This is a genomic window from Sneathiella sp. P13V-1 (assembly GCF_015143595.1).
Taxonomy (GTDB): domain Bacteria; phylum Pseudomonadota; class Alphaproteobacteria; order Sneathiellales; family Sneathiellaceae; genus Sneathiella.
The window spans coordinates 57672-115342 of the sequence record NZ_WYEU01000006.1 but is presented as its reverse complement, the minus strand read 5'-3'; the positions used below and the strand labels follow the sequence as shown (position 1 = coordinate 115342).

General features: G+C 47.2%; 55 protein-coding genes (2 of these 55 cut by a window edge). 31 read left to right on the top strand and 24 right to left on the bottom strand.

The window, feature by feature from the left end; translation table 11 throughout:
- On the top strand, positions 1-523 hold the 3' portion of the coding sequence (locus GUA87_RS17730) for a hypothetical protein (protein WP_193717960.1). It extends 263 nt beyond the left edge of the window; 523 of the gene's 786 nt are visible here — the last part of the coding sequence; its start codon lies off the left edge, out of view; it ends in the stop codon at positions 521-523.
- 305 nt (positions 524-828) lie between these two features.
- Here GUA87_RS17730 and GUA87_RS17725 read toward each other — a convergent pair whose 3' ends face one another.
- The 4 genes from GUA87_RS17725 to GUA87_RS17710 form a co-directional block, all read right to left on the bottom strand.
- Entirely contained in the window at positions 829-1164 is a 336-nt protein-coding gene (locus tag GUA87_RS17725; RefSeq protein ID WP_193717959.1) for an SHOCT domain-containing protein, read from the bottom strand.
- Between the two features lie 23 nt (positions 1165-1187).
- A complete protein-coding gene (locus tag GUA87_RS17720) occupies positions 1188-1763 on the bottom strand; it encodes a c-type cytochrome (protein ID WP_193717958.1) in 576 nt (191 codons plus the stop codon).
- A 153-nt stretch (positions 1764-1916) separates the two neighbouring features.
- A complete protein-coding gene (gene lspA, locus GUA87_RS17715) occupies positions 1917-2405 on the bottom strand; it encodes a signal peptidase II (protein WP_193717957.1) in 489 nt (162 codons plus the stop codon).
- Positions 2406-2408: 3 nt separating this feature from the next.
- Entirely contained in the window at positions 2409-3272 is an 864-nt protein-coding gene (locus tag GUA87_RS17710; protein WP_193717956.1) for a cation transporter, read from the bottom strand.
- A gap of 98 nt (positions 3273-3370) precedes the next feature.
- Between GUA87_RS17710 and cadR the strand changes: the two genes are divergently transcribed.
- Positions 3371-3775, top strand: a complete 405-nt coding sequence (gene cadR, locus GUA87_RS17705; protein ID WP_193717955.1) for a Cd(II)/Pb(II)-responsive transcriptional regulator — start codon at positions 3371-3373, stop codon at positions 3773-3775.
- 912 nt (positions 3776-4687) lie between these two features.
- Here cadR and GUA87_RS17700 read toward each other — a convergent pair.
- The 4 genes from GUA87_RS17700 to GUA87_RS17685 form a co-directional block, all read right to left on the bottom strand.
- Complete coding sequence (locus GUA87_RS17700) at positions 4688-5836, bottom strand: hypothetical protein (RefSeq protein WP_193717954.1); 1149 nt, start codon at positions 5834-5836, stop codon at positions 4688-4690.
- 319 nt (positions 5837-6155) lie between these two features.
- Positions 6156-6386 (bottom strand): helix-turn-helix transcriptional regulator, encoded by a 231-nt coding sequence (locus GUA87_RS17695; protein ID WP_193717953.1) that lies wholly within the window; start codon positions 6384-6386, stop codon positions 6156-6158.
- 116 nt (positions 6387-6502) lie between these two features.
- Positions 6503-7189 (bottom strand): hypothetical protein, encoded by a 687-nt coding sequence (locus GUA87_RS17690; RefSeq protein ID WP_193717952.1) that lies wholly within the window; start codon positions 7187-7189, stop codon positions 6503-6505.
- Positions 7190-7616: 427 nt separating this feature from the next.
- The gene (locus GUA87_RS17685; protein ID WP_193717951.1) at positions 7617-8777 is read right to left on the bottom strand and encodes a tyrosine-type recombinase/integrase; all 1161 of its coding nucleotides are present in this window, start codon (positions 8775-8777) and stop codon (positions 7617-7619) included.
- Positions 8778-9238: 461 nt separating this feature from the next.
- Here GUA87_RS17685 and GUA87_RS17680 point away from each other — a divergent pair, with 461 nt between their 5' ends.
- Together GUA87_RS17680 and GUA87_RS17675 are read left to right on the top strand one after the other, a co-directional pair.
- The gene (locus GUA87_RS17680) at positions 9239-9766 is read left to right on the top strand and encodes a DUF120 domain-containing protein (protein ID WP_193717950.1); all 528 of its coding nucleotides are present in this window, start codon (positions 9239-9241) and stop codon (positions 9764-9766) included.
- Between the two features lie 4 nt (positions 9767-9770).
- Positions 9771-10967, top strand: coding sequence for a hypothetical protein (locus tag GUA87_RS17675; protein ID WP_193717949.1), 1197 nt, complete (start codon positions 9771-9773; stop codon positions 10965-10967).
- A gap of 24 nt (positions 10968-10991) precedes the next feature.
- On the opposite strand, the gene GUA87_RS17670 is transcribed toward GUA87_RS17675, so the two are convergent.
- The 4 genes from GUA87_RS17670 to GUA87_RS17655 form a co-directional block, all read right to left on the bottom strand.
- A complete protein-coding gene (locus GUA87_RS17670; protein ID WP_193717948.1) occupies positions 10992-12431 on the bottom strand; it encodes a hypothetical protein in 1440 nt (479 codons plus the stop codon).
- A 59-nt stretch (positions 12432-12490) separates the two neighbouring features.
- Entirely contained in the window at positions 12491-14386 is a 1896-nt protein-coding gene (locus GUA87_RS17665; RefSeq protein WP_193717947.1) for an acyltransferase family protein, read from the bottom strand.
- A gap of 149 nt (positions 14387-14535) precedes the next feature.
- Positions 14536-15204 (bottom strand): DUF1826 domain-containing protein, encoded by a 669-nt coding sequence (locus GUA87_RS17660; protein ID WP_193717946.1) that lies wholly within the window; start codon positions 15202-15204, stop codon positions 14536-14538.
- A gap of 81 nt (positions 15205-15285) precedes the next feature.
- On the bottom strand, positions 15286-16485 hold the full coding sequence (locus GUA87_RS17655; RefSeq protein ID WP_193717945.1) for a hypothetical protein: 1200 nt from the start codon (positions 16483-16485) through the stop codon (positions 15286-15288).
- Positions 16486-16633: 148 nt separating this feature from the next.
- On the opposite strand from GUA87_RS17655, the gene GUA87_RS17650 reads away from it, so the two are divergent.
- Together GUA87_RS17650 and GUA87_RS17645 are read left to right on the top strand one after the other, a co-directional pair.
- Positions 16634-17500 (top strand): AraC family transcriptional regulator, encoded by an 867-nt coding sequence (locus GUA87_RS17650; RefSeq protein WP_193717944.1) that lies wholly within the window; start codon positions 16634-16636, stop codon positions 17498-17500.
- Between the two features lie 40 nt (positions 17501-17540).
- Positions 17541-18044 (top strand): hypothetical protein, encoded by a 504-nt coding sequence (locus GUA87_RS17645; RefSeq protein ID WP_193717943.1) that lies wholly within the window; start codon positions 17541-17543, stop codon positions 18042-18044.
- Here the strand turns inward: GUA87_RS17645 and GUA87_RS17640 are convergent.
- On the bottom strand, positions 18041-18508 hold the full coding sequence (locus tag GUA87_RS17640; RefSeq protein ID WP_193717942.1) for a hypothetical protein: 468 nt from the start codon (positions 18506-18508) through the stop codon (positions 18041-18043). The genes GUA87_RS17645 and GUA87_RS17640 overlap by 4 nt on opposite strands.
- 247 nt (positions 18509-18755) lie before the next feature.
- Between GUA87_RS17640 and GUA87_RS17635 the strand changes: the two genes are divergently transcribed.
- The 4 genes from GUA87_RS17635 to GUA87_RS17620 all read left to right on the top strand — a co-directional run bounded on the left by GUA87_RS17635 (position 18756) and on the right by GUA87_RS17620 (position 22337).
- A complete protein-coding gene (locus GUA87_RS17635; protein ID WP_193717941.1) occupies positions 18756-19502 on the top strand; it encodes an SDR family NAD(P)-dependent oxidoreductase in 747 nt (248 codons plus the stop codon).
- Positions 19503-19633: 131 nt separating this feature from the next.
- Positions 19634-20278 (top strand): TetR/AcrR family transcriptional regulator, encoded by a 645-nt coding sequence (locus tag GUA87_RS17630; protein ID WP_193717940.1) that lies wholly within the window; start codon positions 19634-19636, stop codon positions 20276-20278.
- Positions 20275-21579: a phenylacetate--CoA ligase family protein gene (locus GUA87_RS17625; protein ID WP_193717939.1), complete on the top strand. Its 1305-nt coding sequence runs from the start codon at positions 20275-20277 to the stop codon at positions 21577-21579. The genes GUA87_RS17630 and GUA87_RS17625 overlap by 4 nt, the downstream gene beginning before the upstream one ends.
- Positions 21576-22337 (top strand): enoyl-CoA hydratase/isomerase family protein, encoded by a 762-nt coding sequence (locus GUA87_RS17620; protein WP_193717938.1) that lies wholly within the window; start codon positions 21576-21578, stop codon positions 22335-22337. Before GUA87_RS17625 ends, GUA87_RS17620 begins: the two co-directional genes overlap by 4 nt.
- A 1-nt stretch (position 22338) precedes the next feature.
- Here the strand turns inward: GUA87_RS17620 and betA are convergent, their stop codons facing one another.
- The 3 genes from betA to betI are packed head-to-tail and all read right to left on the bottom strand — an operon-like array spanning position 22339 to position 26106.
- The gene (gene betA / locus GUA87_RS17615; protein ID WP_193717937.1) at positions 22339-24015 is read right to left on the bottom strand and encodes a choline dehydrogenase; all 1677 of its coding nucleotides are present in this window, start codon (positions 24013-24015) and stop codon (positions 22339-22341) included.
- A 5-nt stretch (positions 24016-24020) separates the two neighbouring features.
- Positions 24021-25478 (bottom strand): betaine-aldehyde dehydrogenase, encoded by a 1458-nt coding sequence (gene betB / locus GUA87_RS17610; protein WP_193717936.1) that lies wholly within the window; start codon positions 25476-25478, stop codon positions 24021-24023.
- A 7-nt stretch (positions 25479-25485) separates the two neighbouring features.
- Entirely contained in the window at positions 25486-26106 is a 621-nt protein-coding gene (gene betI, locus GUA87_RS17605; RefSeq protein ID WP_193717935.1) for a transcriptional regulator BetI, read from the bottom strand.
- Positions 26107-26487: 381 nt separating this feature from the next.
- Here betI and GUA87_RS17600 point away from each other — a divergent pair, with 381 nt between their 5' ends.
- From GUA87_RS17600 to GUA87_RS17565, 8 genes are read left to right on the top strand one after another with little or no spacing between them, the layout of a single operon-like run.
- Positions 26488-26901 carry a hypothetical protein gene (locus tag GUA87_RS17600; RefSeq protein ID WP_193717934.1) on the top strand — a complete coding sequence of 138 codons (414 nt, stop codon included), beginning with the start codon at positions 26488-26490 and terminating at the stop codon, positions 26899-26901.
- 26 nt (positions 26902-26927) lie between these two features.
- The gene (locus tag GUA87_RS17595; RefSeq protein ID WP_193717933.1) at positions 26928-28148 is read left to right on the top strand and encodes a hypothetical protein; all 1221 of its coding nucleotides are present in this window, start codon (positions 26928-26930) and stop codon (positions 28146-28148) included.
- A gap of 8 nt (positions 28149-28156) precedes the next feature.
- Complete coding sequence (locus GUA87_RS17590) at positions 28157-29644, top strand: hypothetical protein (RefSeq protein ID WP_193717932.1); 1488 nt, start codon at positions 28157-28159, stop codon at positions 29642-29644.
- A complete protein-coding gene (locus tag GUA87_RS17585) occupies positions 29631-31634 on the top strand; it encodes an SUMF1/EgtB/PvdO family nonheme iron enzyme (protein WP_193717931.1) in 2004 nt (667 codons plus the stop codon). The genes GUA87_RS17590 and GUA87_RS17585 overlap by 14 nt, the downstream gene beginning before the upstream one ends.
- Complete coding sequence (locus GUA87_RS17580) at positions 31631-31774, top strand: hypothetical protein (RefSeq protein WP_193717930.1); 144 nt, start codon at positions 31631-31633, stop codon at positions 31772-31774. The genes GUA87_RS17585 and GUA87_RS17580 overlap by 4 nt, the downstream gene beginning before the upstream one ends.
- A complete protein-coding gene (locus tag GUA87_RS17575) occupies positions 31775-32551 on the top strand; it encodes a MotA/TolQ/ExbB proton channel family protein (protein ID WP_193717929.1) in 777 nt (258 codons plus the stop codon).
- A gap of 6 nt (positions 32552-32557) precedes the next feature.
- Complete coding sequence (locus GUA87_RS17570; RefSeq protein ID WP_193717928.1) at positions 32558-33628, top strand: VWA domain-containing protein; 1071 nt, start codon at positions 32558-32560, stop codon at positions 33626-33628.
- Positions 33625-34572, top strand: a complete 948-nt coding sequence (locus GUA87_RS17565; RefSeq protein WP_193717927.1) for a hypothetical protein — start codon at positions 33625-33627, stop codon at positions 34570-34572. The genes GUA87_RS17570 and GUA87_RS17565 overlap by 4 nt, the downstream gene beginning before the upstream one ends.
- A gap of 1 nt (position 34573) precedes the next feature.
- Here GUA87_RS17565 and GUA87_RS17560 read toward each other — a convergent pair whose 3' ends face one another.
- From GUA87_RS17560 to GUA87_RS17545, 5 genes are all read right to left on the bottom strand, one after another.
- Positions 34574-35443, bottom strand: a complete 870-nt coding sequence (locus GUA87_RS17560) for an oxygenase MpaB family protein (protein WP_193717970.1) — start codon at positions 35441-35443, stop codon at positions 34574-34576.
- Positions 35444-35540: 97 nt separating this feature from the next.
- Entirely contained in the window at positions 35541-38774 is a 3234-nt protein-coding gene (locus GUA87_RS17555) for an error-prone DNA polymerase (RefSeq protein ID WP_193717926.1), read from the bottom strand.
- Positions 38771-40339: a DUF6504 family protein gene (locus GUA87_RS17550; protein WP_321575931.1), complete on the bottom strand. Its 1569-nt coding sequence runs from the start codon at positions 40337-40339 to the stop codon at positions 38771-38773. Before GUA87_RS17550 ends, GUA87_RS17555 begins: the two co-directional genes overlap by 4 nt.
- Positions 40257-41138 (bottom strand): ImuA family protein, encoded by an 882-nt coding sequence (locus GUA87_RS18275; RefSeq protein WP_227712133.1) that lies wholly within the window; start codon positions 41136-41138, stop codon positions 40257-40259. The genes GUA87_RS17550 and GUA87_RS18275 overlap by 83 nt, the downstream gene beginning before the upstream one ends.
- Positions 41139-41225: 87 nt before the next feature.
- Positions 41226-41861, bottom strand: coding sequence for a hypothetical protein (locus GUA87_RS17545; protein ID WP_193717924.1), 636 nt, complete (start codon positions 41859-41861; stop codon positions 41226-41228).
- Between the two features lie 84 nt (positions 41862-41945).
- On the opposite strand from GUA87_RS17545, the gene GUA87_RS17540 reads away from it, so the two are divergent.
- The 7 genes from GUA87_RS17540 to GUA87_RS17510 all read left to right on the top strand — a co-directional run bounded on the left by GUA87_RS17540 (position 41946) and on the right by GUA87_RS17510 (position 50049).
- Positions 41946-42611, top strand: coding sequence for a helix-turn-helix transcriptional regulator (locus tag GUA87_RS17540; protein ID WP_193717923.1), 666 nt, complete (start codon positions 41946-41948; stop codon positions 42609-42611).
- A gap of 132 nt (positions 42612-42743) precedes the next feature.
- Positions 42744-43301 carry a CARDB domain-containing protein gene (locus GUA87_RS17535; protein ID WP_193717922.1) on the top strand — a complete coding sequence of 186 codons (558 nt, stop codon included), beginning with the start codon at positions 42744-42746 and terminating at the stop codon, positions 43299-43301.
- Positions 43302-43640: 339 nt separating this feature from the next.
- Positions 43641-45701: an ABC transporter substrate-binding protein gene (locus GUA87_RS17530; protein ID WP_227712132.1), complete on the top strand. Its 2061-nt coding sequence runs from the start codon at positions 43641-43643 to the stop codon at positions 45699-45701.
- Positions 45702-45813: 112 nt separating this feature from the next.
- Positions 45814-46809 carry an ABC transporter permease gene (locus GUA87_RS17525; protein WP_227712131.1) on the top strand — a complete coding sequence of 332 codons (996 nt, stop codon included), beginning with the start codon at positions 45814-45816 and terminating at the stop codon, positions 46807-46809.
- Positions 46809-47972 (top strand): ABC transporter permease, encoded by a 1164-nt coding sequence (locus GUA87_RS17520; protein WP_193717921.1) that lies wholly within the window; start codon positions 46809-46811, stop codon positions 47970-47972. The genes GUA87_RS17525 and GUA87_RS17520 overlap by 1 nt, the downstream gene beginning before the upstream one ends.
- Positions 47973-47980: 8 nt before the next feature.
- Positions 47981-48982 (top strand): ABC transporter ATP-binding protein, encoded by a 1002-nt coding sequence (locus tag GUA87_RS17515; protein WP_193717967.1) that lies wholly within the window; start codon positions 47981-47983, stop codon positions 48980-48982.
- Positions 48979-50049, top strand: a complete 1071-nt coding sequence (locus GUA87_RS17510) for an ABC transporter ATP-binding protein (protein WP_193717920.1) — start codon at positions 48979-48981, stop codon at positions 50047-50049. The genes GUA87_RS17515 and GUA87_RS17510 overlap by 4 nt, the downstream gene beginning before the upstream one ends.
- Positions 50050-50102: 53 nt before the next feature.
- On the opposite strand, the gene GUA87_RS17505 is transcribed toward GUA87_RS17510, so the two are convergent.
- The gene (locus GUA87_RS17505) at positions 50103-51278 is read right to left on the bottom strand and encodes a glycerophosphodiester phosphodiesterase family protein (RefSeq protein WP_193717919.1); all 1176 of its coding nucleotides are present in this window, start codon (positions 51276-51278) and stop codon (positions 50103-50105) included.
- 188 nt (positions 51279-51466) lie between these two features.
- On the opposite strand from GUA87_RS17505, the gene GUA87_RS17500 reads away from it, so the two are divergent.
- On the top strand, positions 51467-52645 hold the full coding sequence (locus GUA87_RS17500) for a CaiB/BaiF CoA transferase family protein (RefSeq protein ID WP_193717918.1): 1179 nt from the start codon (positions 51467-51469) through the stop codon (positions 52643-52645).
- A gap of 66 nt (positions 52646-52711) precedes the next feature.
- On the opposite strand, the gene GUA87_RS17495 is transcribed toward GUA87_RS17500, so the two are convergent.
- Both GUA87_RS17495 and GUA87_RS17490 read right to left on the bottom strand, forming a co-directional pair.
- Positions 52712-52903 (bottom strand): DUF2892 domain-containing protein, encoded by a 192-nt coding sequence (locus tag GUA87_RS17495; RefSeq protein ID WP_193717917.1) that lies wholly within the window; start codon positions 52901-52903, stop codon positions 52712-52714.
- Between the two features lie 82 nt (positions 52904-52985).
- Positions 52986-53648, bottom strand: a complete 663-nt coding sequence (locus GUA87_RS17490) for a Crp/Fnr family transcriptional regulator (RefSeq protein ID WP_193717916.1) — start codon at positions 53646-53648, stop codon at positions 52986-52988.
- Between the two features lie 155 nt (positions 53649-53803).
- Between GUA87_RS17490 and GUA87_RS17485 the strand changes: the two genes are divergently transcribed.
- The 5 genes from GUA87_RS17485 to mtnA all read left to right on the top strand — a co-directional run.
- Positions 53804-56416, top strand: coding sequence for an intermembrane phospholipid transport protein YdbH family protein (locus GUA87_RS17485; RefSeq protein ID WP_193717915.1), 2613 nt, complete (start codon positions 53804-53806; stop codon positions 56414-56416).
- On the top strand, positions 56413-56634 hold the full coding sequence (locus tag GUA87_RS17480; RefSeq protein ID WP_193717914.1) for a YnbE family lipoprotein: 222 nt from the start codon (positions 56413-56415) through the stop codon (positions 56632-56634). Before GUA87_RS17485 ends, GUA87_RS17480 begins: the two co-directional genes overlap by 4 nt.
- An 85-nt stretch (positions 56635-56719) precedes the next feature.
- Entirely contained in the window at positions 56720-56998 is a 279-nt protein-coding gene (locus tag GUA87_RS17475) for a DUF1318 domain-containing protein (RefSeq protein ID WP_193717913.1), read from the top strand.
- Positions 56999-57006: 8 nt separating this feature from the next.
- Positions 57007-57396, top strand: coding sequence for a DUF427 domain-containing protein (locus tag GUA87_RS17470; RefSeq protein WP_227712129.1), 390 nt, complete (start codon positions 57007-57009; stop codon positions 57394-57396).
- 11 nt (positions 57397-57407) lie between these two features.
- Positions 57408-57671 carry the beginning of an S-methyl-5-thioribose-1-phosphate isomerase gene (gene mtnA, locus GUA87_RS17465; RefSeq protein WP_193717912.1) on the top strand. It continues 819 nt past the right edge of the window, so the window shows 264 of its 1083 coding nt (coding positions 1-264); the start codon lies at positions 57408-57410; the stop codon falls past the right edge of the window.

The window sequence follows — 57671 nt, the reverse complement described above, 5'->3', positions numbered from 1 at the left end:
ATGCTACGATACTCCATTAGCAGAACGAAAGAGTAAAATTCTGAGCTTAATTAGCACTTCAGAAGCCTTGCGTCATTTCTACATGAGCTTGCCAAAAAACTCCGTCATGCCGCCACCGGACTTTAGCGAATATTCATCGCTCGGTAAGAATATGCCTGCACTGACGTTGTTTGTACATCGCGCTATGGGAATGATGGTAGAGATAAACGATCAGATAGATTCCAGAAACACACTGATTGCTGAACACTCGCGCGAAAACGGGACGGGTGAAGGTATGACAGCAGAACACGTCGTCTATTACACAACCATGTTGGCAGACAAAGGCGAAGCCATCTATGAGCATACGGACTTCGCGCTTGATTTTTGGCGTCTCGTTATCGACCAAGTCAAAGCTTATATAACTGCAAAAGCGAAGGGAGAACACTACTTGGCGTTTGAGTTCGTTCCCATGGCGGAAAAGGCCATGCCGAAAGAAGAGTTGTTTCCACTGATGCGCGGGCAACTGGTATCCTTTGACGGTTAGAGTGCATCTCCATCGTTGCGACAGAGTAGCCAGCGGCCCTAAAAATCGACGATCTTTATGCCAACGGCGGCTTTGGGCCGTTCATGTCATTCTGCACAAAGGGCGGGAAGCAGACTTTGGTCTCTTCAAGCTCGCCATCAATAAAATTTGGCAAAGCAGACATTCATAGTGAACATTGAAAACGGAATTTCAGTTTTTCCAGAAATAACTTCCGCTTTGCGCGCAGTTACGGACCTTTTTTTACCGCTCTAATATAGTCGGTTTTGTGCCAGAAGCAGCCATTCTATAAACGTTACACTGGCCTATTATTGATCAATAATGCGACGACGCTCTTCGAATTCCTCTTTGTCGATCTCGCCCCGAGCAAGTCTCTCCTTGAGGATGTCGAGTGGCGTCTTTGTTGGCGGTTGATGGTGAGGACTGCCATGGCTCAGAACCCCAAGCCACCGCAACAAAAGCACGACCACTACCACCGCTACGGAAATGAACACAATCATCATGATTGGGCCAAGGAACCAGCCATGCCATCCGCCATTCATCATATGTGGCCCGTATCCTGTCCCTTGTTGTTGCGCGAGAACGGTGGAAGGCAATAGAGATACAATCCCCATACAAATCAGGTAATTAATAAATCGAGACATCAGATCAATCCTCGCTGTTATGTTTACTGAACCGGGAACCCGGCCCGCATATAGGTGACAATCTTCCAGATTTCGTCTCTGGTCAAAACATCTTTGAAAGCAGGCATTGCGGTTCCAAAGGCCGTGCCACCGTCGGAGATAGACCAAAGCAGGAACTCATCGACTGACATTGGCATCTCTATTAGGTTGGCAAGTAATGCCGGAGAAGGACTCAAGGACTTACCTCCTTCGCCATCCCCCATACCTTTGGCCCCATGACAGGATGCACAATTCTCCCGATAAAGGGCCCGCCCTTCACCGATGGTTTTAGCATCGGACGAAAAGGAATTCCGTGCACCGCGGTACGCAACAGGAATGCCTTCATGCATGAAGACCCTGTGTCGTTCCATCCTTTGTCGCATGCCTGGCCCCATTTTACCTGGCCCCCACATGTCGCGTTGCATCCAATTTGGGTCCCACATGTCCTGGCAACATAGCTGTGATTGAGTGCCAGGGGATTGGGCACTCGCGCTGTTGAGATTCAATACGAGTGTAACCACGATGGCTAGCGCCAGAACCCCGGAAATCCCTAGGACAGACTCGGCACTCACTTTCCTCATAACAGTTCTCCTTATTTCTTAACGCGCCCCGTGGTTATCTGAAGTAGTTCAAGCTCTTGCCACGCACGGCAAACGATCGGTCCGAGGACTTAATATGCTAACATATGTAAAGCTTCTGCATACTCATTTAGATATATACCACTACCAATCTTATCAGTTGATATCAGAATTTTTATTTTTACTTATCAGGCTTTTAGAAATGATCAGTAGAACGCCAAGAACAATGGCAATGTCAGCCACGTTGAAGGCAGGCCAATGCCAAGAGCGCCAATAGAAATCAAAAGAGTCGATAACGTAGCCTCTGAAAATCCTGTCAAACAGATTACCTGCAGCCCCACCAAGGATCAGGCTGTAAGCAAATGCTTCAGCTTTTTGATGGCTTTTACTAATCAGATAGATAAGCAAAATTGAGATGGCTGAAGCAGACCCAATAAACAAATAGCGCTGCCAGCCGCCAGCATTTGCCAGAAGTCCGAATGCGGCACCAGTGTTCCATACATGTACCCAGTTAAAGAAAGGTAATACAAAAACGGATTCGCCATAAACCAACGTCTGTTTAATCCACCATTTAGTCGCTTGGTCCAAGATTGCTATTAATGTGGAGATGGCTAACAAGGTATATGTTGAGACATTCATGAACATTATTTAGCCCTTAAGAGCTAAAATACGTCTAGCACCATTAAGCACGATGATCCCAGCGATGGTACCGATAATCAAATCCGGGTAATTAGTTCCAGTCCAGGCTACCAAGCCACCTGCAGTAATGACACCGATATTGACCAACACGTCATTTGCCGAGAAGATCCAACTTGCCTTCATATGCGCTCCACCTTCTCGATGTTTACTGATCATCAGCAGACAGGTGGTATTGGCAATTAATGCGATGAAAGCGATAATCATCATCATTTGCGATTCAGGTTCACTGCCGAATACAAAACGTCTCACCACCTCAGCAAGAACACCTATAGCCAATATTAGCTGGAGTAGGCCCGAAAGATGTGCCGCCCGTACCTGCATTTTTATACTATGTCCCACAGCATATAGGGCGAGGCCGTATACCGCTGCATCTGCAAAATTATCGAGTGACTCTCCAATCAGGCCGGTAGACTGCGCGATCAGGCCGGTGGTCATTTCGACAATAAACAACACTGCATTTATGCCAAGCAACCAACGGAGAGTGCGAGACTCTTGCGTAGTAGAGGCCGCTGAGCCCTCGACAGCATTGATTATTTCCGGATCGGCAGCAACGGTTTCCTGAATTGAAGCTCCTAGCCCCAAGGTTGTCAGTTTTTGGGTTATGGGCTCAATATCGCCATCGTGTACGATCTCCAATCGGCGATTTGATAGGTCGAAGGACAACATCTTAATGTTTTCAAGGCCACTTAGAGCCATTCGGATTATTCGCTCTTCAGATGGGCAGTCCATCTTCGGCACGGCAAAAACGCTGAACCATTTTCCGGATGCTTCTGAAAAGGATCTATCGGTTTCTGATGTTGAAGAATTGTTCATGACAATGATCTACTTGAGTACGATGATAAAATATTTAAAACTATAAAGTCGATATAAGGTCAAGAGTAAAAAATGGAAATCAGAAAAGGAGAAAGTTGATGCGCATTGGTCAGTTGGCAAAGCTCGTGGGGCTCGATACCCAGACGTTACGTTTTTATGAACAGAAAGGCTTGCTGCAACGGCCTCATCGACAGGAAAACGGATATCGTTATTATACTAGAGAGCATCATGATCAATTGGTTTTCATTCGTAGCTGTAGGGCATTGAACCTCTCACTGGCAGAGATTCAAAAACTACAAAACTATCAGAATTCTCCTAATCAACCTTGTGCTGAAATCAACACCTTACTCGAGGAACACATCTCTCAGGTACGATTGCAAATATCCTCTCTGCAAACGCTTGAAAAACAACTCGTCTCACTGAGAGCTACTTGCAACGACAACCGGAAAATTCAGGCTTGCGGGGTTCTTGCTGGAATCAGGGAAGTAAATATACAAGGGTAGCAATTTGAAATATTAGATGGACACTTAGATGGGGTGTAGGCTGTCCAAGATTTAAATCTCTACTTCTAAAAAAACAAAAGCCAGCGACGAGATCGTCGGACATTTCCATTAAACTTCCGCCTTGGGTCAAAATCTGCCCTTTTCACGCACTGAAAATGGAGTCCGCTATGTCTATCAATAACGGAAGTCTATTTTGAATTTTCAGATTTTCTGAAATAACGTCCGCTTTCGGGAATATACACGCTGATCGAAATTGGTCGGTGAAGGTCGGCTAAGGGCCGTTTTCGTATCTCTTCAGCAATTCGTAGCCACCTTTCTTCAATCCTCTTGGGATGGCTTTCTGGTGGCAACTTAGCCCGGTTATGGGCGACAAACTGTTCATGGTTCAGCTCAAAGGCCTTGGGCATTAGAAAACTTATAGCAAATCAACACGGCGGAGGCTCTCTGTTCCGTATATGCAGCCCATATCCTGCAAAAGATCCGATCCTTTGTCTCCTGATAACTATGACAAGCAAGGGCGCTTGCGTGAACCTTTACGGCAATATTCCATTCGCTGGGGGCGGTGTTATCCTTAAAGCTCTAAAGCTCCCCTGTTGACCCTGTATCAAAGAGATAGGCATATCCACCAGAGAGGCCATGCATTGTGACCGAGGTTTTTTTGAAGGGGTGGCTATGCCCAAAGCAAGTGAAGCTGAAGCGGAGAAGTCGAAGCGCAATTGGTCGCGGGTATTTTATTGTTTTTTCTAGTGCCATTTGTCCCGTGAGAGGTCCTTTGGCTTCTAATTTGGGTCAGTTGCTCTTTGACGGATATTTAAGTAAACGAGAGTGGGCATTAGTTGGCGGGGCGGAATATCCAAAAGAAAAAGCCGCCAAGTGATGCTTGGCGGCTGGTGGTTGGCTCCCTGATCGCTCCTACGGCGATATAAAGGCATATCTTCGTTGGGCCTTTTCGATCTTTTCCTCAAACAGTTCTTTGTCTGTTAAAAGCGAATGATTGATCAGCTTTTTTATTTCCAGCCCAACCTTGTCGAGGTCGCTGTAATCAATGTCCAACATGGAAAGATAAGAAATCGCAAGCCCCATCAGTTGCCCTTTCAAAAGCTCCGCATGTTCGGAGCGAATAACCTCTTTCACAAGCGCTGGAGAGGCGTTGCAGGCCATCTCAAACAGATCAGACTGTAGTTCCCTTGCGATATCATCCCAGAGCGGCGCATTGGGCCAGCGGGCGCGGTTCTGGTCTGCTGTTGGAACGCAATAACGAATGGATCTGAGTGTCCATTGAATAAGATCTCCCAGTTTATCATCCAAATCCGACCATTTGCGGATGTTCCATTTTTCTTTTAGCATTTTTTTGCCCGCACGGAGTTCGACCCGCCACACCTGAGAGGTGGCGCGGTCGTTTGGATTTAGAAGAGGAAGGCCCGCCTCCCGGCGATTGGCGTTCCAGATTTCCCACCACTCCTTTTTCTTTTTGGCGATCACATCCGCCCGTTTGTCGTAGATGCTAACCTGTCGCCCTGGCATCTTGCCAATGCGAACGCCGGTCACTCGACCAGAGCGGCCATAGGTTTCCATGTCGTGGTTTTCTGTCCGGCTGCAATTGGAATGCATAACAAAACAGGATGGATCCAAAACAAAATCCGGATCAAAGAAGTCGAGGCAATAATCAACCCGGCTGATGCTTTCCGCCCTATCGTGATAGGGAATGCCAACGGCTTCCATAAAGGCAAAGAGCTTGGCCCTAACTCCGCCGAGGCCATAAAGGGCCAAGGCAAGGGATTTGACAGAGACTTTAATGCCCCAAGGATCTTTGTTGATGCCCGGTTGTTTAAAGAACCATGTGGCCCCGTCCGGACCTGTATCAACCCGATAGGCGTAGCCGCCAAGGCCGCCGCTGTCGGCAACATGCATTTTGGTGCCGCCCCGTTCCAACAACTGCGGCTCCCGTGTGGCGGCAGCCACTTCCTTCAGACCGCTGAGATTAGCGGCAAAGTCTGCGGGAATGTGCGTTTCAAAAGCAACGTCGAGGCCATCAAAGCCCATATGTACAATATTCTTCATAATTTTCTCCTGTTTGCGCGGTCGTATTTCTGGAGGGGGGTGTTACAAATCCCCCCTCCTTGCACCAACGGCGCTATTTCTGTTTTCAATGTTTGGGTTAAGAAGCATCCCGTTGGGATGCAGTTGTTTGTGGATGCGCGTAACCGCGCAGCGGATGGCGAATTGGGTTTTGGGGTCGGGAAGGGGATCCGAGTTTCAATCTGAGCCGTTTCCGTTTGCCGAAAGGTGGGTTGGGAGTATGAACGGCGATGCCGCCCATACTCCCGGCCTTCCGGCCCCAAAATGCCTTGCGGTATCGCCAAACCCGCAAGGCCAAAACTTAAATCTTGACCGTTTGAGAGGTGTTGTTGATGATCCGGGCTTCGATCCACGCAACCAGATCCTTGTAGCGGTAGCGGATGGAGCGGGAAGAGACTTTCACGTAACTGGGCCCACCGCCGCGAAGCCGCCAGTTCTGCAATGCCCGCATGGTGTATCCCATAAAGGCAGCGGCTTCCTTTTCTGTTAGAAGCCTATCTGGATGTTGTGATGTGTTTTCTGTCGTCTGCATTTGATTTCCTTTCATTCAAATCGTTTCGATGAAGGAAATGTGCAGGCAGATGGATGGTAAATAAATTGGTATAAAAAGAGGGTTAATTTATATTTTTTACCAGCTCCGTTATGAGCCTATTTCTTTTTAAAAACGGGGCTGATGGTCTTGCGAATAATCTGATCTCCGAGGCCTTTGGTTTGCTCGCTTTCGTCTGGATAATGGCGGAGAATCCATTCCCGGATCAGATCGCAATGAGAGTGCATTGAATTTCCCCGATTGATTTTGCCTTCCTGATCCAAAGCTTCAAATGCTGTCAGAATCTGATCCTTGCGAGAAGGGCGTCCGGGAGAGGCTTTTGGGGCTGGATCAGGTGAGGGAGCTTTGGAAATCCAATTAATGGGGATCAGGCGAATTGCATCCATGCGCAGGCCGTTTGTTGACAGGCTGTCTTTGCTCCAGTCGTTAAAGCTGCTCCAAAGTTCTTCCGGGACCTCTTGTGCCTGATCAGAGGCCTTTCGGGGGTAATCGTAGCCATAAGCCAGTACTTTGCGGGCTTTCAGGGCTCGAAACATTTCCGTCTGAATGCTTTCCTTTATTTTGCGAATTTTGGCAAAAGGGGATTGAGCATCTTTAAGACCATCCGCCAATTTCTGGAATCTATCTTCATCAGATTGAATGGCTTCAAGGGCAACCTGCATAAGAGCTGGGACGGCTACTTCCTGTTCCAAAACTTGCAGACGAGCAATCTTGTCTTTACGTCCAAAGCGATAAAGGGCCTTTGGCAGGGGAATAGCCTTATTCCAGATATCGTTGGGCGTCATACGTACGGACCTTTCAAAAAAAGATGAAGTAACTGGCGTAATCCTACCTTATGGGTTTTGAGTCGCAAAGAGTCACCCGCGATAAGAGAGGAACAAAATTCCCTACGTGATGTTCATCTGGCACACGTAAAGGCCGAGGGAAAGAACGTTCAAAAACGTAAAGTTCAAAAGCCGTACGTTTGAACTTGAAATCGGGGATATAAACAGATCTGGAAATTGAAGGGACAAATCCATATTTGTAAAACATGAAATGGTCCATTCAAACCCGCTGGGTTTATTTTGCAACCGTCATAACATGGTGCTCTATTGTTTATTGGCTTTTTGAACCGAGCTTTTGGGTTTCGGTTGGCCTGTTTGTATTCTTTGCCGTTCTTATGAAATTTGAAACCGATATTGATGAGGAGCAGAAGCAACCGGGCAATTCGGGTTAGCCTTCAACGCCCAACAGTTTCGCAATCTCCTCCGATACTTTATCTGCGGACGCCTGAACTGGATCATCGGCCAAATGGGCGTAACGGGCTGTTGTCTGAACCTGTGAATGCCCAAGGACCTTTCCAATCATGGGGAGGCTTTCTCCGCCACCAACGGCAACCGAGGCAAAGGAATGCCGTAAATCATGAATGCGAACATCTTCGATCTTTGCAACCTTGCGAATGCGCCGCCACGGCTTTTGCATGTCCGTCAGATGGCTTCCGGGCAATCTTCCGGTAATCACATAAGGGTTTCCGTCAATCCGTTCTATGCCCTTTAGAATGGCTTGGGCGGCGCTTCCAAGGGGGAGCCGTTTTGCGCCTGTCTTACTGTCCGGCAGATACGCCACATTGCCCTTGATATAGTCCCACTTCAATGTCTGGATTTCCCCAAGACGGGCACCGGATAAAATCAGAAGACGAATGCAGTTGATGGCAGAGCGGGACTCCACGCCTTCGGCTTCCAACTTGTTTAAAGTCTCCCCCAGCCTTTTAAACTCTTCCGGGCTTAAATAGCGTTCCCGTTTCTTCTCTTCATATTTCTTTACATGACGGCAAGGGTTGGAGCCATCGGGGCGAATGCCCCAAATCTCTGCCTGATTAAACAAAACGGATAGAACGCCTAATGTTCGGTTGGCCTGATAAGGCTTGTCTCTATGCTTGTGATGCAGATCTGAGATTTCGGCACGAGTTATATCTTCAGCTAGATCAGACCCGATTGCCGGATTGATAAATAGATCAACGCAGCGCCGATATTCTTTCGTGGTGCTTTCCTTGCAGTGGGTGGGAACATACTCTTCCATAAAGTGTTCACATAACTCCGCAACGGTCAGAGCCGCCTTTTTGCGCTTTGCTTCCTCTGCGGGGTTATGCCCTCTTGAAACAGAAGAGAGAAGTTCTCTCGCCTCTGTCTTCGCTTCTTCGGCAGTGACAGTCCCGAAACGTCCCAAACCCTTACGGCGGGTTCTCCCGGTTTTATCTCGATACTGGATCAGGAATGATTTGCGACCTGATGGCAGCACCCGAAGGCCAAAGCCGGGTAGGGTGGCATCCCATATGAAATAATCCTTATCCGTTGCCTCAAGGGCGTCAATGGTGCGTTTATTCAGGCGTGTCATGTTGCTTCCATTTTTTAATCTGGAAGCATAATGGAAGCAACTGACAGCGAAAGACAAGATATTTTTTGCACCAATAGCGTAAGCGCGTTTATAAAAATACGAGCAAAAACAATATAATATGTCGATATATGGAAAATGGTGTATCTACGTTCATCACCAGTTAAGCTATCTCATAACCTGAAGGTCGCAGGTTCAAATCCTGCCCCCGCAACCAATTTAAGGGCTCGTCCTCACTAGAGGGCGGGCCCTTAAACTTTGTAACGGGGCAACGGTGAATGAACCTCCCAAGGGGCCCGACAAGCGGCAAAGCCGCGAAGGTGGGGCAAATAAATGAAACCTTACCTAAAACTTTGCGCTCAATTCCAAAAGTGGCATAAGAAGAATTAAACATATCCCTTGATGAGTAGGTTAGGGTATCATATTTGGGGGGACTTGCGAGTAGTTATCTGGGGCATACCACAATGAAAAGCGAGCAGCGGAACTCAGTTGATACTAAGGTACTTGGATTTCCTGTATCAGGACGTGGTTTTGGGGCAGATATGGTGAATATCAATCAAAAAGTGATTGAGGAAACACTGGATGCGGTCCCTTTTCCTGGGACACTAAATATTGTCACAGACGAACCTCTTCTGTTGAAGAAAGCAGTGCAACTTGACCAAAAAGGTAAGTTATTTGGGGTTCGCGGCGCTATCAATAATATTCCCTGTCTTCTTTACCGATTTAATTATACCCCCATGCATGTTTTTGAAGTTATCGCACCTGTTCATTTGCGAAATACGCTTGGTTTAGAAGATGGACAGAAGGTAGGTATTACTGTGTCAAAAGAGAATATCATGCCGCCAACTGAAAAGCGTCGCCGTCTATGGGAGTTATTCTATAAGGGCAGGTTGGAAGCTTACTATGACGATCACTTGCTTGATCTGTTTTTAAGCCGAGGCATCAAGTTCTTTCATAAGAAGGCTTGCCAGTCAAAAAAAGAGTTTATTTAAGACCATGATAACAAACTTCCCCGCAGTTTCACGAGATGAAGATCTGGCTTGTTTCGCAATTTGGGAGCATGGTCGTTCGAAAGAAGCAGAGATACTTAGTGACCTTGAGAAACACTTTGAAATTTTGGGTGTGTTTAGGGTGTATTGGAGTAAGGAGCACTACAACAGTAATATCGCACGGTTATATGAAAACCCAGAAACCAATAACCCATTTTATAAGTATAACAGGAAAATTGGTCGCCCGCCTTTTAGCTTTATTATCGTTAGAGATAAATCCCCAGTATTTACCTATATGAAAACGGTTTCGGGTGCTATTGAGGCTGTAAACAAAAACATCATTGATAGAAAAAATGAATATCGGAAGTGGTTTGACAAGCCCTACCAAATTCATAGCAGCTGTAACTTTAGTGAGTTCTCTTCACAGTCAGCTTTAATCTTGGGAATGGAGGTTTTGGAAGAAACCCTTAATGGTGGAAATAAAGGGCGCACCATTGAGTTAGAGAAAGATTTAGAGGGGGCTGGTGGTTGGCAGAATTGGCAAGAGCTATTCGACATCTTAAACTACAGTTCGCATTACCTTCTTCTTCAAGGGGCCAGTTTGCTGTCGGATAGGGAACGAATTAAGAGGTTAGATATACTATGTAACAGTTTCCAGACCTTTGCTTCCATCGCGAATGTACAACAAGATTTAGCGAGACCTTTTAGCGGCACAGTAAACGTGTCTGATCAAGCTTATCCAATTAATATCAGATTTACCGGTGATGGTTATTATCCAGCTCCATGGGAAATGGACATGCTAAACCGTAGAGTGTTAGAGCACGGTGCTTACGTTCCCTGTGCAGAAGACTTATTTTTTAGTCTGCTCTATCACTTCACCATCCATGAAAAAAACATCAGTGAGCATAATTTCAAGACACTTAGTGACCTCTCCAATGCACTCTCATTTGACTGGTTTCCCTCAAGGAGGAATTGGGACTATAAGGGAATTGGCGGCGTTTTATCCGGCTATATGCAGGCAAAGAAATATTACTATGAGAAGCCAATGGACCGGGAAGTGTCTATCAATACCGAAGTTGTAAAGCACTTACCAAAGTTAGTGGATATTGGTTTGAGTGCTACTGCGCAGCGCAAAAAGAAGTGGAAGAGTGCTATGAAAAAGATGAAGCATCAACTCCGTTCTCAATTTAGGAAGTCCAAATAATCGTTGAACGGAGTTTTGCCTTCGCTATTTCATAAGATCCAACGCTTCTGGTGCCAGGACTGACAGATACTCGTAAGTTTCATGGGTGTTGTCGCTTGTATGGACGAAGTTGGCACGTTGTTCTTTTGGGAAGCGGCTGTTGATTTTGGCTCTCCAGCTATACTTCTTGAGTACGCGCGCATTTTCGACAAATGGCTGTTGTCTCATTTGTTTGCGTGACATCTTAAGAGGCTTGGGGTCGTGGACCAGAAACATGTAATATGGTTTGCCTGCACCGGCTCCCCAATCGGCACCAGCTGTCCAATTGCCGCCTCGAATTTCTGTAGAAGCGTGTTCGCGGTCGGTATCAGATAATTCTTTTTCGAATAGTATTTTGAAGCCCATTTTTTGAAGGTCTTCCTTCATGGTCTCTATAAGGCCCCACTCTTTCACAATATCTCGCAATAAAATCGCAGTGTAATCGCCTTTGATGCTTCTAGTGCGGGTCGCTTTTCTTTTGACGCGCTCTTTTAGCCAATCATTGTTAATTGAGAATTTGGCTATGCGATCAGAGGGAGGAAGCCAGTTCTCTTCTTCCAGGTATGTGGCCAAATCTTCAAGGTTGAGATCAACATCCAAACCCAGTTTTTCTTTTAGAGGGGCCAACACTTGATAAAACCTGTTTTCAGGATCTACGTCACCTTCGGCATTTACTGGAAGGCCAGAAGCAGCACCTTTGTCGACCACAGCGTGATAGGAAAGCGATAGGAAATAGTCTTCATCAGATGGTTTGAAGCCACCCTCTGATGTCAAGGGCTGGCGGTTCTTCAGGATTTGGCGGCTGATCTTTGGGGGGAAGTATGCCATTTGATCGGCTTTAACGGTCTCGTTTCCTCCCACAGAATGCATATGCAACATTTTGCGGCCGACCATCCCACTTAAGCTTTCAGTGATCTTGGCGACATCCTCATCGGCGATCAGAATATCCAGATCTTTCATCGGTTTGTCGTAGATGATTTTGTCATGCCACCTTAATGCGACATAGTTGACACCCATATCATCAATGAAACGCAAAAAATCCATCGGTGTCCAATCGCTTGGATAATAGTCAAACTCACCGAGTCTTTTCTTGTTGGAATATACCTTAACCCTGAGAAAACGACGTTTAATTCCATCAGTCGTTTCCATTGTTACGATTGAATTTGGCCTGATACGTGCACGAACGAGATAGCGAAGGCTATACAAAAAGGCTTTGAATAGGCGCCCCACTCCAATATCAAGCGGTAAATAAAATTCGACCAGATGACGGTAAAATCTTTCTTTGCGCAGCACGCGATAAGAATTGTCATCTAAAATAGCAATATCAACATTGCTGTTTTGAACTGCATCCCGAGTATCTTCCGAGCAGACACCAATTTTTTCGTCGAAGTTGCTAACCTTCTCAAAAAAGTCTGTATTTGTGCTGCTAAAAGCAATGAAATGCATAGTGAAAGTCCTTATTTTCGGGGGCGCAGCCTAAAACATGTCTTATATGATGTCTAACGTTATTTGTTAGAGAAAATTCCTATAAATAGCGGTTTAAGCAGGAGGCTTCCTGTAACGCTCAGATGATGGTTGTCCCTGTATATCGGAACTCCATTCTTAATTCCGGAGCACTTGTCTTCTTCACATAAATAAGGGGTTGGATCCAGAATAATTGCCTGGCATTGGTTTTGGGCAGAAGTAAATGCTTCCAGCGCTATTTTGTGTTTTGTCAGGTAGTCTTGTTTCGATGTTTCAATAATGGGATCGCTACCATTGATCAGCTTTGATTTGGCAAGGCTTCTTGGGACATGCAGATCCATTTCAGGTACAGGTGCAACAACATATACAGTCTTGCCCAATTTTGAAAGGGAGCAGATGGTGTCGACAATATGTGTCTTATATTCGTCAGCAACCATCTTATCAGACACACCCTTCGCAGGTTGTACTTTACTGAAATAGCGTGTCCATCTTCCGATTAAGATAACGTCAGTGATGTTTTGATCAGTTTCAATTTTATTCCAAACAAGGTCCTTGAATTTCTGACAGTTTTGGAACTTTTTGGGCTCTACAGCTTGGGCTGCTTTTAGTTCGCCGATTGCTGGTGGGCAGGCGCTTAAGGCATGGAATACACCGGTTCGTTCAGTTGCCTTTAAAGCTTCATCTATGGCGACAAATAATGAGTCGGCATGGCTGTCTCCCCAGACTGCGATCTTTGGTGTGGATGCTTTGCCAATCATGCATTCCGGCAGTGTTTCTTTTCCATCGAAAATGCATTCTGAAAGACGCGGATTGATATCTTTTCTCGCGTTCTCCGCAAGCCTGACTTCATCGGGAACTCTGTTTGGGATGCCTTTGTCCAAAACAATCCCTACAGGGATCAATATCGCGACAACTGTTATTCCAAGGCTGAACTTCCAACTAAACTTGCGCCGAAGGGGTGTTTCGATGAAATGATAGGAAATATGAGCCAATAAGACGCTTAGCAAAAGAAGGCCGCTAACATTTACGGCAGTGAACGGAAGAGCAAAATATTTTGCAAATAGCATTACAGGCCAATGCCATAGATACAGGGAGTAAGAAATGTTCCCGAAATATTGTAGCGGGTGATTTTTCGGAAAATAGGTAGGTTTTGCTGCAATAAACAGCGCGGCCCCGAGTACAGGCAATATCGCCCAATAGCCTGGATAACTCATCGAGCCCGAGTAGAAGAAAACGGCCGCGAGGATCATGGCTAATCCTACTTCGGTCATCCCCTTTATTGGTTTTATCTTATCAATATATAGATAGATCAGACCACCAGCGATGAACTCCCAAATGCGTGGTGGCAAAGCAAAGAAAGCCGAGGCAGAATCCAAAGACGTGTAAACAACAGACCATATCAGGGACATAACAAATACAGCAACGACGGTTAATCGGAGTGCTTTATTCAGGTATTTATTAAGTACCAAAAGAAACAAAGGCCAGAGCAGATAAAACTGCATCTCAATGGAGAGAGACCACGTGTGCAAAAGCCATTTTTCATGGGAGACAGGGTCGAAATAGCCGCCCTTATTTGAATAAAAGGAGTTTGAGACAAAAAGCATCGCTGAACGAGCTTCTTCACCCATGTGCTTGTAATCTAAAGGGGTAAGCCAGAAATAGCCGGCAACCAGAAGGGCTAACACCACGATAGATAAGGCTGGTAGAATACGCTGTATTCGCGCGCGATAGAAATCTTTCAGGTTGAATTGTCCAGAGGAAATTCTTGTGGAGATGATGTCCGTCATCAAAAAGCCGGATATTACGAAGAAAACGTCAACGCCTACAAAACCACCGTCAAAACCTGAAACATCGAAATGATAAAGAAGAACGCTTAAGACAGCGATCGCTCGCAGAGCGTTAATATCATATCGAAATTGGGACGGCTTCTCTTGCATGGTGCGGCTTCACTAACTCAATCAATTTGGATGCACTGAAAATTCTTAAGAGACCGATGTATTTCTTAAGTTTGACGGCATCAATAAAAAAGAGAGAGTATAAGTGTCTTTAAGATATTTGCTATTCTTTATCCTTATATTGGGAAGGTTCATCTCCAATAATCTGGAGACGCTGTGGAAGGCTGGTTTAAGCAAAGAATTAGGCGTGTCTGATCAGTACCTGAAATGGGTGGGGAGCGATGGACAATGCCGCTTCCTGATCCGGCGCAGCTTCCCTTAAAGAAAGCAACGTCGAACAAATCAAATTGTTCAAGGGGCCCTTGATAGTCTTTTTGCTTTTCCAGTGCTTCAGCTGCTTGAAAATGCTGAACCCACTCAGTGGAGGGGCCGCGATAAGTCGTAATGAGGCGGGCTTCGACGCAATCGCGATGGAATTTCCAGCAAGCATCATTTGTGACGCGTTCCAGCCTCACATCTACATATTCGCTACCACTGATGTCCGAAAACGCCTGCACAAGCCTATCGATATCTTCCAATAGATAATCGCGCATTTCGCCGCGGGGTAGGCCGCATGCATTCAGGAGTGGTGTTAAAGCCGCTTCAAGGTCTTCAGGTCTTAACAGAAGCCGAAGGTCTGGAAGGGTTATCGGGTCAATCTGGTTGATCCAGGATTGGAAAGCTTGAGACAGATTGCGGGACCATACGGCAAGTTCAACATCTTGCCGTTTAATGGCTGAAAGATCCTCGATCGTCTGGCAGCCATAGACGCCATCGTTAAAGTGATCGATTTCGATAGATTTGAGTTTTTCAGCCATCATTTTAACGTCCCTTCCAAAATGGGAATGCCAGCCCCGGTTACGGGGCTGGTGTAATGTTCCAAAATAAGCGACAGGCCTTACTTAGAACGCAAGTGTGTATCCAACCATGGCGCCGATGCGATGATTTCGCTCCCCTTCTTCTTCCTGGAAGCGGTAACCAGCCCCGAGAGTGATGCCGATATCAAAGGTGTAGGCGAGGGAGGCTTGGAAAAACTCTCCATCTTGATCCTCATCAGGCTCATCCGGGTTGTCGTTATGAACGTAAGTGTATGTTGATCCCAGTACCCACTGATTGTAACCAAGCTCTGCACCGGCGGTGTAATATGTCCGGTCATGAGGGGCTTCACCGTTCAGGTGGTCGATATGGACAACCTCACCCAATAGTCGTCCGCGCCAGCTGTCATTGAAGCTGTGTTCGTATTGACCTGAAACCGTATAGCGGTTCTCATCCTTTTCGTCTCCTTCGCCCTTTGCCTGATGGGCAAAGCCGACCCGATAGGAAAGACCTTCTGGAACAACGCTGCTGTCTGAATGGAAATCAGACCCACCGAGAGAAATGGCGAATGAAGAGAAATTTTCGGTGTTGGAAACACTCCCATCTTCTTTGTCCACATCACCGCGCTGATACAGAACAGAGTTGCTCATGAAGGTGGTGTCAGCGAAGAAAGTGCTGATATCCAAACGGTGGGTTCCGAAATTGCCAGCATCGTAGCGGCCATAACCACCAAAGCCTATTTTTTCACGAACATCGTATTCATCTACAACCTGATAGCCGTAGATGCCTGGCATTGCATGCTTATCAAAGCTGACGACAGGATCAAACTTACCCGCGTAGACGCCAAAATACTCATGGTCGTAATTGATGGTGAGTTCGCGGATGAATAAAGGTGTGTCTTCAAAAAAACGATCGGTGCCATCCAAAACAGCACCGCCGCCGCCGTGGTCATGTCCTGCAGGTTCCCCTTCTAATTCAATGTTTGAATTGATGGAAAGACCATTACCAAAGCCATATCCAAGTTGAAAATGAGAATGGGTGTAAGCCTCGTTAATTTCCTCATCAGACTCAGCCGCACTATAGATGTGATCAAAGAAAACCTGCAGGTGCAGGTCACCGTAAAAGCCACTTTTGAGGCCATCATCATGGTTGTCGTGCGCATGTCCATGGCCGTGATCATGTTTGTGCCCATGGTGATCATGATCGTGATTGTGGCCACCACCCGCGGCCGCGACTGCTGGCATTAAAAACACTGCAAGCGACGGCAGAAATTTTAAAGACTTCATTTGTTATTATTCCTGAAAGTAATGTTATAACGTAACATCAATAAAATAACCTAACTGTCAAGTCTGTTTTTTTGAAGCTCTGCCCCAAACTATCAAAACTGCAAATCCGATCCTCGTTACTGTATGCTCACAGTTCAGGAGGAAAAGGATGAGCGCAGCCGTTCGGCAATTGGAAAAACTAATTGATCTTGTTGCCAATTATGAATTGGACGAGATAAGCGTTGCGCGTTTGTCTGAAGATATGAGGCTTTCCCGGTGGCAGTTGCAGCGCACATTCCTCGCTCTGACGACGACATCCCTTGGGGAGTATCTACGCGCTTACAAACTCTCGCGTGGTGCTGAGATGCTTATTGGTTCTGATACCGGAATTTTGGATATCGCCATTGCCTGCGGTTTTAACTCGCAGGAGGCTTTTACCCGTTCCTTCAAAGAGCGTTTTAAGATGACGCCAAGGCAATATCGATTGAACGGTAAGCCGAGCCAGGTTTCTTTTGAACTGTTTATTCCCAAAACCAGAGAGTGGAGCAAGGCAATGAACATAGAGCTTAAAACGAAACCCGAATTGAAACTGAAAGGTCACATGGCCTATTTCAACGGGCATGGCATGGAAGGGGCCAATAATTTTGAAGTGATCCCCAACTTGTGGGACGGATTGAACCGCGAAACCATGGCGCAGGACCATAATGTGGCCACTTGGTACGGATATATTTTCGATAGCGATCAACGGGAAAAAGGACAGCTTCTCTATCTTGCGGGATATGATGCGAAAGATGGAGACCTTGAGATCTCAAACGTAGTTGAGGAAAGTGTGCCTGAGCAACTTTATGCTGTTCTACCTCACTACGGCCCCCTTGAAAAATTGGGTGAGTCCTTGGATGCCTTTTATGGGGAATGGCTACCAAGCTCCGGCTATAAAATGTCTGCCAGTTTCAATATCGAAGTCTATGACCAACGCTTCGACCCCACCTCAGCCAACAGTTATTTTGAAACCTGGGTGCCGGTTAAAGCAGCATGAAAGAATTTCATATCCGCTTCACAATTGAATGATTTGATGGTTGAATGATTGGCAGCAAAGTATTCGTTTTAAGAGGGGCGAAAAGATGTGGCGTTTATTGATCTTGTTTGGGGTGTTTGTAGGCCTTTCATCAGTATCGGTTGTGCAAGCGGATGAAATTGACGATATGGTCGCGGTTCTCAATCAAAAAGTGATGGATCAGGATGCTGAAGGTTTTGGTGATAGTTACGCCGAGTTTGCGAAAGATGCACGCTACAAAGATTATGATTATGAAAAGGGTGGAAAACAAGCGCGATCAATTATCACAGCAATGAACCCGCTTGGTAAACCGCTCAGTCATTCTGTAGTTAAAAAGCGGAGTTGTGGCGACCGGATGGAACAAGTGCTGACCGTGTTCTTCGCTGAGCAAGGGCAGTATGTTGCTGAATACTGGTTCTTTCGCGCGCAAGAAAAATGGAGCTTATCGGCTGTTAATCTAAAGGGTGAGGGTTCTGCTGCCGAATTTGTTAAGAAGCTAAAAGGGGCAATGCTTCAAATTTGCTAGGGTTTTAGGAGCCGCGCAATCGAATGCTTGAATTTGATCAAGATGATGCCAATGAAAATTGGAACAATCATCTTAACCATTGAATAATGGGTGAATTTCCATCCTGTCTCCGCCCAACGAACAATGTAGACCAACAAGTCAGGCAAAGTGGAAATCAAAATAACCAATCCAATGAGTGCTACAATTGCCGGTAGCGCGTCGGTGAGGGGCAGAGAAACTGATGTGGAAGCATCGACTTGTGACGGAGCTAGTTTTTTGGCAATGAAACCGGCTCCGAACCACAAGAATAAAACAGCGGTTATCAGAAAGATCGACCACAACAAAGGCGGGGCTGAAAGAAGATTTTTCCCTTCTGCAAATATTAGTAGAGCGGGAATACCAGTTAGTATTTCGGAGTATTTTATCAAAAAATACACTGCCAATAGACGACAAGCCAGGAAACCTATGCTTTGTAGATTTGTCATTCAGTGGCCTCCCGCTAACTGGCAAACATCTTTTCGTTGTATAAAATGTTTAATAAATTATTTTATAGTAGTATTACCATGCAGGAAATACATTTTTCGATCTTTTAATCTCCATCGCAGCGACTCTGTAAACATGCTCCTGAGGTGAGACGCAGCAAGGTTGATGAGGTTTTGAGAGCTTTCCCCTTTACCTGAAATGCTACCCCCGGTATGAATTCTCAAAAGAAAATGTGAGGGAGTGACGTTCATGAAAACAGCATTGGTGACAGGTTCTGCGCGTGGGATAGGCCTCGCGACGACAAAACTGTTTCTGGAAGAAGGTTGGCAGGTCGTAATGGTGGACCGGGACGGCGAAGAGCTGCTCGCCACCGCCGAAAGTCTCGATAACGTGCATCCGATTGTCGCTGATGTTTCTGATCCGGAAGCCGTCGCCGATCTCTTTAAAGAAGTTGAAGAGCGTTTCGGCGGGCTTGATGCGCTTGTCAATAACGCGGGTGTAGCTGATTTCGGACCTATCGAAGAAACAGATTTTGCTCGTTGGCGACGTGTCATGGAAACGAACCTAGATGGCGTATTCCTGATGTCTCAGGAAGCCATTCCAGCGCTTAAAAAGAATAAAGGAAGCATCGTCAATATTGCGTCAATCTCTGGACTTCGTGCTTCAACCTTGAGGGTTGCTTATGGCACATCCAAAGCGGCTGTGATCCATTTGACGAAACAACAAGCGGCGGAGCTTGGCGAATATGGTATCCGCGCCAACTGTGTTTGCCCGGGACCTGTTCGAACAAAACTGGCAATGGCTGTCCATACGCAAGATATTATTGATGCTTATCATGATGCGATCCCGTTAAACCGCTATGGTTCTGAAGCTGAAATTGGCAGTGTGATTGTTTTCCTATGCTCTGACAAAGCGACTTATGTCACGGGGCAAATCGTTGCCGCAGACGGTGGTTTTGAAAGTACGGGGGTTGGGCTGCCTGCACTTCGAAAATAAGCGCGACCCAATATTTGATCTTAAAACACCGCGGCATTACGCTTGCGGTGTTTTTTTATTGTCTTGTCATTCTCATCTAACTCAGATAATAAAAATGAAACTGACGTCATATTTATAAAATGAGAAAAGATATGCCAGTGTCATTGATGCGATTTGTTGACTTTTTAAAAACAGAAGGGGAAGGGAAGCCGAAAGGTCAGCGCACCCGCTTGCATATCATTGCAGCAGCGAGTGTTCTCCTTGATGAGATTGAACCTGCGGATCTGCTTGTGTCCAAAGTTTGTGCCGCCGCATCCATATCTAACGGAACTTTCTATATCTATTTCAAAGACCGCCATGTCTTGTTTCAGGAACTGCTACAGATTTTTATCTCCTTCCTACAGGAGCGTATGAAAGCATCAGGGGAAGGCGAAAATGATCGGATAAAGGCAGCAACAGATGCCTATTTCCATCTGTTTAAAAATCATCGGGGGTTGATGCGGTGCTTGCTTCATCACCATTTGATCAACAATGACGTCAAAACGGCGTTTCATCGCCTGAACAAAGAATGGATTGATAGAGTTGTCCGCGCCAAAGTGGATGAGGCGATGCGTCTTGGTAAGCCGGCTGAGCCTGCTGAATTGAAGCGAAGGGCCTATGCTTTGGGCGGGATGGTTGATCAGTATTTGTCAAACATGTTCCTCTCCTCTGATCCTGATTTGCTGGCGGTGTCCACAAACGACAATCAGGTGATTGAAACACTTACTGAAATCTGGAGACGGGGGATGGACTTATGAGTTTGCTGCCAAATGGGCATAAAGCTTTATCGTCTGAGATTGAAACTCACGCAGATGAATTGTGGGCTAAGCAACGGAGCTATGTGCTTGAAAACTCCCCTTTTTATCAAGAGTTGTGGCATGGAATTGAAGTTCCTGAAACTTTGAAAGATCTTGCCAAACTCCCTTTGTCAGATAAATCCCAATTACGACTTTCGCAAGCGGCGCATCCGCCTTTTGGGGATTACTTGGCAACACACCGAAAAGACGTCAATCGCTTACATAGAACGTCTGGCACGACCGGGCAGGCAATGAACCTTGCCCTTTCCAAGCAAGACAGCCTGATTACTCAGGTTGTGGGAGGTCGCTGTCAATCATCTGCCGGATTGGGGGAAGAACATACTGTTGTCCATTGCCTGAATTATCAGATGTGGATGGGCGGGCTCACCGATCATATGACATTGGAGGAAACTGGCGCTCTCGTCATTCCTTTTGGGGTTGGGTCAACTGAATTGCTTGTGAGAACCATTCAGGAAGTTGGTGTTAGTGCGATCTCCTGTACACCTTCTTACCCCGCGGTGCTTGAGCAAGTTCTGACGAGTAAGTTTCAAGGTCTGAAACCAAAAGATCTAGGATTGAAAATCGGCTTGTTTGGCGGGGAGCCTGGTGTGGATGATCCCGCGTTTCGTGCCCGCATGAAAGAAGTGTGGGGTATGGAGGCCCGAAATGCCAATTACGGCGTTTCTGATGTCTTCTGTAATTTCGCGGCCGAATGTCCGTTCGACACCAGTCTGCATTTCTTGGCAGCTGATGTCTTGCATCCGGAATTGATTGATCCAGATACAGCGGCACCTCTTGAAATGACATCAGGCGCAAAAGGTGAGTTGGTGCTCACTCATTTGGCTCGAGAATGTCAGCCTCTGGTTCGTTTCAGAACAGGGGACATCATTGAAATTCAAGGAACAGATCCCTGTGAATGTGGTTGCACCGGGTTCCGGTTCAGAGTTGTTGGTCGCTCCGACGATATGATCGTCGTTCGCGGGCTCAACATGTTCCCCACCATGGTCGCCGCTGTAATCAATGAATTTGAAGAATTATCTGGTGAGTATCGGATCGTTCTAGATAACCCGCCTCCTTACGATGTCTTACCTATTGAGACAGAGCTAAACGAGGAGAGTGGGGCGCAGGATATTTTAAGACAGAGAATAGCAGACGCTATTAAGAGCAAGCTTGGGGCAAGTGCGGAAGTTAAACTTTTGCCCCCTAATGCGCTCCCCCGTACAGAAGGCAAAACCAAAAGAGTGGTGAGGACTTATGAATGACCGACTATCAGTATAAGACTGTCTTAAGTGACATCACGGCTCCCGGGGTTCGGACCATTACCCTTAATCGTCCTGGCAGCTTAAATGCCATGAATCGGGATCTTATTGAAGATGTTGCCACAGCATTTGAGGATGCCCACAAAGACATTGAAACAAAGGCCATCATTTTTACGGGCGCGGGCAAAGCCTTTTGTGCCGGGGATGACCGCGCGGAGCATGTCCATCCGGCAAGTGAAGAAGAGGCGCGGGAGCTAGTTGACGCCATTCAAAGGGCCACACATGCCATCATGATGGGGCCAAAGCCGGTTGTTGGGGCGATTAATGGATGGGCCGTTGGCGGCGGGTTTGAATGGGCGATTAATTGCGATTTCCCTATCTGGGGAGAAAGTGCAAAAGCGTTCTTTCCCGAAGTGTCCTTAAATCTGTTTGTGACCGGTGCCGTCACAACTCTTCTGCCATCCCTTGTGGGCCTAAATAAGGCGCGTGAAATGCTGTTTTTCGGCGATCGATATGAGGCTGCGACCCTTAAGGAGTTAGGGGTTGCGTGGCGTGTTTCAGCAGATAAAGACCTGATGCAAGATGCGACAGCTGTCGCTGAACGCCTCGCTGCACTTCCAACATTGTCGACGAGGGCAATGAAGCGGGTTTTGAATATAGCTGCTGTCGCTGACATCCATAGGGCCCTGCAACTGGAAACGGACGCAACAGTTGCAGGTTTTCTGGATCCTGAAACCACGCGGCTTTTGAAGGATTTCTAGATTATCGCTGTTCATTCATCCAGTTAGGATGTTCCCATACGGGTACATCTTCGGCGGGAAGGGCAGGCTTACCCAAAATAGTATCTGCTGCCTTTTCCGCCACCATTATGGTTGGTGCGTTCAAGTTTCCGTTTGTGATGGTCGGGAAAATCGATGAATCCACAACACGAAGGCTTCTAACACCCCTCACGCGGCACTTCGCATCCAAAACCGCCATGGGGTCTTCCGCGCTGCCCATCTTAACAGTGCAAGATGGATGATAAGCACTTTCAACATTTTCGCGAACCCAGGCGTCAATCTGCTCATCCGTTTGAATGTCCGTTCCAGGTTTAATTTCGTTCCCACGAAAAGGGCTAAGTGCATTCTGACCCAAGATTTCACGGGTCAGGCGGATACACGCGCGCCAATCTTCAATATCCTGTTCAGCGGTGAGATAGTTAAACCTGATTTCAGGTAAGGCGTCAGGCTTAGGGCTTTTTATATTTACGGATCCGCGAGAGGCTGGTTTGTTCGGGCCCACATGTACCTGAAATCCATCGCCTTTGAACGCAGCATTCCCGTCATATCGCATGGCGGCAGGCAAAAAGTGATACTGAATATCAGGCCATTTCAATCCAGCGCGGGACCTGATAAAGGCGCAGGATTCAAAGTGGTTTGTGGCACCAAGTCCTGACTTAAACATTATCCATTCCGCGCCGATAAGGGCTTTGCTGAACGGGTTGAGCTTTCGGTTGAGGGATATGGGCTGCGTGCATTCATACTGAAAATAAACTTCCAGATGGTCCTGCAGATTTGCACCAACACCGGGCGCGCTGAACTTCACCTCTACACCTGCCTGTTTTAAAGTATCCGCCGGACCAATACCTGATAGTTGTAGCAGTTGTGGGGATCCGATAGAACCCGCAGACAGAATGACTTCCTTATTGGCAGATGCGATCTGGATAGTTCCGCCTTGTTCAAACTCGATGCCCGTTGCGACTAATTCACCCTCTATTTCTTTTGTGATGATCCGCCGGGACATCCCCCCGGTCAGAACGCTTAAGTTACCCCGTTTCATGGCACGGCGTAGGTAAGCATTGGATGTTGAACTTCGAACCCCCTCTTTGACCGTCATATGCATGGGGCCGAAACCTTCTTGTCGGTATCCGTTATAGTCATCCGTATGACCATATCCGGCTTCTACGCCTGCATCGATAAAGGCCTGATATAGTGGGTTTTTCTGCATATTATTGCCATTACACGTACCCACAGGACCAGCCCCGCCGCGATATTCATCGGCCCCACCCATCCAACTTTCGGCACGTTTAAAATAGGGCAGGCAGTCCTCGTATGACCATCCGTCTGCGCCTTGTTCCTGCCACTGGTTGAAATCTTCAGCATGGCCACGTACATAAACCATCCCGTTAATGGAAGACGACCCACCAAGGGTTTTGCCGCGTGGTGTGTGAAGGGATCTGCCGTCCAAACCAACTTCATTGACACTATGAAATGGCCAACAAAACCGCTCCATGTTCATTGGATAAGACAGGGCGGTTGGCATTTGGATGAAGATATGTCGGTCGCTTCCGCCTTTCTCCAACAGGAGAACGCGGTTTTTACCATCTTTGCTCAAGCGATCCGCAAGTACGCACCCTGCGGATCCTGCCCCAACGATAATGTAATCGAAATTGAGTTCCATAATAATCAGTAACTCTCGGGCAGGTCGTCCAGTTCAACAAATACGCTCTTTAACTGCGTATAGTGATGCAGGGTTTCGATACCGTTTTCACGTCCGATCCCAGATTGTTTATAGCCACCGACGGGCATCTCCGCAGGGGAGTTTCCCCAAGTGTTGATCCAACAGATACCGGCCTTCATTTGGTTGATTACTCTATGAGCGCGTGAAATATCTTTGGTGAAGACACCAGCCGCAAGACCATAAGGGGTGTCATTGGCGCGTTTTATCACTTCCTCTTCGTTATCGAAGGGCATGACACACATGACTGGGCCGAAAATTTCTTCCCGGACGATGCTCATGTCTTCAGTGCAATCAGCAAAAACGGTAGGCTCAACAAAGTTCCCTTTCTCAAGGCCCTCTGTTGCTACGCGATGGCCGCCGCAAAGCAATCGCGCGCCAGATGTCTTCCCCTCTTCAATATATCCAAGGACTTTTTCCAGATGACCTTTTGAAATAAGTGCACCGACCTGGGTTGCTGGATCTTGCGGGTCGCCGACGATAAGATCCTCTGTACGCGTTTTGAGACGCGCGAGAAACGCATCATATATACTGCGCTGGACATAGACCCGTGTCCCATGGGTGCAAACTTCACCTTGGGTATAAAAGTTTGCGAGCATGGCCCCCGTGATGGCTTGTTCCAATGGGAAATCTTCAAAAATAATCAGCGGGGACTTGCCACCAAGTTCCATTGTCACCTGTTTGAGGCTCTGGCTACTATCCGCCATAACCGTCTTTCCGGTACCGCTCTCGCCAGTGAAGGAAACTTTCGCAATTTCCGGATGTGCTGTGAGCATTTGACCGACACGGTAATCTCCCTGAACTACATTAAACACTCCATCAGGGACGCCAGCCTCTTTGTAAATTTCTGCCAATTTCAATGCCGTAAGTGGTGTTTCCTCTGACGGCTTGAAAATCATCGCGTTTCCGGCGGCAAGAGCGGGGGCCGATTTCCAACACGCGATTTGAATAGGATAATTCCAAGCGCCAATTCCTGCGCACACCCCGAGCGGTTCGCGGCGCGTGTGGAAGGATTGAGAAGCGGAGAGTTGTTGATAATCGCCCTGTATCTTATCCGCAAGGCCCGCATAATATTCGATAACATCAGCCCCAGACATAATATCAACGATGTTCGCTTCTTGTAATGGCTTGCCGGTATCCTGAACTTCCAGCAAGGCCAATTCATCATTGCGCTCACGAAGAATTTGCACCGCTTTTAGCATGATACGGCCCCGTTCCACGGCTGGAAGGGCTGCCCAGATGGCTTGTCCTTTTACGGCACTGGATACGGCCGCCTCTATGGTCGCCTGGTCGGCTTGCGCGACGGTTGCAAGAACCTTACCTGTGGCCGGATTGCTTGTCTGAAAGACTTCTGGTGATTGCTGAGGCCAGTAATCGCCGTCAACAAAGCTGTGAATAATAGTCATGATGGGCTCAAATATGTTTATGGAAACCAGCTGTAATCCAGGTTTCTTTTGTCAAGTTTGCTTCGATGAATTTTAAGATAAGGCTGCGCGCGTGATCATGGTCAAAATCAGATGGTGACAAGGCGCTTCGAAGCCATATGCCATCGATAAGTGAGGCGACGCCGTGGGAAATAAAAACGGCCTGCTCGTGAGACACATGCTTCTTGAACTCATACCTTAAATAGGACAGCAGACGTTTGTTGTTAATCTGTTGAAGTCGGTAAAGCTCTGGTTTGTGCATGGCTTGGCACCAAAAAGTCAGCCAGGTCTTTGTATATCTTGGGTCCATTTGTTCAGGGTCGAAATTGCCGTCAATAATTGCCATGACCCTATCCGCAACATCGGCTGTTTCAGCTTCCTTTAGGCGGAGGTTAATTGCGTTGGAGAGCCTTTTCAAGACGTGCCGCATGGTCGCTTCCAAAAGGCCGGCCTTGCCCCCAAAATAGTGATTGATAATGGCAGGGGAGACGCTAGCGTATTTTCCAATCGCAGCAACCGAAGCATTATGAATGCCCACATCATTGATGACTGACATGGTCGCTTCAATCAACTGCGGGATCCGAATTTTAGGCATCCCAACTTTGGGCATCTTAATCTACTCTTTGTTAAATGAACGTTTAATTAAAAAACAGAAATCGTTTAACGAGTCAAGTATGTGACGAAGAAGAATAGACCATTATTCAAATGATGTGGACTGCCCTACTTATTTCATATTGGTGTACTAATTTGAGCTTTGTTTTGATCAGAGACGAGTTTCCTTTCAGTGAAAATTGACCTGCATGTGAGAACGTAATAAAATTCAATACTCTTTATTTGTGTGGAGGCGCGGTTGAGATACTGTTGTTTGGTTATATTGCCGGTTTTGTTATTCGGCGGATCAGCGATTGCGCAAACAAAGAGCGATTGCGGGGATAGTAGTATTCACTACGATTCCAATAGTACCCAAACACGCGAAGAGACTTTGAGGGCGATGGATCGCGCTTTATTTGATGCTCTCAACCGATATGATGATTGTATGACTGAGGATGCTCAGTCAGGCGGAGGTCAAAGCGCAAGCGGAGGAGGAGCTGGAAGTGGCACCTCTGATGGTGGGTCTGGAAGCGCGAGTTCCACTGCTTCCTCAGATTTGCAGGGAACAGAAACACCCAAGGTCGCGGTTGCACCGGCTGAAGCGGCAGAAGAAGAGGCAGAGGAGGGGCAAGTTCCTCAAGTTATGCCAAGGGTATTGCCTAACGGTAAAATACCCGATGATATACCGCCTGCTAATAATGACGACATTCTTCAGAAGAAGGTTCGCGAAGCAGCTATGAATGAGCCGGATCCTGAAAAAAGGGAACGTTTGTGGGAAGAATATCGTAAGTTGAAGGGGATACCGAACTCCTGATCAGGAGTTTCATAGGGGATAGGAATATGCGTGTAGTTATTGGCTGGGTTGCCATTTTTTGCTTTTTTCTAACCAGTTGCGTGACACCTGGTATGACGGGTTCTGTGGGACCCAAGACATCTGGTCAGCTTCGAAGTGAGGCCATTAAAACTGTTCCTAAAGCACAAACTAAACTGGACATTATTGTTCCCGTTTTTGATCCAGGTATTCCTCAAACAGATGAGGAAATGGCTGAAGCTCGCATTTGGCCAGAATTGCGACGGGCGGAAGCTGTGCGTTTCGCCTTAATGATGAAAGAGGAACTGGAGAAAACGGAACAATTTGGTGCGGTTCGAGTTTCACCCGACTCGGAAGCCACTGGTGATGTTTATATTCTCGGTAAGATACTTGAATCTAACGGAAAAGATGTTGGCATTCGAGTGGATGTCTACGATATTTCCGGATCTAAATGGTATACGAGCAGTTACGAACACGAAGTGAGTGAAAGGTTCCATAATAATCTTCGCAATAAAGGAAAAGATGCGTACAGCCCGGTCTTTGAAGAAGCTGCGAAAGATTTGGTGGAGCGCCTAAAAGGTGTTGATGGGACCGACCTTGCTCTTTTGCAAAAAGTTACCGAAATGCGTTTTGCGAATAACTTTTCGGAAGAAGCATTTAAGGAGCATTTGAAAGAAGAAGAGGGGCGCTTTGAGCTGGTCAGCCTGCCAAGTGAAACTGACCCGATGCTCAAACGTATTCGTGCGATACGGATCCGCGATCAATTGTATGTGGATAATCTTCAAACACATTATGAAGAATTCAATGCAAAGATGGAGGAAAGCTATACCCTTTGGCAACAGAAGGCCCGAGAAGAACAGGTTGCTTTTGAAGAAGCGGAATCTGCAGCCACAGCGCGTGCCGTTGCAGGGGGGCTGCTGATGATCCTCGCTATTGGTTTGGCAGCAGCGGCTGGCAACAGCAATAGTTCCGGCGGATCTGCTGCTGCGATGGCGGGTGGTTTTGCCGCAGGCGCAGGAGCCGTAGCCGCTTTCGGTGCAGCTTTCCGCAGCAATGAAGAATCCAAGCTTCACGCCGACACATTGGACGAGATGGGCGAATCCATTGATGCAGAGTTGGCACCACAGGTTGTTGAATTTGAGGGTAAAACCAAAGAGTTAACCGGTAATGCCGCTGAGCAGTTTTCAGAGTGGCGAGAATTTCTGAAATCAATCTATGAGCAGGAAAAGACGCCCGTTAAGCAGTTGTAAGTCGGCCTATGTTTGAAAATAAACTTGAAGAGGCGGCCAAAAGATCCCGGCAACAAATGTTGGTGGGCGGATTGATCATTGCGATCATCGCGCTGGCGGCTGCTCTTTTTGTTGTGATGCAAAGAGTTGAAAATATCGGCGTGACAGAAGGTATCAGCCCAACGCAGCAACCTCTTGAGGAAAAGGCTGAGAATTCTTCTTCAAAGATAATTTCAGAGAAGAAAGTACCAACTTCAAAAATCGTAAAAAAAGAAAAAGTCGAACCTCAGTATAGTCACAGCGATGTCTTGGAAATGATGACGCGCTTTGAGAAGGAGTTTGAGGAAACACTGAGTTCAGATTCATTTGGTAAGTGGGCTCCAGAACGTCAAAAAGAATTGCTCGGGAGTAAAAAAAAGATCGTTGATCAGTTGGCCCGGAAAAAAATAGATGATGCTTTTACTATAGCGGCTGATCTGCTTGAAAAATCCAGCAATGCAATTTCTGAATTCAACGGGGAATATCAATCAGCTTATGATAAAGCTCTATCTTCTTATCAAGCTGACAATTTCGAAGATGCTGACTTCAATATTAAACATGCGCTTGCTCTCAAACCGACCTCTCAAGAAGCTCTTGAGCTTCGGCCCAAAATTGAGCAGCTGCAAAAAATTGTTCCGCTGATTGAGCAGGCAGAAAGCGCTGCTACAGAGAATAATCTGGAGCAAGAGCGACTTCTTTCTCTTAAAATTGTAGAATTAGATCCTTCAAGAACTGCCTATGTGGAACGTGCGAAAGAGATCACTGAAATCTTAAAAAATCAAGCGTTTGAGAGAAGTATAGCCAGAGGTTATGAGGCTGCCCGAAAAGAAGATTTAAGAGCGCTTGATAAGGAATTGAAATTCGCTGAAAAGCTGTTTAAGGATCGCGCAGAGCTGCAAGAGCTTCGTGATCTAAAGAAGAAAATTCTGAAAGATCTAGCCTTTGAAGTTCTGATGAGTGATGCTGAAAAAGCTTTGGCGTCAGAAAACTGGCAGGCCGCATTGACCGCCTTTCAAGGAGCGCTACAACTAAGGCCCGATGACGGGACAGTCGCACAAGGAGTAGAGTTGGCGTCTGCTGTGCTAAAGCATGAAAAGGCAGTTCAAAACTTTCTTAATGAACCAGAACGACTGACAAATGAAGGAGTAAAGGCAAATGCGGAAGCGGCGCTGAAATCTGCTGCGGCTTTTACGTCACTTAGCAAGCAGTTAACCTACACTTCCAATTTGTTGAAGAAAAACATCGAAGACTACAATATGCCTGTTGAGATTGTGGTCAGATCCGACAAGAAAACGCATGTTTCCGTTAAGGGTGTTGGGCAAGTTGGTGTGGTTGATGAGTACAAAATCAGACTGAAACCGGGACAGTATGTATTTGAAGGACGGCGTGAGGGCTTTCGGGTGAAAGCCGTTTCGTTAAAGGTAAAGCCTGGTGACAGTGCCGTAGAGGTAGTTGTGATAGTCGATGAGCGAATTTAAAGAACAACTTGAGCAAGCCGCGCGCCGACAGCAGGTTTTGTTGGTTACTTTGGTTTCTGGACTTGTGGTCGTAGCGGGAGCCATTTTTATCCTGCTTTTCCTTTTGAAAACGACAATCCTCAAAATCACACCGGATGATGCGCGACCTCTCGCCAATGTCTCTGTAGAGGGTGGAATTGCGTTTTATGCAGGGGATACACTTTTTTCGTTCACCCGTTTTCCTGAAATCAGGGTTCAAGCCGATGGCTTTAAACCGTTGGAAAAAACAGTTGAGCCTGAGGAAGAAAATACGGTTCTTGAGATAGCCCTTGAAGAAAAGCCAGCCATACTGAAATTGCGGGTCGTTGCAAAATATACGGATGTGAGTTGGAGATTAAACGATACCCAATTTGCCTCGGGAGATGTTTTTGAACAGGAACTTCAAGCTGGGGATTATGATCTGGAAATTACTCATCCGTACCTGTTGCCTCACAAAGAGACACTAAAAGCAGGTAGAGGTGAGGTGATTGAAAAAGACATCCAATTGTCCTCAGTGAAAGGGACAATTGGATTGTCAGTGGATCCTGATGCCACATCGGTCACATTAAACGGAGAGCCGATTTCAAACTTACCATACTCTGCAGAGGTGGATGGGGGGAGCTATGATGTTGAGGTGGCTAAACAAGGATATCAGACGATCCGAGAAAACCTTGAAATCACAAATACAAGAACAGAAATTGTCCGCAATTATCGTTTAGAACTTCAACCGGCTTCTTTAAGAGTAAAGGTTTCTCCGGAGGATGGGAAGCTAACCCTCAATGGTAAAGAAATCTCGCCTGAGAAACGACTAACGGTGACACCGGGGCGTAACTACTACCTGAAATACACAAAGGAAGGGTATGGCACTCAGGAGCAAAAATTGGTTTTCAAACCAGCGGAAAGTAAGGACGTAGATCTATCGTTGAAGCTCCAAATCGGTGAGGTGCGGATCACTTCGACACCAGTGGCTGAAGTGATGATTGAAGGCAAGCCCTACGGAAAAACACCAATTACGCTTCGTCTGCCAGCGTACCGTCAAGGGGTGAAGGCCGTTCGGCAAGGGTATGCTTCGCAGACTAAGATCATCAAGCCTTCACCAAATGGACAAAAGAAAGTTCACTTTAATCTCAAAACGGAAAAAGAAGCCAAGCTTGCGGCTGCGAAACCAAAATACATAACCAAAGCAGGTCAGGTTATGGTCCTGTTTAAGCCTAATGAAGTTGTGATGGGGGCGCCGCGAGACCAGAAAGGACAACGTGCGAATGAGTTTATTCGCAAAGTTACTTTAAGGCGCCATTTCTATGCCTCTGAAAGCGAGGTAACGATTTCACAGTTCAGCGGATTTAAAAAAAGCGGGGGCAACGGTAACCTTCCTGTGGTCGGGATCGAGTGGAATACTGCAGCCGTTTATTGCAATTGGTTAAGCCGATTGGAAGGGATCTCTGAATTTTACAAGATCAAAAATGGGCAAGTTGCGGGCTTTGACAAGATGTCCAATGGATATCGGTTGTTGACCGAGGCAGAGTGGGAATGGCTTGCCCGCAAAGCAGGCAAGTCAAAGCAGACAATATTCCATTGGGGTGATAAACCTGTCGTTCCAAAGGACGCGGGTAACGTGGCCGATGAAAGCGCTAAAGGAAAAGCGCGGTTTTATATTCCAAACTATGTGGACAAATTTGCTGGCGTTGCCCCGGTAAAGTCCTTCCCACCAGAGAAATCAGGTCTCTATGATATGTTTGGAAATGTGTCTGAATGGGTGCATGATTACTATAGTCTGGTACCGCCAAATGAGACAGATAAACTTGTGGATCCGATGGGTGATGCTGAAGGCTATCAACATATGACCAAAGGCGCCAATTTCAACTCAGGTAACATGACGGAGATACGACCGGCCTATCGCGCACCTGCTAAAGAGGCAAAAGCTACGATCGGATTCCGGATTGGCCGATATCTTTACGGAGAAGAGGAATGAAACAGAAAATTCTGAAAGTGATTGTCACGATCGGGGCTGTTTTGGGGACAGTGATTTTGGTCGCGGGCATAACTAACGCTGCAACAGGTGGAAAGTTACTGGATCTCAGCTCCCCCGTTTCATTTCCGGTGGATATTTAAATGAAAAAAATAATCATCCCGTTACTGCTATTGGTTCTTTGCGCTGGATTTGTGCATTTGATTTATGAAGCCTATATCACGCCAGAAGCCACCAGATTGGTAGAAGCGGCCAAAGCTGCGGGTGAGTCTGCGCCGCAAACATTGACAGTTATCCTGAAAGACGTGGAACAGCAGATTTGTGTCACGTTGGCTTTGTGGTGCTTGTTGATTATGGCAGGTAAATTCTGGGCAATCTGGAACGACAGCCACATTTACTCCATCGATTTTGTCGGTGAAATGATTGGCAAAAGTGACGAGGAAAGCGATGAAAAGGATACGCTGCGCCAGACAATGCAGGAAATAGAAAAACTGCCACAGCGCTTTTTGGACACTCCTGTTGTTGAAACCCTTCTATCCAGCATTCGGCGCTATCTGATGACGGATGATGTTCACAATACATCAGAGGCGATCTCTCTCAGTGTGGATGGTCTTGCGATGCGTCAGGAGGCGGAAAACACCATGATCCGCTTCATCATTTGGGCTATCCCGTCCATCGGCTTTATCGGTACTGTTCGTGGTATTGGTCAGGCCCTTACTCAAGCTGATGAAGCGTTGGCTGGGGATATTACGTTAATGACCGACAGCCTCGGGGTTGCCTTTAACTCTACATTGGTTGCGCTCTGTGTTTCGGTGATCCTTATGCTTTTACTCCATGCGCTTCTCAGGTTGCAGGATGGACAGCTAATCCAAACGCAGACCTACTGCGAGAAATTTTTGCTCAATAGAATTAGCAAGTAAATCATAATGCGTCGTCGCCGCGAAACAGAAGGTTTTAACCTCTCTTTTCTGGACATCATGGCCTGCGGTCTTGGTGCAGCGGTTCTTATTCTCATTCTTCTAAAATTGCAGCCTGAGGAAGACCCCATCGATATCGACGCACTGATTAAGGAATTGGGCGCAAGGCAGGAACAAAAAGCGGCGCTGGATAAGGAAGCCTTGGGCCAAGAAAAGAAACTTTCCGAGCTAAAATCTGAACTTGCGAAATTGTTGCAGAACAATCAGGAACTTGCCAAGGAACTGCAAGACATATCCCAGACCAATGACGACATCAAAAAGGAAGTAGATGAAGTCAAAGAAAGGATCATCAATAAACCGCCCCTGAAGAAGGATGACGTCGTTCAATCAGATGAAGGCGGTGAAGAAGAGTACCTTATGGGATTGAAGGTTGAAGGTCGCCGAATAGCCTTTTTGATTGATACAAGCGCCTCCATGACGGATGAAAGACTGGTTGATATTATTGGGCGCAAAACTGGCAGTGATACAGAAAAGCAGAAGGGCCCAAAATGGCAGCGGACAAAACGCATTGTCAAATGGCTAGCCAACCGCATTCCCAAAGGATCAGAAGCCTATTTCTTGGGCTTTAGTGAGAAGGTAAACCCGATCGGGCCATCCGATTGGTTTAAGGGCGCTGATACATCATCAGTTCAGCAAGTCTTTGACGAAATGGATCAGATTGTGCCAAGCGGCGGCACCAATCTAGAAGGGGCGCTGGATGCTGCAAAAAAATTATCTGGCCGGCCAACAAACTACTATGTGGTGACAGATGGGTTGCCGACGAAAGGAACTTCCAATTTCAAGAGCCTGAACCCTTTTGCAAAATGTTCCGCTCTTTTCGGTAAATCGAGCACCATATCGGGAAATTGTCGATCACGGCTTTTCGTCCACACGGTTAAGAAGGCAGGTTTCACAAGGCGAACGCCTTTAAATGTGGTCTTGCTGCCCTTGGAGGGAGATCCGGAAGCGGCCCCTTTAATGTGGGCGTGGACCTATTCCACAGGGGGGCTCATGATTAGCCCTGCGGTGAGTTGGCCATGAAACGAAGAAACAGAAATACTGAGATATTCAGTCTGGCCTTTCTGGATCTGATTACCTGTGGGTTCGGCGCTGTTGTCTTGCTGATCCTGGTTGCCAAGCCGGGACAGGATGTCTCCAAAAGTTCTATTGAAAGTGCTGAGCAAATCGTTGCTGAAATCACGGCGCTGGAACAGACAATCGCCACACTAAAGAACCGGATTGATGATAAATCAGATGAGGTGGCAAAAACGGAATCTGCTTTAAGTGCAGGTGCCGATAAGAGTGCGGCTCTTGCCAGATCAAAATCTGACGCGGTCAAGAAAACAGCTGAAGCAAAAGACAGTTTGGAAGGTCTTGCGCTGGTAGAAGAGTCGCTTAACAGAGCGAGCATTAGTCCATCGTCGAACACCAAGAAACGAGATGACGAGGTTGGTGGCATTCCCGTTGATAGTGATTATGTTCTCTTCATTGTGGATACCTCGGGCAGTATGCAGTCCATTTGGGGACGTGTCATGTCGGAGATGCAGAAGGTTTTGGAAATCCATCCCAAAGTTAAGGGGTTTCAAATCCTGAATGATAACGGACTGCATCTGGTGTCTGCCTATAATGGCAAGTGGATACCAGATACAGATGGCCGCCGAAAAAATGTTTTTAAGCTCCTGTCTAATTGGCGGATTAATTCCAACAGTAGCCCGGTAGAAGGCCTTGGCGTTGCGTTGAAGAAGTATGCGAACCCTTCTTCCTCTCTTTCCATTTACATCATTGGCGATGAATATAGCGGTGCTTCCTACGGCACCGTCATTGACCAGCTGGAGAAGCTGAATACAAACCGGGTGAGCGGTAAACCGCTTGCAAAAATTCACGCAATTGGATTTATGTCTGTTGGCAATACAGGCCGGTTTGCGACCCTGATGAGGGAAGTTGCCAAACGCAGCGGTGGGACATTTCTCGGATTGTCGCGTTAGGTTAAGGTTCTCTGCCAAGGCGTCTGAGGGCGCGGGCGTAGGCACCATTTCTAACCGACCATCTTAACATGGGGGCAATTGTCTTCAGTGATTTGATACCGCGCATTTGGCGGTGAAGACTAACATCAGGATATAGATCTTTCGCAAAATCGGGGAGCAGATAATAAGCCGCAGCCATGGCTTGCCGTGCATAAAATCGTTGAAGTTCGTTTCCCACATTGGGGCGCGACAGTATTTGGAAAACCTCTGCGGTTCTGTCGTCATAAACCAGTTCCGGGATTTTCTTCTGCAAATACTCTTCAATTTCCTTAACGCTTGTCGGAACATTTTCTGCGCCCAATTCTCGTGCCACATGGGCATATTCTTTAAAATACCGATCCTGATCAGCCGGGGAGAGTTTGGGCGTGAAGAAAAGCTGTCGGGCATTTAAGAAACTATAAGATTCAGCCACATGCACCCAGGATAATAATTCGGGATCCATCGCGCTGTAAGGGCGGCCATCGGGCGCAAGCCCTTCGACTTTTTCGTGGATTGCCCGCACTTTGGCAATAAGGGTATTGGCATCTTCTGTGTTGCCAAAGGTGGTGGCAGCAACAAATTGGGCGGTACGTTTTAGGCGTCCAAGCATATCGTCGCGAAAGTTGGAATGGTCCCAGACACCCGCAAGGGCAAGCGGATGCAGCATTTGCAGCAGCAATGCAGAAAACCCGCCGGACAGCATAGAGGTGAAATCCCGATGAACCTGCCAGCAGGCACTGTCCGGGCCAAAAAGTCCCGGATCACCTTTGGGCATGTCATAGCTCACCCCTTTCAGGGTAATGCCGGTGTGATTGAAGATTTCCTTTTCAATCCGCTGTCTGACAAAATTAATCGGCGATAACATGATCACTTGGAAGCTGAATTAAGATCTTCAGATACTAGCAATCCATGGGGCCGGTTTGTATTTGTTTTTGTAGGGGCGGAGGCATTTAGTGAAAATTTCTCCCCTTTGGCATCACTTGGGTGGTGCGAGGATGACGCCACAGATTTGGCTTCATAGTTTCCTGCTTGATGGTTGGTTTTTCCGGCGCTTCCTCCATCAATTCAGAAAGCCGATGGCTAAGGTCTTCCATATGATGGGTGATCAGGTGGATTACATTTTGCTCCGTTTGGATTTCTCCTTCAATTCTGACAACGCGGGCGGAAAGCACAACACGCCGATAAATTTCGAATTTCTTGGGCCAGACAATGACGTTGGCGGTTCCGGTTTCATCTTCCAATGTCATGAAGATAACACCGGCGGCAGTCCCCGGACGCTGCCGGGCCAGGATCAAACCCGCCACATTCACCCGCTGTCCATTTTTAACGCGCTGCAGGTTTTCGGTTGTAATCACCCCTTTGGGCCGGAGTGAGTCCCTTAGAAAAGAAATAGGGTGAGCTTTCAAGGATAATCTTAAGGTGGCATAATCTTCCACCACATGTTGCCCAAGTGGCATGGACGGAAGCCGCATTTCAGCTTCTTTTTGTAAAGCTTCTTTTTCGGCGCGGGCGGAGGCAAACAGCGGTAGGTCTTCTGGTGCCGCGCGACCTTTACCTTGTCCTGACAGTCCTTTCACAGCCCAAAGAGCTTCCCGCCTGTCAAGGCCAATGGACCGAAACGCATCTGCCCCCGCGAGCAGTTCAAGAGAACGCATCTCCAATCCAGCACGAAAATAAAGATCTCTGATGCTGTCAAACCCGTCAAGGCGGGCGACAAGGAGTTTGCCTGCTTCTTCTGCTCTAAAGCCACTGATTTGCCGAAATCCAAGCCTGACCGGGATATGAACTCCCGTTTCTTCCTCAGAAGGTTCCAGCATATTATCCCAATGACTGAAATTAATGTCAGCCGCGAGAACCGTACCGCCATGTTCCCGGAAATCCCGCACCAAAGAGGCCGCGGAATAAAAACCCATTGGCTGTGAATTTAGGATAGCTGCGCAAAAGACATCAGGGTAATGGCATTTAAGCCAGGCGGAAGCATAGGCAAGCAGGGCAAAGCTGGCGGAATGACTTTCGGGAAAACCATAATCACTGAACCCTTCAATCTGCCGGAAGCATTGATCCGCAAATTCAGGCTCATACCCGCGAGATGTCATGCCGTTCAAAAACTTCTCTTTGAAATTACCGATATCACCAGTGCGTTTGAAGGTTGCCATGGCGCGGCGAAGTCCATCGGCTTCTTCGGCGGTAAAACCCGCACCGACCATAGCGATCTGCATGGCCTGTTCCTGAAACAACGGAACACCTTTGGTTTTCTCAAGGACGGATCGCAATTCTTCAGATGGATATGTGACCTCTTCCAACCCTTGCCTGCGCCGAAGGTAAGGATGCACCATGTCGCCCTGGATAGGGCCGGGGCGAACGATGGCGATCTCAATTACCAGATCATAGAAGTTTTCAGGTCGCAGGCGGGGCAGCATGGACATTTGCGCCCGGCTTTCAATTTGGAAAACACCAACTGTATCTGCTTTCTGGATCATGTCATATGTGGGGGCGTCATCGCGGGGGATACCAGCCAATGACATAGGGTAATGATAATGATCTTCCAGAAGGTCAAAAGCTTTGCGAATACAGGTCAACATCCCAAGGGAGAGGACATCAATCTTCAAAATCCCCAAGGCATCCAGATCATCCTTATCCCACTCAACAACCGTTCGGTTCTCCATGGCCGCATTGGAAATGGGAGACAGATCAATAAGAGGGTCGCGTGTAATGACAAAGCCACCTACATGTTGCGACAGGTGCCGGGGAAACCCAATAAGCATCTGACTGAGTTGTAAGGTTTGACTAACCGTTTTGTCGCCCTTACCAATTCCGATCCGGGCCGCATCTTCCCAGCTTAATCCAGTAGAACTATGCCCCCATACATTGCTGGCGAGGGCAGCCACCACATCTTCTGAAAGACCCATGGCCTTGCCGACCTCTCGGACAGCACTGCGGGTACGGTAGGTAACAACGGTTGCCGCAAGGCCCGCGCGGTGGCGACCATATCGGTTGTAAATGTACTGAATAACCTCTTCTCGGCGTTCATGTTCGAAATCCACATCGATATCCGGCGGCTCATCCCGCTCCGCTGAGACAAAACGTTCGAACAACAGATCCACCTCTGTCGGGTTCACCGAGGTCACCCCAAGACAATAGCAAACCGCAGAGTTGGCGGCAGACCCGCGCCCCTGACAGAGGATCGGGGGAGTTAAAGATCTGGCAAAGCGGACAATGTCGTAAACGGTCAGAAAGTAGGGGGCGTAATTAAGGCCACCGATCAGAGACAGTTCATGTGTCAGGATGTTGCGAACCTTCTCGGGGATTCCGTCAGGATAGCGCTCCTCCGCCCCAATCCAGGTGAGGCGTTCCAGCTCGGCTTGTGGTGAAGAGCTATCACCACAAGGTTCGTCCGGATATTGATACGCTAATTCGTCCAATGAAAAACGGCATTTTCTTGCGATCTCAACGCTTCGGGCAACGGCATCTGGAAACCCCGGGAATAAACGATAGATTTCATAAGGTGTTTTCAGATGCCGTTCTGCATTGGCGCGTAAAGAAAGTCCTGCTTTTTGAACAGTCGTATGGTTCCGAATACAGGTCAGGACATCCTGTAGGGGGCGACGGTCGGGAATATGATAGAGAATATTGTTCGTTGCGACGGGCAGAAGGTCGCGATCACGTGCAAGTGCAGAAAGTGCTTCCAGATATTTATGGTCGTGAGGACCATAATATCGGGTTAAGGCCAGATGCCCATCTTTGAAGCGGGAGGCGAAATCAGCGACTTGCTGTTTAAATTCTTCGCCGAGAGTTTCCGGTGGCATGATGATCAGGATTTGGTCTTTGGCGTGCATTTGCACATCATCAAGGGTGAGGTGGCAATTTCCTTTCTCGGCCCGAAGGTTCCCTTGGGAAAGCAAGCGGGTCAGACGGCTATAGGCAGCCTTGTTTGTCGGGAGGCAGATTATTTCAAACCCGTCCACCATCACAAGGCGGCAACCAATGATGATTTGGAGGTCATGATTTTTGGCTTCCTTATGAGCACGCACCACGCCCGCCAATGTATTGCGATCTGCAATGGCGATCGCTTTTACGCCAAGGGCCGCTGCGGTGAGGACCAGTTCATCCGGATGAGAGGCGCCGTGCAGGAAACTGAAATTTGTGGTGACGGCGAGTTCCGCATATTCAGGACCAGTGCTCATGGAAACAGTCCTTGCATAAACCAGCGTGGATGATCCTGTTCGCGATTATAAAGCCCATCCCGGTAAAGCCAGAAGCGCCGTCCTTGCTGATCTTCAACACGGTAATAATCCCGGGTTTGAAAGGATTGCTCAACCTTGGTGGTTTGCCACCATTCAGGGGCAATACGTTCCGGACCATCAGCGGCAATAACTTCATGCTGTTGACGCCGCCATTGAAAGCGGATGGGGGGGCCATCCGGTACTTCCGCCAAAACAGTGATGGGCTCGACCCGATCCAGCAAAAGGAAAGGTCGCGCCGATGAATTTTCTTTTTGAGACGCCCATTGGGAAGAACGGTTTCTATTTGAAAATACCTCCACCTGAATGGCTTTTTCGGGAATATGACTTTCAAATGGCTGAAAATGAAGAATACGGTCAAAGCCAAAGCGGTTTCCGAAACGATCCAGCAGGCGGGATATTTCTTCTGATGAAAGGCTGGTTTCCTCTTCACGTTTTAGGGGTGCCCAGTTCAGTTGTTTTTCCTCGGCGGGTTCCACATCGTAAACCCCCAGAAGCAGAAGATCATATCCAAAGCCAATATCAATTTCCTCCTGAAGGCGCGACAGGCGTTCCTTAAATAGAAGCGTTATATGTTCGGCTTTATTGCAAAGACGGCTGGTTCGGGCTTCAAGCCGTTCCACATGGCCATCCACCCGAAAAAGAAAGAGATCCAACCGGCGGGCCGCCGCGTTATCTTGTAATAACTGCGCGGATATATTTGTGGCCATGTCTTCAAGAATGAGTTCAACAGCTTCCAGATGGCGAATAGGTTCCATCAAAGGACGGCGCACCTCATATATAGGGGCTGGCGCGATCGGATTGAAAATTTCTGCACTCTGCCCGATGGCTTGTTCAAGTCGTGTCACAAGTTCCGCCCCAAAGCGTGTCACCAGCGGTGGTTTTGGGGCATCAATGAGGGAAGATATTTGCCGAATACCAACTTGTTTCAGACGAAGTACAATATCAGGAGGGAGGCGCAAAGCTTCTACGGGAAGAGGGGCGAGTGCACGGCGCTGAGCCCCTTCTGTCAGAATGGTGCGTGATGTTTTCATAAACCGTGCGGCAGCCCAGGACGCCCCAATGGTATCCGAAAGCGCCAATTGAGCGCTCAGATCAAAAACCTGCATCTGATGCTCTATAAGGCGCAGCATGGCGTCCTCTCCATCAAACAGGTGGGCGCATCCGGTGATGTCGATGGCAATACCGTCCGGGGGATGAGTGGTGACCAAAGGGCTGTACCGCAGGCACCAAAGTGCAAGGCGTTTCAAGCCTTCAAGATCTCTGGCAGGCGCCGCTTCTTCTGTACGGAGCTCTGGAAACAGGGCCTTGGCATCCGCCAGGGGTAAACCTGCGGTAATTCCTTTCTCTTCTGCAGCTTGGTTCGCGGCATAAATCCTCAACCCTCGTTGTGTGTTTTCAATGAGGGCGAAGGGAGAAGTTTGATTAGTTGCGTCCGGACAGTCGTTTTCGTGCGCCTGTTGCCAATTGCGTGCGGCGCTTCTCTGCGCGCGTTGCCAGCGTTCGATGGGCCAATGGGGATACCAAATGGAAAGATAGCGTCTCATAATCCCACTCCAGTTTCCAACTGCCGGGGCGGCCACGTTTGCATTGGGTCAAAGAGACATGCCAGCGGGGCGGTCCCATGGAGGGCGTTTTGCTGTTACTGTAAAAAACGGCGGCGCTTGGGGTTGTTTTAATGGTCCAGCGGGTTGCGGCTGCGGTCGATCCACCTACAGACATCATGCTGTGATGATGAAGCAGGAACAGGCGCGTCTGGTTTTTCTCGCACCGTAAAGACAGGCGGCGACTTGCGGTAAAGTCGTGCATTTTCTCTGCCGCCGGATAGAGCCCGATGACATGCGGGCGGGAAGGGGCGGATAAGGCTTCTTCCAAAACCCACAACATGTCCCGCTCACTTTCCACCTGCACGCATAGCAGATCGTCGGCGGATAATCCCATGTTTAATAACCCGTATGGGTAAGGCAGGGAGGGACGGTCCGCCCCTTTTCCAGACGCGCACCAGATAAAGGGTCGTTTTTCCAAACCGTAAGTACGCCCAGCCATCGCCAGCAAAAATCCAAGTGCTGCGGGATAGTCGGCGAAACTTTCGGGAATAAATTCATGAGTTGCGCCGGATCGGAGGCCCTGATCCAAAAGATGCGCGTCAATGTCAGGCACCCCGACCGGAACCGGGGTGTCCGTGCTCTCCTTTAAAGAGAAGCTACCCGTTTCAAGCGGCTCCTCCTTAAAGGAAGGTGAAAGAACAGAGAGGGGGAGACCTTTTTCTTTCAACCTGTTCAGTATTTCGTTCAGTTCTGCGCCCATGGCTGCCTAGAATCCCACCTTTAAGCATTGTCGGGCGACTCATCATACAGAACAAAACAAGAACATTCAAGATCTGAGAACAAAATTTCAGGCCAGTAAATACCAGAAATCCAAATTGACCGAAGCAGGATCAAACATAGACAGAAGAGGGAAGCAAGCCGGATCGCTTAGGTATCCACCGCAAATCTGCCGGGCATTGGCCAAAGTATCGACGAATGAAATCTCGGCATAAGTTCTATCAGAAACCTTTCCCATAAAGTGACCGCGGGAGCCTTCAAAACGGTTGAGATACTCATTTTCGATTTTGTCAGAGGCACATAACATCTGCTTTTCACTGAAAGGGTGATCCATTACAGCGTCAAAGGTACCAAATTCCAGACATGCGAAATAGGCTGGCGGGATGAAATTGTCTTTTAAGATATCGCATCTGATCAACGACACTGTTTCAGGATTCAATTTATCCAGAAAAGCCTTTGAGGAAGGGGCTGCCATAAATCCTTCAGACATTTGATCCAGTGCCTTTTGGTCTTTGGCAAATGTCATATCTGCAAACTGGCCCTGCATATTACCAAAAAAGTAGTGAGCGAGGATCCCTTCTTGCTTGAAAAGAAACTCTTCACGCCAGGTTAGGCAGGCTTCGATGATCTCGTTTGGGTCAACATCTTTACGACCATTATAACGAGCAAAGCCAAGTGCACTGGAGCTGGAAGTAGGAGTGCGCATCTAAATATCTCCATAGAGTGAGTGTGTTTTTTGAAGTTTTGTACTCTACTTGTTCCTACTGACAGAATATGTCAGTATTGATCCATGAAGACGGAAAGACTTTTTAATCTGTTAGAGATATTACGGGGGCGCCATTACGCAATCTCCGCCGAAGAGCTTGCTGAGAAATTGAACGTGTCAGTACGCACGATTTATCGGGATGTGGCTGCTTTGCAAGCGATGGGCGCACCGATTGAAGGGGAAGTCGGGGTTGGCTACCAAATGTCAAAAGGGTATTTCCTGCCTCCTCTTAACTTTGATCTGGATGAGATGGACGCCATTATTTTGGGGATGCAGCTCATCGCTGTTCGCGGGGATGGTACACTTGCGGACGCGGCGGCCCGTGCATCTTCAAAAATTATGGGAGTAATTTCAGACCGTTTTGCGGCGTCCAGAAGTCAGTCAACATTGCTGGTGAGTAATCTGCGAGGGAAAGCACCAAATCATATGTCATCGCTTAGAGAGGCCATTCGCAAACGCTATAGGGTGGAGATGGCATATGTAGACCTTAAGGGGCAGAGCACAAAACGAACTATTCGTCCGCTCGGCGTGACAGCGTTTGATGAGGTTTGGTTGCTAACCGGTTGGTGCGAGCTGCGAGATGACTTCCGGAACTTCAGAGTGGACCGGATTTCAGAATTGGAAATGACCAACTCCTATTTCAAACCTGAATTGGGCAAGGAGTTTTCGGATTATTTGAAATTTTTATAAGAGGCGGAAATGGTGCTTTTCCTATGGTGAGGGAGAGTAAAACACCTTGATCAGAAAAAAGGTCAAAATTTTTTTGAACCTTTTCATCAGGGGCGACGACCAAGAAGTATCGCAACTGATTTAAAGGAATTTATGATGAAACTCTCTACTCTGCTGACAACAACTCTGGTTCTCTCTTCTGTCGCAACCGCTGCATTTGCAGCCAATCCAAATGGCCCAAAACCAAAATGCCCAATGGGACAGGTACCAGTACTGGAAAATGGATCTTACCACTGTGAGGAATTGAAGATTAAGGCGCCTGGTCGTGAGAATGACACAATGAAATCAGCGCCAGCCGGCCGTCAGACAAAAACTGTTAAGGCAAAACTGGTTTTACCTGATTACACAATTCTTGGTGCTAAACGGAAAGCTGGAACAACACACACTTTTGTCGTGAAGGTGAAAAACATGGGAACGAAGGCCGCCCCTCAAGGAAATCTGTTCGGTCAGCATTTTCTTCAAAACAATCAGTCTTGGGGAGGGGATGCCATTATCCCACCTTTGAACCCAGGTCAGGTGCAGGCCGTTACCATCACGATTCCACCTGAAAACTATACTCGCGGTGATCGCATCTTGTTTACTGCTGACTATTTCAAAAAGCTTGTTGAGAGCAATGAGAATAACAACAAGTATGCTATGAACTATAAATAAGGCTCTGAAAAAGTTAAAAAAAACCCTCTGCACAGGCAGGGGGTTTTTTGCGTTTTGGTTGGGGCGGGGCAAAAGTTCGCCACCAATTAGAAAGCCGCAACGGAACTTACCTGTTTCAAATGAAACCGAATCGAAAAACATTACTTTCAATTATAAGCGCTATTAGCTGTTATAATGTAAGCATGTAAGATTCCACATTTTGAGCCTTTTTTGTGTATAAAATAGGCAATAACCACAAAAAATGGGCAGTTAGTGTATTTGTAATGTGGTGCTGGTTGTCATTTTATTGAAATAATTCAAATCTAATTTATCCTCGGTTTTTTTACAGGGAAACGTCACATGAAAAAATTCACTAATACACTTGCAGTTTGTACTGCACTTGTTGCCATGGGCACTTCCGCCTATGCAGCATGTCCTACACCAACCGTTGCGGATATGAAGGGCCTATCTTCAGACTATCCGCAGCAATTTGAGCTGGCTGAATTCGAGAAAAAAGCATCTTGTGATCTGCAACTTCAGGAAAATCCGGGTATCGCTGCGCTGAACAAGCGCATTTTGGGAAATGGCGATCTGGCATCTGTAGATAAGCGTGTGCCAGCAGAAGCTCTGGTTGTTGCGCCTTATGATAAAGTCGGCGCATACGGCGGTGTCCTTTCAGGCCTTTCAAAAGCAACAGAATCAGGTACATCCGATCTTCTCTCAGTACGTCACGTAAACTTTGTGCGTTATGCTGATGATCTGCAGACAGTTGTTCCAAACGTTGCAAAAGCATGGTCATGGAATGATGACTACACGCAGCTGACAATTGTTCTTCGTAAAGGCCACAAATGGTCCGACGGTGAAGCCTTCACTGCTGAAGACGTTGCGTTCTGGCATAATGAAATGATCCTGAACCCAGATGTTTATGAAAAAACACCTGATCGTTGGTTGTTTGCTGGTAAGCCTGCAAAAGTTGAAGCTGTTGATGATGTAACTGTTAAGTTTACATTCCCGGTTCCAACACCAGGTATCATGAATCGCTTTGCTGTTGACTATGGTCAGCCGTTCCAGCCAAAACACTTCCTGTCTCAGTTTATGAAGAAGTACAATCCTAAAGCCGAGGAAATGGCTAAGGAATATGGTTTCAAATCTGCAAAAGAGGCAGTTGATTTCTACTATGGTGGTTCTGACTGGAAAGACGTTCCATCCCCACTTTTGAAAAATGCAGAAATGGCTGCGAAAATCGGCCGGGCCGTTGTTCCAACGCTTGAAAGCCACATCGTTGTAGAAGAAACAGCGGAAGGTCGTAAGCTGGTTGCAAACCCTTATTTCCACATGGTGGATACAGCTGGTCAGCAGCTTCCATACATTCCTGAAATCGTCGAGACATATATCGCCGACAAGGAAGTTCAGAACCTGAAAATCATGAACGGTGAGGTTGTCTGGAAGCAGCAGGCTGTGTTCCTTGAAGATTTCCCATTGTTGAAAGAAAACGAAGGCAAAGGCGGTTACACTGTTTCTTTCGCACCGACATTTGGTGAAAATGTTTTCTATTCCTTCAACCGTACACATAAAGACGAAACACTTCGTAAGATCTTCAATGACGTGCGCTTTAACCGCGCTATGTCAAAAGCGATCAACCGTGATGAAATCAACGAAATCGTTTATCTAGGTCAGGGTAAACCAATGCAGGGTGTTCCTGCTGAAGTTAAGACCGTGTCCTTCGTTACAGATGAGCACCTCAGCAAAGATATTAACTACAGCCCGGATGAAGCCAAAAAACTTCTGGCTGAAATGGGTCTGAAAGACAGCGATGGCGACGGTACTCTGGAACGTCCAGATGGTAAGCCACTTGTAGTTCGTCTGGTATACTCCTCACAGGGTGCGCCTGTTAAGATGCAGGAACTGGTGCGTGACTACTGGTCCGCAGTTGGTGTTCGTGTTGACCTGAAAGAGGTTACATCTGACGAATACCGTGCAGGTGGTAACAATAACGATCTGGATCTGACTGTATGGAAATATGACGGTAACGCCGGCCCAACCATCAGCCAAGACATCACAGTTTTCGTTCCTCCATTTGGTGACTACTTCAACCCAGGTACTGGTTTCGACTGGGCTTCTTGGAAGAAGACAGGTGGTAAAGAAGGTATCGAGCCACCAGCAGACATCAAGAAACTCTGGGAACTTGGTGAGAAATTTATTCAGGTTGAGTTCGGTTCAGACGAATCTAACAAAATTGGTAAAATGATCACTGACATTCACGTCGAAAACATGCTCAAAATTGGTACAGTTGGTGACATCGTTGCACCGTTCATGTACCGCAATGACCTGAAAAACGTGAAGCCTATCAAAGCGAAAACATACGACTTCTATTGGACATATCCATACCGCCCACAGCAGTGGTTCCTGGAATCCAAGTAAGTTTAGTTTAAAAATGATCCCTCCTTCGGTGACGAAGGGGGGATTTTTACCTTTGTAGAACAAAACAAAAATACGAAGGTGATTTGTAGAAGTGACCTGAGCAGGGGGTTTGATGCTACGTTTTACGCTAGAGAGACTAGTGGGCATGGTCGTGACCATGGGGCTCGTTTCTGTCATGGTGTTCCTGATTATGGAACTGCCACCGGGTGATTACGCCGACCGGTACGCTTTTCGAAAATACTCCGGTACTGGTGTTAATGTTACCGAAGCCGATATTCAGGCGATCCGCGTCGATCTTGGCTTGGATAAACCGATGATTTTTAGATATTTCGATTGGATTGGCGGAATTGTCCTTCGGGGTGATTTTGGTCAGGCCTTTGCATTTGAAACATCTGTGTTGAAAGTGATTGGCGATAAAATCTGGCTGACACTCGGTATCCTTTTTTCCACTCTTCTGGTTACTTATTTTGTCTCCATTCCGATCGGTATTTATGCAGCTGTAAGACGCGCCTCTGTTGCTGACTATGGATTGACAGTTTTTTCCTATTTGGGTCTTGCGTTGCCGAACTTTCTTTTGGCGCTGATCCTTCTTTATTTTGCCAACAAGTGGTTTAACGCCGATATCGGTGGGTTGTTTTCCGCGGAATATAAAGATGCCCCTTGGTCCATTGCTAAAGCGTGGGATCTGTTTAAACATTTGTGGCTGCCAGCTTTTGTTCTTGCATGGTCAGCCGTTGCCTATCAGTTGCAGACAGTTCGTGCGACCATGTCGGACGAGATTAACAAGCTATCCGTGACGGCGGCACGTGCCCGCGGTGTGCCGGAAACCAAATTGTTGATCAAATATCCGGCACGACTTGCGATTAACCCGGTGGTTTCCACTATTGGTTTTGACGTAAACCGCATTTTCTCTGAGTTGCCGATTGTAGCCGTTGTTCTAGGACTCACTGAACTTGGTGAATTACTGCTCCGCGCCTATCTCGATCTGGATATGTATGTGGCAGGTGCAATCCTGTTATTGCTTACCTTCATGATTGTTTTCATGAACTTCATATCTGACCTGCTGCTTGCCTGGTTGGATCCACGTATCAAGTTGGGGACGCAGTAATGACTTCAGTTGTTCAGGAAAACCTGCCGGAACAGCAGGACAAAGAAGCCGAAGCAGAACGTCAACGGCTTTTGAAATATTATTCAGCGTCACAGTGGACGTTGATCTGGTGGCGTTTCAGACGACATCGCACAGCAATGATCGCAGCAAGCCTGCTGGTTGTTATGGCACTGTTTGGTATTTTTGCAGAATTTGTTGCGCCGTACGGCCCGACAAGTCGCGATACGAAATATCTGGATGGCGCACCCCAAATCCCGAGCTTTTGTGATGATAATGGCTGTTCTTTTCAGCCGTTCATTCATGGCGTGAAAACGAAGCGTGATCCTGTCACTTTGCGCGCGATTTCAGTTCCTGATCCGAACAAACGGATTTATGTAAATCTGTTTGTGAAAGGGGAAAAGAAGGATCTTCTCGGCTTTATCCCTATCGAAACGCATCTGTTTGGTCTGGAAGACAAGAAAGCAAAGCTGCACTTGTGGGGAACAGATGATTTGGGGCGCGATGTGTTCTCACGCACCATCTATGCGACCCGTACATCCCTATCCATTGGTGTGATGGGTGTCTTGATTTCATTTGTCTTGGCGCTCGTGATCGGCGGCACGGCCGGTTACTTCGGGGGACGCGCGGATATGGTGATCCAGCGCGTGACCGAGGTTATCCGGGTTGTTCCGATTATTCCGCTCTATATGGGTCTGGCTGCGGCTATGCCAAAAGAATGGTCCACCACGCAGATTTATTTCGCCATGACGTTGATTTTGGGGCTGTTCGGTTGGCCAACGCTTGCCCGGCGTATCCGGTCTCAGCTTTTGTCCATTCGCAATGAAGATTATGTTGTCGCAGCCCGTTTAGCAGGGGCAAAGCCATCGCGTATTATCGGGCAACATATGCTGCCTAGTTTTACTAGTTTCATCATCGTGGATTTGGTGATTTCCTTCCCATATATGATTTTGAGTGAAACAGCTTTGTCCTTCGTTGGATTGGGCCTTCGGCCGCCAACAGTAAGCTGGGGAGTTCTCCTTCAACAGGCTCAGTCCATTCGTGTGATTGAACAAACGCCATGGCTATTTATTCCTGCCGTCTTCGTTGTAGTTGCCGTGTTGGCGTTCACAGTCATTGGTGACGGTCTGCGCGATGCCGCTGATCCATATGCGGAGGCGAAATAATGGAAGAAATGCTTAAAGTTGAAAATCTGTCCATTTCCTTCCGCACGGATGAGGGCATGATCCATCCGGTACAAGGGGTCAGTTTTTCTGTCTATAAAGGGAAAACGCTGGGCATTGTTGGTGAATCTGGATCTGGTAAATCTATTTCCACCAAAGCACTTATGCGACTTCTGCCGGGTACCGCTATTTTGGGCGAAGATACCCACATGCGATATCAAGCTAAAAACGGAGATTTAGTTGACATTGAGAAGCTAAAACTACGTAGTCGGCAACTTCGTGACCTGCGGGGCGGTGAAATCGGAATGATTTTCCAGGAACCCATGGCGTCCTTTAGCCCGGTCTACACTGTTGGGAACCAAATGATTGAGGCTATCCGTCTTCACACAGACAAACGCAAAAAAGAAGCCCGTGAGTTTGCCATTGAGATGCTGGACAAAGTTGGGATATCAAACCCAAGCCAGCGTATTGATCAATATGCTCATGAAATGTCTGGAGGAATGCGGCAGCGTGCCATGATCGCGCTGACGTTATCTGCTGGACCTCAGTTGCTGATTGCGGATGAGCCAACGACAGCGCTGGATGTCACCATTCAGGCGCAAGTTTTGGAGTTGATGTCCGATCTGCAACGGGATCTGGGAATGGGGATGATTTTCATTACCCACGATCTTGGTGTGATTTCGCATATCGCTGACGAAGTAGCCGTTATGTATCTGGGTACGATTGTGGAACGCGGGGCAACCCGTGACATTATTCGCAATCCTATGCATCCCTATACAGAAGGTTTGTTGGAGGCGATCCCGAAACTGGATCAGTTGACCCATCGCTTAAGTCCGGTTCCGGGGGATATCCCGAGCCCATACGCCCGTCCTTCTGGCTGCCCTTTCCAAACGCGCTGTGCCAAGAAGATCGCAGGTCTTTGTGATCAGGAGACGCCAACTGAAACGGTTGTGGAAGAAGGAAGGTCAGTTGCTTGCTGGCTTTATACCGAGAAAGGGAGGAGCGCAGCATGAGTGACACCTTGATTGAAGTGAAAAATCTGGAAGTCCGCTTTCCCATTACAACAAAGAAATTGTTTAAATCAGAAACAATTGAACTTCGCGCCGTTGACAATGTCAGCTTTGATGTTAGACGCGGTGAAACCGTTGGTCTTGTCGGTGAATCTGGCTCAGGGAAAACTACGATTGGTCGTGCAATTTTGCGCGCGATTGATCCGTCTGATGGTCAGGTTATATATTACGGATCAGATAGTGAACATACTCATTACCGTAAACCGGCCAAAGGCAAAGCTATTGATTTTGATAGCGCACCTGTCGAGATACATGCCTTGAAAGGCGAAAAGCTTCGTCAATTCCGACCAAGAATGAGCCTTGTTTTTCAGGATCCCTATTCTTCACTTAATCCACGTATGACGGTTCGCGATATTATAGCGGAACCGCTCGTCGCTGGAGGATTGTTGACGAAACGGGATGAGATTGATGAAAGGGTTCGTGATGTTGCTGCCCGTTGTAAGTTGAATTTGGAACACTTGCGGCGCTTCCCACATGCGTTTTCAGGTGGTCAGCGTCAGCGTATTTGTATTGCCCGAGCGCTTGTAACAAATCCTGACTTTGTAGTTTGTGATGAAAGTGTGTCGGCGCTGGATGTATCTATTCAGGCAGAAATCGTGAATCTGTTGAAGGATCTTCAGGAAGAAACAGGAGTTGCCTTCCTGTTTATCGCCCATGATCTTTCTGTCGTTGCGCAGATGAGCCACCGGGTGGCGGTTTTGTATGTTGGTAAATTTGTTGAGTATGCCAATACCGAAGATCTGTTCTTTAATCCGCGTCATCCATATACACATGCGCTTTTGTCTGCGATCCCGCATTCAGATCCGGATGTGGAATTTGACCCGATCAAATTGGAAGGTGAAATTCCCAATCCTTTGGCAGCACCGTCAGGGTGCCGTTTCCATACCCGCTGTCCATATGCAACGGAAGAATGTAGCGCGAAAGAACCTGAATGGAGGGAAGTGGCGCCAGAACATTTTGTGGCCTGCCATCACGCTGATGACTTTGATTTCTCAAGACCAAAGAGCTAGTCAGAGAGATGAAAAAAAGCCCGGGAAGAAATTCACCGGGCTTTTTGCTTGTTTTATTTTAAACCGAAACAGTTGGCATAGTAGGTGACCGTTTCCGGCCAGTCTGAAAAAACACCAACGACACCTACATCTTGGGCTAAGACGTGAAGCAGTTCGTATGTTGCGCCGTCATTTTCAACAAGATCCGCAATGGACTGATAATACCAGCCGCCTTTGTTTTTTTCCAAAGGGCCACTTCGCTCCAGCGTCCAGGTGATCAGTTTCAATCCGGCTTTTTTTGCTTCTACTGCATAGGCAGAGGGAACGATTTTGTCATCTTGCACTGTGACTAACATCCAAAGGGGAGGAGCTAGGTAGTTCAGGCCCTTTGCTTTAAGTTCGGCCATGTCCGGGTAGAAGGTACCAGGATCCTGTGGGTCGATCCCTTTGCGATACCGGGCATCTAGAAAAACAGCCTGCTTGGCAAACTCAGGCTCGTTTTTAATCCAGTATTCAATATCTTTGAAATTAAACGACTGAGGCCACACGCGGTCCGGAGAAATACCCGCGGCCTTGTATTCATCAATCATTTTCTGGGCATAATCTTCTTGTGACATGCCACCAAAAGGCATGGAAACTGCCGGACTTTTCAATTCAGGGGTAAAATCAGCACCTAAGCTGTCGATAAGGGCGATGGATTGCTTATGGGTAAGCAGCGTGCCATTAGGCTCTGCCTCCTTCAGATATTCTTCCGCTGTCGTCGCCGTTTTATTTGCGCCGTCTTTCTTACCCTTCAGCGATAAAAACTCTTCAGTCGTCAGATCACTTGTGCGGCACTCAGCTTGCGCATTGCCGCCATTGCTGCCACCTTCGAACGGCGTTGTACATTTTGACCCAAGGTCACTCACAACAATATTGGTGGAGGTGTGAAGATCCTTCTGGGAGTGGCGGCAAACCAGATCACCATTTTTAGTAAAGGTAACATCACATTCAATAATACCTGCGCCCATAGCACCTGCCGCACGATAGGACTGTTCTGTATGTTCTGGATACGCAAACGGTGCGCCGCGATGACCGATGGAAAACTTGGATGGTGTCTGTTCTTGCCCCTGACAGGACAGTAATTTTTCTTTTAACGTACCTTCTTTCAATTGGTTTATAAGGTGACGAGGGCGCTCTCCTGTATCAGGGCCTAATGCATATGCAGGTGCTGCGCTGAGTAACGCAGCGACAATCAAGAATTTTTTCATCAGTTTTTCCATCCTGTTGTTTGTTGCAGGATCAACCAGTATTTTGTTGGGCGCAATACAATTTTTTTAAATTCATTTGTGAATAAAAGTTGTCATGCCATTGTCGTTTTTGATGGCCTCATTTGTTTGTATGAGGTATGTAAAATTTACAAACTTATCAAAAAAGCACCCATAAAGAGGATGTGATAATGAACGACGATAAACCCCTTGAAGGGCTGATTGTAGCTGATTTCAGCCAAGGCGTTGCCGGGCCATATTCAGGTATGTTGCTTGCGCAGGCTGGCGCGATGGTGACTAAAATTGAACCGATTGACGGTGATTGGGCGCGAACCCTTGGTACGACTTATGAAGATCACTGTGCCCATTCCTTGATCGTCAACCTTGGTAAGAAGTCGATCGCGCTAGATCTGAAATCTGAAAAAGGACTGGCTTTGGCGAAAGAAATGGCGGCCAAAGCAGATATCGTCTTGGAATCCTTCCGTCCAGGGGTGATGAAGAAATTCGGCCTTGATTATGACAGTGTCAAAAAAGACAACGAAAATGTTATCTACCTGTCTGTCACTGGTTATGGGCAGGAAGGTCCGTACAGCGATCGTCCGGTAACAGACAGTGCTATTCAGGGTTTCTCTGGTTGGATGTCCATCACACGCGATGAAAACGGTCTTCCCATGAAGACAGGTATGGTAATCATCGATTTTCTGACAGGCATGTTCTCATATCAAAGCCTTTTGAAAGCGATCATTTCACGCTCCATCCGAGGTAAAGGCCGGTATATTGACAGTAATCTGATGCAGGCGGCTGCAGCTTTTCAAAGTGCTAAAATTCTGGAAAGTCATTTGGAGGGGGGCAGTCCTAATGTCCTTTACGTGCCTGCTGGTACCATGCAAACAAGCGATGGTTATATTGGTATTGCGGTCATGAGAGAGCACCACTACACGTCACTTTGTAAAGCGCTAGGCCGAGATGATCTGGCTGATCACTCTGACTATGACAGCCGTGAAAAGCGTGTAGTAAATGAAAAGCCACTGATGAAAGAATTGCGTGCTGAGTTTTTGAAAAAAACAACGCAGGAATGGGCCAAAATCTTGAACGATGCGGGTGTCATCCAAAGCCCGATCAACGGATATAAAGACTATCTTGAAGATGAACAGCCTAAAGCGGTGGATAGTTACCGTTGGGTCAAGCATGATGTGGTGGGTGAAATCCCGTTACCGCGTATTCCAGGATTTGATGGGTTCGAACAAGGTCATGAACTAACTCACAGCCCACGTATTGGTGAACATAGCGATGATGTCCTAAAAGCTATGGGAATTTCAGACGATGAAATTCAGGCGCTAAAATCTTCAGGTGTCGTTCGAAAAACCTGAGGGCATCAATCCGAAGGATAGGGGGACTTCAAGAAGGGAAGAAAAATCCCCCTACCACAGGAGGTATTACGCAGCTTTTTTCAGGGTGCAGATACCAAGGATGCTATAAAGCGGGCAGTATCCAACAAGACCCGTCAGAAGCGGAACCAATCCAATATAGCCCCATGGGGTTTCGGGGCCTACAACAGTCAGGGATAACAGGATAATACCGCCAATAATGCGTAAAATTCTGTCGATTGTACCTTCGTTCTTGCTCATTGTTCGTCTCCGCGATCAAAGCTGATAATGAACATAAATTACAAAGGTCGATCAGAACTGTCTGTGACTATGTCACCGGAGGTTATTTTTCTTCTGCAAACTGATTTAGAAGATCCAAATCGTTGATGTGGATTTGGCCACGCCCTACGGTGACCCATCCACGCCTTTCAAATTCTTTTAAATGCCTACTGATCACCTCGCGCGCGCTGCCAAGCTCAGTTGCCAGTTTCTGATGGGTGGAATTGATCGGATTATTGTCTTTCGCCATGATCGCGATCTTTTGAGCGAGCCTTTTATCTATTCGTTCAAACGTTACTTCCTCTACCAGATGAATGAGAGATGAAATGCGGTTTGCATAGTTGGAGAAGACAAATGTTCGAAACCCTTCTGATCGGGCTAGAAGATCATTAAAAGCAGCGCGAGGCATAACAAGGGCGACAACTTCTGTTTCTGTAATTGCTTCAGCGCTGTAGCTGTCCCGGGATAAAAGACAGCTTGTAGTCAGGATGCATGTCTCTCCACTGCCTACGCGATAGAGCACTATCTCGCGGCCGGAGTTTGAAATCTGCACGACCTTCACAATGCCTGAGCGTAAGAGCAGAAAATTCTCCGCCTCCATTCCCGGTGCAAAAACAGTTTGCCCCTCTGGCAATGTAAGTTCTTTACAATGTGCGCTTAAGTATTCCTGATCAGGTGCCGCCAGTTCACTCAGCTCAGCAAATTCTGCGATCCAGTTAGTTGTCATATTCGCCCCATAATATGTACAGTGTTTTAAGGGTAATAGGGGATGCGGCTTTTGAGAAGAGATTTGTTTATTCTTTATGCTAGCATCATGTGGCTGACCTATTAAATAAAACATTTTGTTATTGTTCTGAGCAGGTTTCTAAGACTGGGGAATACATGAGTAAGGCGCTCAAAATACTGGCAGTGTTGATTGCGGTAATCGCCGCGGGAAGTGCGCTGGTTTGGGCGTTTCGTGTTCCCATCATCAATTCAGTTGTTGAAGTCGTGATTGATGATCTTGGGATTGCAAATGCCTCAGTACAGGTTAGCGAACTGGATCTTTCATCTGCCAAATTATCCGAGGTCCAGTTAGGTCACGAAATCTCCCTTTCTGAAGTGACGGTAAGTTATCAGATTGAGGATTGGTCGAATGTAAACCTCAAAGAAATTATCATCCCAAGAGGGGTGATTGATATCAGCAAGCCTGAAAGCGGCATTTGGAGGGAACTGCAGGCAGTGGCTGGCCAAAGCAAGAGTGATGAGCCTGCGGCGGAACCGTTAGAAATACCGGATGTTGTCTTTAAAGAAATTGATGTTGTCGCCAAATCTGAAGATACAGATCTTGTGGCCACTCTAGAAGGTCAAATTACAGGAAGTCGAACCCTTGATATTAAAATGCGGGTTGGAGGAAAGTACAAAAAATTTGAGAAATGGACTGAGATACGGGCTGGAAATCTCCTCTTCTCTGGTGATCTTCAAGATGAACGCTTCAAATTGTCACCTACCCAGTTTACTGTTCAATCTGAATTTCTTGGGGCTGAAATCCCCTTACTGAATGTGCTTGTTTCCGGTGATTTAGGTAAAGAATTTGCGAATTTTTCAGTTAAGGCAAATGCACCCAATGCCTCCGCGAATGCAGATTTTTCAGCGACCTATCATCGCACTTCAGAAATAGTTGAAGCTGACCTGAAGCTAGAGCATTTCTCATTCACACCAGAAGGTTTGCAGCCGTCTCATTTCTACCCTGATCTTAAACTCCCTTTGCTGACAGGGGATGTAGCGTCACATTTTAGGGTCAAAGGGCGCTTTCCGTTTGAAGATAGTGAAAAAGATGGGTTGCTGTTTGATGGAGACTTGAAGGTCGGTAAAGCAACTCTTCCTGGAGAAGATTACGTCTTGCCAGCCTTGGAAACCACATATAGCGGTTCATTCGATGGTCAACACTTGGCGTTAGGCGGTGAATTGATATCATCGGGTGAGGTGTTGGCTGTTGATTACATGCTTGATTTCCAGTTGCCTGAAAATGCGGCTAAAGTTTCCGCGCAACTACATAAACTCAAGGTTGGGGGTAAAGGAATTGACCCTCTAAAACTTTTTGGTAAGTCTTGGCCTGTTGATATCAAAATAAACGGCCAGATTTCAGGAGGGGTTGAGGCGGATATAGCGCCGAATAAGACCAATATTTCCAAATTTAAATTGGCGGGCAAAGGCTTGAACGTCACAACACCGGAAGGCGTTATCGACCGTTTGGGCTTTCGAGTGAAAGCAAAGGACTATCAACCGGGAAATCAAATAAATGTCACTGTCGATAAACTTGTTGGCAGATCCCGTTTTAAAGGGTATCGCGCCAGTTTTAATGGCGGAACAATAAACGCAACGATAGATGAAAGTCTGCAAGCAGGAACCTATTCGCTGTCCAATTTGAAGCTATCTGGTTTTCAAAATGTACCTTGGAAACTTCCGGTGACAGTTAAAAGTACCGGAAGTTTTAACTTGAACGAAGTGACCTTCAAGGGTCAAGGAACGACAGATATAACCGGACCTTTGTTGAGTTGGGATGGAAAACATTTACTTTCCAAATCTAATGGAAGCGTGAAAGTTGAACTTTGGGATATTCCTTTTTCAAGGGACGGGCTCCAAGTCCAAGATTTGGCAAAAATAGACACTGGTAACCTCATTTTGGATGGAGATGTGGGCGGCACCGCGAATATACAGTGGAGCGCAGGGGTGGTCACTGGAGATGCGCGAGTTTCTATAGATGCATTGGATATGGAAAGAGATGGAATATTTATCGAAGGGGTCAACGGCACGATTGAAGTAGATCAGTTGTTACCCATTAAGATTTCCAAAGCTCAGACAATCACTGCGCGGCGAATATTCGCGGGGCTGCCCATCAATGACCCGGAACTTAGCTTTAGAGTGTTTCAAGACAAAGACGCCCCAGTCCTATTTATTGATCGGTTGTTGTTGCAGATCTTTGGTGGAGCTGCAGAGATTAGAGATGGCGTGATCGACCTTGCAAATGAAACCAATGATTTGCAGATGAATTTTTATAAACTCTCTTTAGAAGAGCTTATGTCTCTTGGAGAGTTTGAGGATGTTGTTGCTACAGGAGCTCTTAGCGGGCGAATTCCCCTTCGGTTCGATGGTAACAAACTCATCATTGAAAATGGGAAACTGGCAGCAGATGGGCCGGGTGTCGTTAAAATGAAATCCGATCAGGCAAGAGAAGCTCTATCCCTTGGGGGAGAGCAGACGAAGCTGCTGCTGGATATCCTGGAAAATTTCAACTATTCGCACTTATCTCTGGAAATTAATAAACCTGAGACAGGTGAAGATGTCATTGCGCTCAGCGCAAAAGGTGGCAACCCCAATGTAGAGAATAATCGTCCGGTTGTTCTCAATGTCAATCTTTCGACAAATTTAGATAAGATATTCAACACAATACTGGAAGCCTATCGCTTGTCCGAAGAGGCACTGCGTGCTACCGTGAGGGACCGAAAAAAATGAATATAGGACATGAAGTGACTGTATCTGACACTATCGCGCGCCTTTGTCTGGTATCCGGTTTAGCGCTTGTATTACAAGCCTGTAGCCCGACCGTGAAGGTTGAAACACCGTCCGAGCCTATTACCATCAATCTGAACATCAAGCTGGATGCTGAAGTGAAATTGAAGATTGAAGAGCAGGCTAATGACGATATTGAAAATAACTCGGAGATTTTCTGATATGTTGAGCGCAGGGAAAACAACAAAAGTATCTCGTCGGAGAATTTTAGCCACAGCATGTGTTGCTGTTATGGCAGGCTCGTTCATGTTCGCGACGCCTGCCAAAGCGGATCAGCTTGATGATCTGCGTGCGAGCGGTGCGGTGGGTGAAGCCTATGATGGCTTTGCTAGGGCGCGGGCGAAAAGTGCAAAGGAATTTGTGATAGCGGTCAACAGCAAGCGCCGCAAGCTCTATATCCAACGCGCAAGAGAACAGAAAGTCAGCGTGGAACAGATCGGAGAGATCTACGGTGAACAGCTATACAAACGCCTTCCTGATGGTGGCTGGTTCCTGAATAAAGATGGCAACTGGATTCAGAAGTAGGTGCTGAGATGACTTTGAAGGCGGCACCCGGGTTTATAAAATACCCAGATCATCCAATGGAACTGGTGCCGCTTCAAGGAGTGTATGTCGTAGAGTTTGACGGCGTTGAAATTGCGCGAAGCGATACAGCCGTCTCTTTAAAAGAATCCACATATCCTGAGCGAATATACTTTCCGCTTTCTTCCATTAAAGAAGATTATCTTGCCCCAACAGATACGGAAACCTATTGCCCTTTTAAAGGAACTGCCAGCTATTGGAGCCTAACCTTAGAAGGTCAGGTCTTGAAGGATGCGCTCTGGGGGTATAATGAACCTTATCAGGAATGTGCCTCTATCCAGAATTATGGGTGCTTCTACACTGAGATGGGGCCGTTTCAGGTGCGAGAAATAAAAACTTAAAGGGGATCGTCATGAACAAGGAACTTTTGCCAGCCTCATTGCCGCGGGCCGTGTCATGGCAGGAGGGAGAGATGTTCATGCTCGATCAAACGCGCCTCCCGTTGGAAACTGTCATCGAAAAGATGGAGACAGTCGAAGATGTCTGGCAAGGCATTAAAGTTCTGAAAGTACGCGGGGCACCTGCGATTGGTATCGCTGCTGCTTACGGGTTATGTGTTGCTCTTAAACCCTACCGTGCTCAACCGCTAGATCTATTCATGCGGGAGCTTGAAAAA

Bases quoted from the DNA above. Each gene is read 5' to 3' on its own strand.
- GUA87_RS17725 (WP_193717959.1), bottom strand. From the start codon at position 1,164: ATGTCTCGATTTATTAATTACCTGATTTGTATGGGGATTGTATCTCTA.
- GUA87_RS17720 (WP_193717958.1), bottom strand. From the start codon at position 1,763: ATGAGGAAAGTGAGTGCCGAGTCTGTCCTAGGGATTTCCGGGGTTCTG.
- lspA (WP_193717957.1), bottom strand. From the start codon at position 2,405: ATGTTCATGAATGTCTCAACATATACCTTGTTAGCCATCTCCACATTA.
- GUA87_RS17710 (WP_193717956.1), bottom strand. From the start codon at position 3,272: ATGAACAATTCTTCAACATCAGAAACCGATAGATCCTTTTCAGAAGCA.
- cadR (WP_193717955.1), top strand. From the start codon at position 3,371: ATGCGCATTGGTCAGTTGGCAAAGCTCGTGGGGCTCGATACCCAGACG.
- GUA87_RS17700 (WP_193717954.1), bottom strand. From the start codon at position 5,836: ATGAAGAATATTGTACATATGGGCTTTGATGGCCTCGACGTTGCTTTT.
- GUA87_RS17695 (WP_193717953.1), bottom strand. From the start codon at position 6,386: ATGCAGACGACAGAAAACACATCACAACATCCAGATAGGCTTCTAACA.
- GUA87_RS17690 (WP_193717952.1), bottom strand. From the start codon at position 7,189: ATGACGCCCAACGATATCTGGAATAAGGCTATTCCCCTGCCAAAGGCC.
- GUA87_RS17685 (WP_193717951.1), bottom strand. From the start codon at position 8,777: ATGACACGCCTGAATAAACGCACCATTGACGCCCTTGAGGCAACGGAT.
- GUA87_RS17680 (WP_193717950.1), top strand. From the start codon at position 9,239: ATGAAAAGCGAGCAGCGGAACTCAGTTGATACTAAGGTACTTGGATTT.
- GUA87_RS17675 (WP_193717949.1), top strand. From the start codon at position 9,771: ATGATAACAAACTTCCCCGCAGTTTCACGAGATGAAGATCTGGCTTGT.
- GUA87_RS17670 (WP_193717948.1), bottom strand. From the start codon at position 12,431: ATGCATTTCATTGCTTTTAGCAGCACAAATACAGACTTTTTTGAGAAG.
- GUA87_RS17665 (WP_193717947.1), bottom strand. From the start codon at position 14,386: ATGCAAGAGAAGCCGTCCCAATTTCGATATGATATTAACGCTCTGCGA.
- GUA87_RS17660 (WP_193717946.1), bottom strand. From the start codon at position 15,204: ATGATGGCTGAAAAACTCAAATCTATCGAAATCGATCACTTTAACGAT.
- GUA87_RS17655 (WP_193717945.1), bottom strand. From the start codon at position 16,485: ATGAAGTCTTTAAAATTTCTGCCGTCGCTTGCAGTGTTTTTAATGCCA.
- GUA87_RS17650 (WP_193717944.1), top strand. From the start codon at position 16,634: ATGAGCGCAGCCGTTCGGCAATTGGAAAAACTAATTGATCTTGTTGCC.
- GUA87_RS17640 (WP_193717942.1), bottom strand. From the start codon at position 18,508: ATGACAAATCTACAAAGCATAGGTTTCCTGGCTTGTCGTCTATTGGCA.
- GUA87_RS17635 (WP_193717941.1), top strand. From the start codon at position 18,756: ATGAAAACAGCATTGGTGACAGGTTCTGCGCGTGGGATAGGCCTCGCG.
- GUA87_RS17630 (WP_193717940.1), top strand. From the start codon at position 19,634: ATGCCAGTGTCATTGATGCGATTTGTTGACTTTTTAAAAACAGAAGGG.
- GUA87_RS17625 (WP_193717939.1), top strand. From the start codon at position 20,275: ATGAGTTTGCTGCCAAATGGGCATAAAGCTTTATCGTCTGAGATTGAA.
- GUA87_RS17620 (WP_193717938.1), top strand. From the start codon at position 21,576: ATGACCGACTATCAGTATAAGACTGTCTTAAGTGACATCACGGCTCCC.
- betA (WP_193717937.1), bottom strand. From the start codon at position 24,015: ATGGAACTCAATTTCGATTACATTATCGTTGGGGCAGGATCCGCAGGG.
- betB (WP_193717936.1), bottom strand. From the start codon at position 25,478: ATGACTATTATTCACAGCTTTGTTGACGGCGATTACTGGCCTCAGCAA.
- betI (WP_193717935.1), bottom strand. From the start codon at position 26,106: ATGCCCAAAGTTGGGATGCCTAAAATTCGGATCCCGCAGTTGATTGAA.
- GUA87_RS17600 (WP_193717934.1), top strand. From the start codon at position 26,488: ATGGATCGCGCTTTATTTGATGCTCTCAACCGATATGATGATTGTATG.
- GUA87_RS17595 (WP_193717933.1), top strand. From the start codon at position 26,928: ATGCGTGTAGTTATTGGCTGGGTTGCCATTTTTTGCTTTTTTCTAACC.
- GUA87_RS17590 (WP_193717932.1), top strand. From the start codon at position 28,157: ATGTTTGAAAATAAACTTGAAGAGGCGGCCAAAAGATCCCGGCAACAA.
- GUA87_RS17585 (WP_193717931.1), top strand. From the start codon at position 29,631: ATGAGCGAATTTAAAGAACAACTTGAGCAAGCCGCGCGCCGACAGCAG.
- GUA87_RS17580 (WP_193717930.1), top strand. From the start codon at position 31,631: ATGAAACAGAAAATTCTGAAAGTGATTGTCACGATCGGGGCTGTTTTG.
- GUA87_RS17575 (WP_193717929.1), top strand. From the start codon at position 31,775: ATGAAAAAAATAATCATCCCGTTACTGCTATTGGTTCTTTGCGCTGGA.
- GUA87_RS17570 (WP_193717928.1), top strand. From the start codon at position 32,558: ATGCGTCGTCGCCGCGAAACAGAAGGTTTTAACCTCTCTTTTCTGGAC.
- GUA87_RS17565 (WP_193717927.1), top strand. From the start codon at position 33,625: ATGAAACGAAGAAACAGAAATACTGAGATATTCAGTCTGGCCTTTCTG.
- GUA87_RS17555 (WP_193717926.1), bottom strand. From the start codon at position 38,774: ATGAGCACTGGTCCTGAATATGCGGAACTCGCCGTCACCACAAATTTC.
- GUA87_RS18275 (WP_227712133.1), bottom strand. From the start codon at position 41,138: ATGGGCGCAGAACTGAACGAAATACTGAACAGGTTGAAAGAAAAAGGT.
- GUA87_RS17545 (WP_193717924.1), bottom strand. From the start codon at position 41,861: ATGCGCACTCCTACTTCCAGCTCCAGTGCACTTGGCTTTGCTCGTTAT.
- GUA87_RS17540 (WP_193717923.1), top strand. From the start codon at position 41,946: ATGAAGACGGAAAGACTTTTTAATCTGTTAGAGATATTACGGGGGCGC.
- GUA87_RS17535 (WP_193717922.1), top strand. From the start codon at position 42,744: ATGATGAAACTCTCTACTCTGCTGACAACAACTCTGGTTCTCTCTTCT.
- GUA87_RS17530 (WP_227712132.1), top strand. From the start codon at position 43,641: ATGAAAAAATTCACTAATACACTTGCAGTTTGTACTGCACTTGTTGCC.
- GUA87_RS17525 (WP_227712131.1), top strand. From the start codon at position 45,814: ATGCTACGTTTTACGCTAGAGAGACTAGTGGGCATGGTCGTGACCATG.
- GUA87_RS17520 (WP_193717921.1), top strand. From the start codon at position 46,809: ATGACTTCAGTTGTTCAGGAAAACCTGCCGGAACAGCAGGACAAAGAA.
- GUA87_RS17515 (WP_193717967.1), top strand. From the start codon at position 47,981: ATGCTTAAAGTTGAAAATCTGTCCATTTCCTTCCGCACGGATGAGGGC.
- GUA87_RS17510 (WP_193717920.1), top strand. From the start codon at position 48,979: ATGAGTGACACCTTGATTGAAGTGAAAAATCTGGAAGTCCGCTTTCCC.
- GUA87_RS17505 (WP_193717919.1), bottom strand. From the start codon at position 51,278: ATGAAAAAATTCTTGATTGTCGCTGCGTTACTCAGCGCAGCACCTGCA.
- GUA87_RS17500 (WP_193717918.1), top strand. From the start codon at position 51,467: ATGAACGACGATAAACCCCTTGAAGGGCTGATTGTAGCTGATTTCAGC.
- GUA87_RS17495 (WP_193717917.1), bottom strand. From the start codon at position 52,903: ATGAGCAAGAACGAAGGTACAATCGACAGAATTTTACGCATTATTGGC.
- GUA87_RS17490 (WP_193717916.1), bottom strand. From the start codon at position 53,648: ATGACAACTAACTGGATCGCAGAATTTGCTGAGCTGAGTGAACTGGCG.
- GUA87_RS17485 (WP_193717915.1), top strand. From the start codon at position 53,804: ATGAGTAAGGCGCTCAAAATACTGGCAGTGTTGATTGCGGTAATCGCC.
- GUA87_RS17480 (WP_193717914.1), top strand. From the start codon at position 56,413: ATGAATATAGGACATGAAGTGACTGTATCTGACACTATCGCGCGCCTT.
- GUA87_RS17475 (WP_193717913.1), top strand. From the start codon at position 56,720: ATGTTCGCGACGCCTGCCAAAGCGGATCAGCTTGATGATCTGCGTGCG.
- GUA87_RS17470 (WP_227712129.1), top strand. From the start codon at position 57,007: ATGACTTTGAAGGCGGCACCCGGGTTTATAAAATACCCAGATCATCCA.